This window comes from Microvirga calopogonii, from assembly GCF_003347665.1.
GTDB classification, from domain to species: domain Bacteria; phylum Pseudomonadota; class Alphaproteobacteria; order Rhizobiales; family Beijerinckiaceae; genus Microvirga; species Microvirga calopogonii.
The window spans coordinates 57,029-110,057 of record NZ_QDGA01000005.1; the positions used below are offsets into that span (position 1 = coordinate 57,029).

64 protein-coding genes (1 of these 64 only partly in view) are annotated in these 53,029 nt (G+C 65.0%); 38 read left to right on the forward strand and 26 right to left on the reverse strand.

All coding sequences use genetic code 11. The annotated features are described in order from the left end of the window. A protein-coding gene (gene rpsO, locus DDF70_RS07160; protein WP_009490692.1) for a 30S ribosomal protein S15 crosses the window boundary here: on the forward strand, nt 1-156 show its 3' portion. It extends 114 nt beyond the left edge of the window; the window shows 156 of its 270 coding nt (coding positions 115-270); the start codon falls outside the window, past its left edge; it ends in the stop codon at nt 154-156. Between the two features lie 212 nt (nt 157-368). After that, on the forward strand, nt 369-2,543 hold the full coding sequence (gene pnp, locus DDF70_RS07165) for a polyribonucleotide nucleotidyltransferase (protein WP_114944187.1): 2,175 nt from the start codon (nt 369-371) through the stop codon (nt 2,541-2,543). A gap of 103 nt (nt 2,544-2,646) precedes the next feature. Here the strand turns inward: pnp and DDF70_RS07170 are convergent, their stop codons facing one another. Next, nucleotides 2,647-4,329 carry an adenylate/guanylate cyclase domain-containing protein gene (locus DDF70_RS07170; RefSeq protein ID WP_162820243.1) on the reverse strand — a complete coding sequence of 561 codons (1,683 nt, stop codon included), beginning with the start codon at nt 4,327-4,329 and terminating at the stop codon, nt 2,647-2,649. Nucleotides 4,330-4,442: 113 nt separating this feature from the next. On the opposite strand from DDF70_RS07170, the gene DDF70_RS07175 reads away from it, so the two are divergent. Beyond that, nucleotides 4,443-5,057 carry a pyridoxamine 5'-phosphate oxidase family protein gene (locus DDF70_RS07175; protein WP_114944188.1) on the forward strand — a complete coding sequence of 205 codons (615 nt, stop codon included), beginning with the start codon at nt 4,443-4,445 and terminating at the stop codon, nt 5,055-5,057. 157 nt (nt 5,058-5,214) lie between these two features. Here the strand turns inward: DDF70_RS07175 and DDF70_RS07180 are convergent, their stop codons facing one another. Then, nucleotides 5,215-5,718: a DUF4142 domain-containing protein gene (locus tag DDF70_RS07180; RefSeq protein WP_114944189.1), complete on the reverse strand. Its 504-nt coding sequence runs from the start codon at nt 5,716-5,718 to the stop codon at nt 5,215-5,217. Nucleotides 5,719-5,905: 187 nt separating this feature from the next. On the opposite strand from DDF70_RS07180, the gene DDF70_RS07185 reads away from it, so the two are divergent. After that, complete coding sequence (locus DDF70_RS07185) at nt 5,906-6,256, forward strand: RidA family protein (protein ID WP_114944190.1); 351 nt, start codon at nt 5,906-5,908, stop codon at nt 6,254-6,256. A 426-nt stretch (nt 6,257-6,682) separates the two neighbouring features. After that, nucleotides 6,683-6,898 (forward strand): hypothetical protein, encoded by a 216-nt coding sequence (locus tag DDF70_RS07195; RefSeq protein WP_114944192.1) that lies wholly within the window; start codon nt 6,683-6,685, stop codon nt 6,896-6,898. A 77-nt stretch (nt 6,899-6,975) separates the two neighbouring features. Here the strand turns inward: DDF70_RS07195 and DDF70_RS07200 are convergent, their stop codons facing one another. From DDF70_RS07200 to hslV, 5 genes are all read right to left on the reverse strand, one after another. Next, nucleotides 6,976-7,437, reverse strand: a complete 462-nt coding sequence (locus tag DDF70_RS07200) for a BA14K family protein (RefSeq protein WP_114944193.1) — start codon at nt 7,435-7,437, stop codon at nt 6,976-6,978. 216 nt (nt 7,438-7,653) lie between these two features. Continuing rightward, nucleotides 7,654-8,325 (reverse strand): BA14K family protein, encoded by a 672-nt coding sequence (locus DDF70_RS07205; RefSeq protein WP_114944194.1) that lies wholly within the window; start codon nt 8,323-8,325, stop codon nt 7,654-7,656. 70 nt (nt 8,326-8,395) lie between these two features. Further along, complete coding sequence (locus tag DDF70_RS07210; protein ID WP_114944195.1) at nt 8,396-9,166, reverse strand: endonuclease III domain-containing protein; 771 nt, start codon at nt 9,164-9,166, stop codon at nt 8,396-8,398. Between the two features lie 200 nt (nt 9,167-9,366). Then, on the reverse strand, nt 9,367-10,677 hold the full coding sequence (gene hslU, locus DDF70_RS07215; RefSeq protein WP_114944196.1) for an ATP-dependent protease ATPase subunit HslU: 1,311 nt from the start codon (nt 10,675-10,677) through the stop codon (nt 9,367-9,369). Between the two features lie 119 nt (nt 10,678-10,796). Continuing rightward, nucleotides 10,797-11,327 carry an ATP-dependent protease subunit HslV gene (gene hslV, locus DDF70_RS07220; RefSeq protein WP_114944197.1) on the reverse strand — a complete coding sequence of 177 codons (531 nt, stop codon included), beginning with the start codon at nt 11,325-11,327 and terminating at the stop codon, nt 10,797-10,799. Between the two features lie 337 nt (nt 11,328-11,664). On the opposite strand from hslV, the gene hisB reads away from it, so the two are divergent. The 9 genes from hisB to DDF70_RS07265 all read left to right on the forward strand — a co-directional run bounded on the left by hisB (nt 11,665) and on the right by DDF70_RS07265 (nt 17,664). After that, nucleotides 11,665-12,252: an imidazoleglycerol-phosphate dehydratase HisB gene (hisB, locus tag DDF70_RS07225; protein ID WP_114944198.1), complete on the forward strand. Its 588-nt coding sequence runs from the start codon at nt 11,665-11,667 to the stop codon at nt 12,250-12,252. A 73-nt stretch (nt 12,253-12,325) separates the two neighbouring features. Then, nucleotides 12,326-12,817, forward strand: a complete 492-nt coding sequence (locus DDF70_RS07230) for a DUF2628 domain-containing protein (protein ID WP_114944199.1) — start codon at nt 12,326-12,328, stop codon at nt 12,815-12,817. Then, the gene (gene hisH, locus DDF70_RS07235; protein WP_114944200.1) at nt 12,814-13,464 is read left to right on the forward strand and encodes an imidazole glycerol phosphate synthase subunit HisH; all 651 of its coding nucleotides are present in this window, start codon (nt 12,814-12,816) and stop codon (nt 13,462-13,464) included. Before DDF70_RS07230 ends, hisH begins: the two co-directional genes overlap by 4 nt. Next, nucleotides 13,452-14,204, forward strand: a complete 753-nt coding sequence (hisA, locus tag DDF70_RS07240) for a 1-(5-phosphoribosyl)-5-[(5-phosphoribosylamino)methylideneamino]imidazole-4-carboxamide isomerase (RefSeq protein ID WP_114944201.1) — start codon at nt 13,452-13,454, stop codon at nt 14,202-14,204. Before hisH ends, hisA begins: the two co-directional genes overlap by 13 nt. Next, entirely contained in the window at nt 14,204-15,007 is an 804-nt protein-coding gene (hisF, locus tag DDF70_RS07245) for an imidazole glycerol phosphate synthase subunit HisF (RefSeq protein ID WP_114944202.1), read from the forward strand. Before hisA ends, hisF begins: the two co-directional genes overlap by 1 nt. Before the next feature lie 33 nt (nt 15,008-15,040). Further along, nucleotides 15,041-15,790 carry a type I methionyl aminopeptidase gene (map, locus tag DDF70_RS07250; RefSeq protein WP_114944203.1) on the forward strand — a complete coding sequence of 250 codons (750 nt, stop codon included), beginning with the start codon at nt 15,041-15,043 and terminating at the stop codon, nt 15,788-15,790. Nucleotides 15,791-15,797: 7 nt separating this feature from the next. Continuing rightward, complete coding sequence (locus DDF70_RS07255) at nt 15,798-16,118, forward strand: phosphoribosyl-ATP diphosphatase (protein ID WP_114944204.1); 321 nt, start codon at nt 15,798-15,800, stop codon at nt 16,116-16,118. A gap of 20 nt (nt 16,119-16,138) precedes the next feature. Then, nucleotides 16,139-17,113, forward strand: a complete 975-nt coding sequence (coaA, locus tag DDF70_RS07260) for a type I pantothenate kinase (protein WP_114944205.1) — start codon at nt 16,139-16,141, stop codon at nt 17,111-17,113. A 56-nt stretch (nt 17,114-17,169) separates the two neighbouring features. Beyond that, nucleotides 17,170-17,664: a YidH family protein gene (locus tag DDF70_RS07265; RefSeq protein WP_114944206.1), complete on the forward strand. Its 495-nt coding sequence runs from the start codon at nt 17,170-17,172 to the stop codon at nt 17,662-17,664. Nucleotides 17,665-17,706: 42 nt separating this feature from the next. Here the strand turns inward: DDF70_RS07265 and DDF70_RS07270 are convergent, their stop codons facing one another. Next, entirely contained in the window at nt 17,707-18,390 is a 684-nt protein-coding gene (locus DDF70_RS07270) for a glutathione S-transferase family protein (RefSeq protein WP_114944207.1), read from the reverse strand. Between the two features lie 19 nt (nt 18,391-18,409). Beyond that, nucleotides 18,410-18,649, reverse strand: coding sequence for a DUF1127 domain-containing protein (locus DDF70_RS07275; RefSeq protein ID WP_114944208.1), 240 nt, complete (start codon nt 18,647-18,649; stop codon nt 18,410-18,412). A gap of 120 nt (nt 18,650-18,769) precedes the next feature. Here DDF70_RS07275 and DDF70_RS07280 point away from each other — a divergent pair, with 120 nt between their 5' ends. Continuing rightward, the gene (locus tag DDF70_RS07280) at nt 18,770-19,699 is read left to right on the forward strand and encodes a transcriptional regulator GcvA (RefSeq protein WP_114944209.1); all 930 of its coding nucleotides are present in this window, start codon (nt 18,770-18,772) and stop codon (nt 19,697-19,699) included. Nucleotides 19,700-19,809: 110 nt separating this feature from the next. Here the strand turns inward: DDF70_RS07280 and DDF70_RS07285 are convergent, their stop codons facing one another. Genes DDF70_RS07285 through tsaB form a run of 4 tightly spaced genes read right to left on the reverse strand, consistent with a single transcriptional unit; the run spans nt 19,810 to nt 22,262 of the window. Next, the gene (locus DDF70_RS07285) at nt 19,810-20,580 is read right to left on the reverse strand and encodes a lysophospholipid acyltransferase family protein (protein ID WP_114944210.1); all 771 of its coding nucleotides are present in this window, start codon (nt 20,578-20,580) and stop codon (nt 19,810-19,812) included. Further along, nucleotides 20,577-21,032: a Fur family transcriptional regulator gene (locus DDF70_RS07290; RefSeq protein WP_114944211.1), complete on the reverse strand. Its 456-nt coding sequence runs from the start codon at nt 21,030-21,032 to the stop codon at nt 20,577-20,579. Before DDF70_RS07290 ends, DDF70_RS07285 begins: the two co-directional genes overlap by 4 nt. A 49-nt stretch (nt 21,033-21,081) precedes the next feature. Further along, on the reverse strand, nt 21,082-21,567 hold the full coding sequence (locus DDF70_RS07295) for a GNAT family N-acetyltransferase (RefSeq protein WP_114944212.1): 486 nt from the start codon (nt 21,565-21,567) through the stop codon (nt 21,082-21,084). Nucleotides 21,568-21,578: 11 nt separating this feature from the next. Next, a complete protein-coding gene (tsaB, locus tag DDF70_RS07300) occupies nt 21,579-22,262 on the reverse strand; it encodes a tRNA (adenosine(37)-N6)-threonylcarbamoyltransferase complex dimerization subunit type 1 TsaB (RefSeq protein WP_114944307.1) in 684 nt (227 codons plus the stop codon). Nucleotides 22,263-22,571: 309 nt separating this feature from the next. Between tsaB and DDF70_RS07305 the strand changes: the two genes are divergently transcribed. After that, a complete protein-coding gene (locus tag DDF70_RS07305) occupies nt 22,572-23,156 on the forward strand; it encodes an NUDIX hydrolase (RefSeq protein ID WP_114944213.1) in 585 nt (194 codons plus the stop codon). Nucleotides 23,157-23,231: 75 nt separating this feature from the next. On the opposite strand, the gene DDF70_RS07310 is transcribed toward DDF70_RS07305, so the two are convergent. The 7 genes from DDF70_RS07310 to ftsY all read right to left on the reverse strand — a co-directional run bounded on the left by DDF70_RS07310 (nt 23,232) and on the right by ftsY (nt 30,045). Further along, nucleotides 23,232-23,822 (reverse strand): malonic semialdehyde reductase, encoded by a 591-nt coding sequence (locus DDF70_RS07310; RefSeq protein WP_114944214.1) that lies wholly within the window; start codon nt 23,820-23,822, stop codon nt 23,232-23,234. Between the two features lie 81 nt (nt 23,823-23,903). Then, entirely contained in the window at nt 23,904-24,464 is a 561-nt protein-coding gene (locus DDF70_RS07315) for a NifU family protein (RefSeq protein ID WP_009490724.1), read from the reverse strand. A 271-nt stretch (nt 24,465-24,735) separates the two neighbouring features. Then, nucleotides 24,736-25,233, reverse strand: a complete 498-nt coding sequence (locus tag DDF70_RS07320) for a universal stress protein (protein WP_170316041.1) — start codon at nt 25,231-25,233, stop codon at nt 24,736-24,738. A gap of 81 nt (nt 25,234-25,314) precedes the next feature. After that, entirely contained in the window at nt 25,315-26,355 is a 1,041-nt protein-coding gene (trpS, locus tag DDF70_RS07325) for a tryptophan--tRNA ligase (protein ID WP_114944215.1), read from the reverse strand. A 162-nt stretch (nt 26,356-26,517) separates the two neighbouring features. Then, nucleotides 26,518-28,041, reverse strand: coding sequence for a murein biosynthesis integral membrane protein MurJ (murJ, locus tag DDF70_RS07330; RefSeq protein WP_114944216.1), 1,524 nt, complete (start codon nt 28,039-28,041; stop codon nt 26,518-26,520). Between the two features lie 70 nt (nt 28,042-28,111). Continuing rightward, on the reverse strand, nt 28,112-28,708 hold the full coding sequence (locus DDF70_RS07335) for a septation protein A (RefSeq protein WP_114944217.1): 597 nt from the start codon (nt 28,706-28,708) through the stop codon (nt 28,112-28,114). Beyond that, nucleotides 28,705-30,045, reverse strand: coding sequence for a signal recognition particle-docking protein FtsY (ftsY, locus tag DDF70_RS07340; RefSeq protein WP_114944218.1), 1,341 nt, complete (start codon nt 30,043-30,045; stop codon nt 28,705-28,707). The genes DDF70_RS07335 and ftsY overlap by 4 nt, the downstream gene beginning before the upstream one ends. A 66-nt stretch (nt 30,046-30,111) precedes the next feature. Between ftsY and DDF70_RS07345 the strand changes: the two genes are divergently transcribed. After that, a complete protein-coding gene (locus tag DDF70_RS07345) occupies nt 30,112-30,792 on the forward strand; it encodes an RluA family pseudouridine synthase (protein WP_114944219.1) in 681 nt (226 codons plus the stop codon). Here DDF70_RS07345 and mtaB read toward each other — a convergent pair. Both mtaB and dapF read right to left on the reverse strand, forming a co-directional pair. After that, the gene (gene mtaB, locus DDF70_RS07350; protein WP_114944220.1) at nt 30,789-32,042 is read right to left on the reverse strand and encodes a tRNA (N(6)-L-threonylcarbamoyladenosine(37)-C(2))-methylthiotransferase MtaB; all 1,254 of its coding nucleotides are present in this window, start codon (nt 32,040-32,042) and stop codon (nt 30,789-30,791) included. The two genes, DDF70_RS07345 and mtaB, sit on opposite strands and share 4 nt — an antisense overlap. Beyond that, on the reverse strand, nt 32,042-32,926 hold the full coding sequence (gene dapF / locus DDF70_RS07355) for a diaminopimelate epimerase (protein ID WP_114944221.1): 885 nt from the start codon (nt 32,924-32,926) through the stop codon (nt 32,042-32,044). The genes mtaB and dapF overlap by 1 nt, the downstream gene beginning before the upstream one ends. A gap of 207 nt (nt 32,927-33,133) precedes the next feature. Here dapF and DDF70_RS07360 point away from each other — a divergent pair, with 207 nt between their 5' ends. Continuing rightward, nucleotides 33,134-33,913, forward strand: coding sequence for a GyrI-like domain-containing protein (locus DDF70_RS07360; protein WP_114944222.1), 780 nt, complete (start codon nt 33,134-33,136; stop codon nt 33,911-33,913). Beyond that, nucleotides 33,910-34,581: an HAD family hydrolase gene (locus DDF70_RS07365; RefSeq protein ID WP_114944223.1), complete on the forward strand. Its 672-nt coding sequence runs from the start codon at nt 33,910-33,912 to the stop codon at nt 34,579-34,581. The genes DDF70_RS07360 and DDF70_RS07365 overlap by 4 nt, the downstream gene beginning before the upstream one ends. Here the strand turns inward: DDF70_RS07365 and DDF70_RS07370 are convergent. Then, on the reverse strand, nt 34,538-35,602 hold the full coding sequence (locus tag DDF70_RS07370; RefSeq protein WP_114944224.1) for an MBL fold metallo-hydrolase: 1,065 nt from the start codon (nt 35,600-35,602) through the stop codon (nt 34,538-34,540). The genes DDF70_RS07365 and DDF70_RS07370 overlap by 44 nt on opposite strands. 111 nt (nt 35,603-35,713) lie before the next feature. On the opposite strand from DDF70_RS07370, the gene DDF70_RS07375 reads away from it, so the two are divergent. From DDF70_RS07375 to trmD, 6 genes are all read left to right on the forward strand, one after another. Next, nucleotides 35,714-36,100 carry a hypothetical protein gene (locus DDF70_RS07375; protein ID WP_114944225.1) on the forward strand — a complete coding sequence of 129 codons (387 nt, stop codon included), beginning with the start codon at nt 35,714-35,716 and terminating at the stop codon, nt 36,098-36,100. A 309-nt stretch (nt 36,101-36,409) separates the two neighbouring features. Continuing rightward, a complete protein-coding gene (locus DDF70_RS07380) occupies nt 36,410-36,634 on the forward strand; it encodes a glutathione S-transferase (RefSeq protein WP_114944226.1) in 225 nt (74 codons plus the stop codon). Nucleotides 36,635-36,636: 2 nt separating this feature from the next. Next, a complete protein-coding gene (ffh, locus tag DDF70_RS07385; protein WP_114944227.1) occupies nt 36,637-38,181 on the forward strand; it encodes a signal recognition particle protein in 1,545 nt (514 codons plus the stop codon). A gap of 73 nt (nt 38,182-38,254) precedes the next feature. Further along, nucleotides 38,255-38,614 carry a 30S ribosomal protein S16 gene (rpsP, locus tag DDF70_RS07390; protein WP_009490740.1) on the forward strand — a complete coding sequence of 120 codons (360 nt, stop codon included), beginning with the start codon at nt 38,255-38,257 and terminating at the stop codon, nt 38,612-38,614. Nucleotides 38,615-38,781: 167 nt separating this feature from the next. Beyond that, a complete protein-coding gene (gene rimM, locus DDF70_RS07395; RefSeq protein ID WP_114944309.1) occupies nt 38,782-39,372 on the forward strand; it encodes a ribosome maturation factor RimM in 591 nt (196 codons plus the stop codon). Continuing rightward, entirely contained in the window at nt 39,369-40,055 is a 687-nt protein-coding gene (trmD, locus tag DDF70_RS07400) for a tRNA (guanosine(37)-N1)-methyltransferase TrmD (RefSeq protein ID WP_114944228.1), read from the forward strand. The genes rimM and trmD overlap by 4 nt, the downstream gene beginning before the upstream one ends. 315 nt (nt 40,056-40,370) lie before the next feature. Here trmD and DDF70_RS36410 read toward each other — a convergent pair whose 3' ends face one another. Further along, complete coding sequence (locus DDF70_RS36410) at nt 40,371-40,565, reverse strand: hypothetical protein (protein WP_162820244.1); 195 nt, start codon at nt 40,563-40,565, stop codon at nt 40,371-40,373. An 84-nt stretch (nt 40,566-40,649) separates the two neighbouring features. Between DDF70_RS36410 and DDF70_RS38690 the strand changes: the two genes are divergently transcribed. The 3 genes from DDF70_RS38690 to DDF70_RS07415 all read left to right on the forward strand — a co-directional run bounded on the left by DDF70_RS38690 (nt 40,650) and on the right by DDF70_RS07415 (nt 42,964). Then, complete coding sequence (locus DDF70_RS38690) at nt 40,650-41,843, forward strand: cadherin domain-containing protein (protein WP_162820245.1); 1,194 nt, start codon at nt 40,650-40,652, stop codon at nt 41,841-41,843. Between the two features lie 259 nt (nt 41,844-42,102). Beyond that, nucleotides 42,103-42,438, forward strand: coding sequence for a hypothetical protein (locus tag DDF70_RS07410; RefSeq protein ID WP_114944230.1), 336 nt, complete (start codon nt 42,103-42,105; stop codon nt 42,436-42,438). Between the two features lie 115 nt (nt 42,439-42,553). Further along, nucleotides 42,554-42,964, forward strand: a complete 411-nt coding sequence (locus DDF70_RS07415; protein WP_342633905.1) for a VOC family protein — start codon at nt 42,554-42,556, stop codon at nt 42,962-42,964. 3 nt (nt 42,965-42,967) lie between these two features. On the opposite strand, the gene DDF70_RS07420 is transcribed toward DDF70_RS07415, so the two are convergent. Continuing rightward, complete coding sequence (locus DDF70_RS07420) at nt 42,968-43,924, reverse strand: PLP-dependent cysteine synthase family protein (protein ID WP_114944231.1); 957 nt, start codon at nt 43,922-43,924, stop codon at nt 42,968-42,970. 103 nt (nt 43,925-44,027) lie between these two features. Here DDF70_RS07420 and DDF70_RS07425 point away from each other — a divergent pair, with 103 nt between their 5' ends. From DDF70_RS07425 to leuC, 3 genes are all read left to right on the forward strand, one after another. Then, nucleotides 44,028-44,699 (forward strand): winged helix-turn-helix transcriptional regulator, encoded by a 672-nt coding sequence (locus tag DDF70_RS07425; RefSeq protein WP_114944232.1) that lies wholly within the window; start codon nt 44,028-44,030, stop codon nt 44,697-44,699. A 144-nt stretch (nt 44,700-44,843) separates the two neighbouring features. Next, nucleotides 44,844-45,227: a 50S ribosomal protein L19 gene (gene rplS, locus DDF70_RS07430; protein ID WP_114944233.1), complete on the forward strand. Its 384-nt coding sequence runs from the start codon at nt 44,844-44,846 to the stop codon at nt 45,225-45,227. Nucleotides 45,228-45,456: 229 nt separating this feature from the next. Further along, on the forward strand, nt 45,457-46,863 hold the full coding sequence (gene leuC, locus DDF70_RS07435; RefSeq protein ID WP_114944234.1) for a 3-isopropylmalate dehydratase large subunit: 1,407 nt from the start codon (nt 45,457-45,459) through the stop codon (nt 46,861-46,863). Between the two features lie 76 nt (nt 46,864-46,939). On the opposite strand, the gene DDF70_RS07440 is transcribed toward leuC, so the two are convergent. Then, nucleotides 46,940-47,254, reverse strand: coding sequence for a hypothetical protein (locus DDF70_RS07440; RefSeq protein WP_114944235.1), 315 nt, complete (start codon nt 47,252-47,254; stop codon nt 46,940-46,942). A gap of 124 nt (nt 47,255-47,378) precedes the next feature. Here DDF70_RS07440 and DDF70_RS07445 point away from each other — a divergent pair, with 124 nt between their 5' ends. The 7 genes from DDF70_RS07445 to DDF70_RS07475 all read left to right on the forward strand — a co-directional run bounded on the left by DDF70_RS07445 (nt 47,379) and on the right by DDF70_RS07475 (nt 53,000). Then, nucleotides 47,379-47,645: a hypothetical protein gene (locus DDF70_RS07445; RefSeq protein WP_114944311.1), complete on the forward strand. Its 267-nt coding sequence runs from the start codon at nt 47,379-47,381 to the stop codon at nt 47,643-47,645. A gap of 4 nt (nt 47,646-47,649) precedes the next feature. After that, nucleotides 47,650-48,057 carry a metallopeptidase family protein gene (locus tag DDF70_RS07450; RefSeq protein WP_114944236.1) on the forward strand — a complete coding sequence of 136 codons (408 nt, stop codon included), beginning with the start codon at nt 47,650-47,652 and terminating at the stop codon, nt 48,055-48,057. 142 nt (nt 48,058-48,199) lie between these two features. Further along, entirely contained in the window at nt 48,200-48,802 is a 603-nt protein-coding gene (gene leuD / locus DDF70_RS07455) for a 3-isopropylmalate dehydratase small subunit (RefSeq protein ID WP_114944237.1), read from the forward strand. Between the two features lie 51 nt (nt 48,803-48,853). After that, a complete protein-coding gene (locus tag DDF70_RS07460) occupies nt 48,854-49,225 on the forward strand; it encodes a cupin domain-containing protein (protein WP_114944238.1) in 372 nt (123 codons plus the stop codon). A gap of 243 nt (nt 49,226-49,468) precedes the next feature. Then, a complete protein-coding gene (locus DDF70_RS07465) occupies nt 49,469-50,659 on the forward strand; it encodes a lytic murein transglycosylase (RefSeq protein WP_114944239.1) in 1,191 nt (396 codons plus the stop codon). 172 nt (nt 50,660-50,831) lie between these two features. After that, nucleotides 50,832-51,572 (forward strand): metallophosphoesterase family protein, encoded by a 741-nt coding sequence (locus DDF70_RS07470; RefSeq protein WP_114944240.1) that lies wholly within the window; start codon nt 50,832-50,834, stop codon nt 51,570-51,572. A gap of 3 nt (nt 51,573-51,575) precedes the next feature. Continuing rightward, nucleotides 51,576-53,000, forward strand: coding sequence for a serine/threonine protein kinase (locus DDF70_RS07475; RefSeq protein ID WP_114944241.1), 1,425 nt, complete (start codon nt 51,576-51,578; stop codon nt 52,998-53,000). The last annotated feature ends 29 nt before the right edge of the window (nt 53,001-53,029 follow it).

Consider the following 53,029-nt stretch of genomic DNA (forward strand, 5'->3'; position numbering starts at 1 on the left):
CTGACCGGTCACTTCAAGACCCACGCCAAGGACAACCACTCCCGTCGTGGCCTTCTGAAGCTCGTGTCGTCGCGCCGTTCGCTTCTCGACTATCTGAAGAAGAAGGACGAGAACCGTTACAAGGTGCTGATCGAGAAGCTCGGCATCCGCCGCTAAGCTTTTTCGAAAAACTCCCGTCCGGAGCCCGGCTCCGGACGGTTTCTCCAACACTGCGAGGCTTCAAGCCCGGTGTATCTTAAGGAGGCGGCAGACACGATGACCATGGCAGGATCGCAAGGGGCTTAGGAGGTGAGCTTGCTCACCGGCGAGCCTCTTGCCGTCTTGCTCATGGCATCGAGCCCCCGCCCCGCTGTCATGAAAGACATGCCATGTTCGATATCCAACGCGAAGAACTGATCTGGGCCGGGCGCAAGCTCGTGCTCGAAACGGGCAAGATGGCCCGCCAGGCCGACGGCGCCGTCGTCGCCACCTACGGTGAAACCACCGTTCTCGCCACCGTCGTGTCGGCCAAGGAGCCGAAGGCCGGCGTCGACTTCTTCCCGCTCACGGTGAACTACCAGGAGCGCACCTATGCGGCCGGCCGCATTCCGGGCGGCTACTTCAAGCGCGAAGGCCGTCCGACCGAAAAGGAGACCCTGGTTTCCCGCCTGATCGACCGCCCGATCCGCCCCCTCTTCGTCGAGGGCTACAAGAACGACACGCAGGTCGTCGTGACCGTGCTTTCGCACGACCTCGAGAATGACCCGGACATCGTCGCCATGGTGGCGGCTTCCGCCGCGCTGACCCTCTCGGGCGTTCCCTTCATGGGCCCGGTGGGCGCCGCCCGCGTCGGCTATATCGGTGGCCAGTACAAGCTGAACCCGCCGATTCAGGAGATGGAGTCTTCCGCTCTCGATCTCGTGGTCGCCGGTACGTCCGAGGCCGTGCTCATGGTCGAGTCCGAGGCGAAGGAACTGCCCGAGGACGTGATGCTCGGCGCCGTGATGTTCGGCCACAAGCACTTCCAGCCGGTCATCGAGGCCATCATCCGCCTCGCCGAGAAGGCCGCCAAGGAGCCGCGCGACTACCAGCCGGCCGACGTGTCCGAGGTGGAGCAGGCCGTGCTCGCCATCGCCGAGGCTGACCTGCGCGAAGCCTACAAGATCACCAAGAAGCAGGACCGTTACGCTGCCGTCGACGCCGTGAAGGCGAAGGTGATGGACGCGCTGGTCCCGGCCGAGGGCGAAGCGAAGTTCGATCCGGAGAAGGTCAAGGCGGTCTTCAAGGAGGCCCAGGCCAAGGTCGTGCGCTGGAACATCCTCGACACCGGCACCCGCATCGACGGCCGCGACCTCAAGACGGTCCGTCCGATCCTGTCGGAAGTCGGCGTCCTGCCCCGCACCCACGGCTCGGCCGTGTTCACCCGCGGCGAAACCCAGGCGCTGGTCGTGACCACGCTCGGCACCGGCGAGGACGAGCAGTTCATCGACGAGCTGGAGGGCACCCGCAAGGAAACCTTCCTGCTGCACTACAACTTCCCGCCCTATTCCGTCGGTGAGACGGGCCGCATGGGCTCGCCCGGCCGCCGCGAAATCGGCCACGGCAAGCTCGCCTGGCGCGCCATCCACCCGATGCTGCCGCCGTCGCATGAGTTCCCCTACACGATCCGCGTCGTCAGCGAGATCACCGAGTCGAACGGCTCGTCCTCGATGGCCTCCGTCTGCGGCGGCTCCCTGTCGCTGATGGATGCGGGCGTTCCCCTGCGCCGTCCGGTGGCGGGCATCGCCATGGGCCTCATCCTCGAGGGTGAGCGCTTCGCGGTCCTGTCCGACATTCTCGGCGACGAGGATCACCTCGGCGACATGGACTTCAAGGTGGCCGGCACGGACCAGGGCATCACCTCGCTCCAGATGGACATCAAGATCGCCGGCATCACCGAGGAGATCATGCGCGTCGCGCTCGATCAGGCCAAGGACGGTCGCGGTCACATCCTGGCCGAGATGAACAAGGCCCTGACCGCCCCGCGCGCCGAGCTCGGCGAGCATGCTCCCCGCATCGAGACCATGCAGATCCCGGTCGACAAGATCCGCGAAGTCATCGGTTCGGGCGGCAAGGTCATCCGCGAGATCGTGGAGAAGACCGGCGCGAAGATCGACATCAACGACGACGGCCTCATCAAGATCGCGTCCGCCGACGGCAAGTCGATCAAGGCCGCCTACAACTGGATCCGCTCCATCGTCGCCGAGCCCGAGGTCAACGTGATCTATGACGGCACGGTCGTGAAGGTGATGGAGTTCGGCGCCTTCGTGAACTTCTTCGGTTCCCGCGACGGCCTCGTGCACATCTCGGAGCTCGCCAAGAACCGCGTCGGCAAGGTGACGGACGTGGTCAAGGAAGGCGACAAGGTGAAGGTGAAGTTCCTCGGCATGGACGAGCGCGGCAAGGTCCGTCTCTCCATGAAGGTCGTCAACCAAGAGACCGGCGAGGACATCACCGAGCAGCTCAAGGCCGAGCGTGACGCCGAGCGCGCCCAGCGCGATCAGCAGAAGGCTGCCGGCGAGTAAGATCGCTCAACGCTTCAAGCCAAAAGAAAGCGCGGTGAAAGCCGCGCTTTTTTGTTGCCACGTCGAGGGAGCCGGCGCGCTCTGATGAACAAACCTCTTTGCGTCACCGCCCCAAGCTGTCCGCTTCCGGAATGATCCAGCTTCCCAGAGGCGCGGCTCGCCCTCTGATCTGGACGATCTGGCGGTCGCGGTCGGAGAGGTCGAGGCCGGCCCGGGTCGCGAGGTCCTCGGATATCACGAGCTCGACGTCGAGTTCCTTGGCGAGACCTTCGAGGCGGCTGGCCGCGTTGATAGTGTCGCCCACGGCGGTCAGGCTGGTGGCCTGGCCGTAGCCCATCTGCCCGACGATGGCGGGGCCGGCATGGAGGCCCATGGCGATCTTCAAGGGGTGCTCGAATTCGCTCTCGTATTCCTCGTTGAGATGCGTGAGCGCCGCCTTGATCCGGAGCGCGGCATCGAGGGCTTGCCTGGCGGCCTGCTGCGGCGTGGTCTTGAGGCCGAAGAGGGCCAACACCCCATCGCCGATGAACTTGTCGATATAGCCGCCCGCATCCTCGACGGATTCGCCCACCGCCTCGAAATAACGGTTGAGGATGAAGACCGTGTCGAAGGGCAGGCGCCGCTCGGCAAGGCTCGTGAAGCCGCGCAGATCGCAGAACAGCACGGCGATCTCCTGCTCCTGCCCCTGGGCCCTGCCGCCGCGCACGAGCGCGGTCAAGCCGTTGCGTCCCGTGGACAGGATCGGCACCACCGCGACATCGTGGGTCGGACGGAACTGGCAGGCGAGCCGCACGTTCGGCCCCGCCTTGATGCGCGCCAGCGTACCACGTTCCTGCGCGGTGGGGGGCGGCTGGCGCTGGTGGCCATCGAGCACCCGCACCCGGCAGGTCGAGCAGCGCCCTCGTCCGCCGCAGACCGACAGATGCGGAATGCCCGCGCTGCGGCTTGCTTCCAGCACGCTGAAGCCGAGGGGCACGGTGACGACCTGATCGTTGGGATAGGTGATCCTTACCCGCCGCGACCACAGGCGCAGACTGCGGGCGAGACGGGCGGCAATCGTTGCCGCGATCATTCCCCCGAAGGCCGTGTAAAGGCCCGGCCCGATCAGCGGCAGAAGATCGGACGCGGGAGGAACCGGGATGGGGCCGAACCGTTCCGGCGCCTCGGCCAATGCCCGTCCTGCCTCCACGAAGCCGAGAAGCGCAAGAACCGGGATGAGGAGCGCGCCCGTGTAGAGAAGCAGCGCGAAGCGCGGAAACCACGGCTTTGGACGCAGCCAGAAATAGATCCCAAGACATCCGTGCAGCCAGGCGATCACGAGGGCCAGGGCCTGACGGGCGCCGATGGCCGGATAGACGATCCACAGGTTGCGGACCACCTCCAGGTAGCTCGAATCGTACCCGGTCAGGGTCCATTCGATGCGCGTCCCGACCACATGCGCGATGAGGAGAAACGGCAGGCTCAAGCCCAGGATCAGCTGGGCCGCCTCGCGGATCGGCATCCGCAGGGTCCGCCGTCGGTAGAGCGCCAGCAGGGCGAGCAGGAAATGCGTGAGAACCGATCCATACAGGAGCACGGTACCGACCGGGTTTCGCCACAGGCGGTTGAACCAGGCGCGCCCGGCTTCCATCGCTTCGACGGATACGAGACCGAGGGCGTGATTGGAGAAATGGGTGAGCAGGAACGCGCCGAGCACGAGGCCCGTGAACAGGCGGATCTCCCGCGTCCGAATCGCGATCTCGGTGCCAAGCGGTTCAGGGGCCGGTTTGCCTGGAAGGCTTCTCATACACGTCTTTCACACATGGGCTTGGCCGCACAAGTTTTCGGCTTGCCTGCCGCTATGCAGTTGCACCAAGGTGCGGATTGTCAAATCACGATCCCTGTACCGATACGCGAGACATGCCCAACACCATTACGACCCTGTCCGAGCTCGAATCGCTTTATGGCGAGGTCAACAAGGGATCGCTCCTGAAAGAAACGGACAGGGTGATTCCCGAGTACCGGGCCTTCATCGAGGCCGCGCCCTTCGTGGCCCTGGCCACCCGCGGGCCGGAAGGCCTCGATTGCTCGCCGCGCGGCGACGGGCCGGGCTTCGTGCGGGTGCAGGACGAAAGAACCCTGCTCCTGCCCGACCGGCGCGGCAACAACCGCATCGATTCCCTGCGCAACATCGTGCGCGATCCAAGCGTGGCGCTGCTGTTCCTGATTCCCGGGATCGGCGAGACCCTGCGGGTCAACGGCCGCGCCGTGATCTCGGTGGAGCCTGCCGTGCTCGAAAGCTTCGCCATCGACGGCAAGGCACCGAAATCCGTGCTCACGATCACGGTCGATGCGGTGTTTTTCCAATGCGCCCGTGCGATCCTGCGGTCGGAATTGTGGAATCCGGACAAGCATGTGGCTCGCAGTTCGTTGCCGAGCGCAGGTCAGATCCTCGCAGCCCTGAGCCCCGACCGTTTCGACGGCGAGGCTTACGACAAGGCACTGCCCGAACGACAGAAGGCGACGCTTTACTAAGCATCGGAGCCAAAAGTGAACCCACTTTCGGGATCCCATCCGATGCCTTCTTTTTGATGAGAGCATCGTTTCGAGCGGACCCGAAAGGCCGCACGATGCTCTCAGCGTCGGGCTTCAATTCGAATTCACGCCCGCGGCTTCATGCGAACAGGCGATTCTACTGCGTTTTCGCCGCAGACAGGGACTGCGCCGTCTGCAGATGGTTCTGCAGCGTCGGCAGGGTCTCGCTGGCATAGGAAGCCGCAGGATCGTTCTGCCGCTTGGATTCCTTTTCGTAGTCCGCGACATCCTTCTTGTGGTCGGCCACTGCCTCCTTGATGAACTCGCGGTCGAAGGCAGCGCCCGAGAGCTTGGAGAGTTTCTGGTAGACCGCCTTCTGCGCCTTGCCGGGCTCGGTCGGCGGCGTCACGTTGAGGGAGCTTGCCACGGACATGGCTTTCTCGTTCGCGGCGGAATGATCCGTCTCGAGCTGGCGGCCGAAGTTCTTGACCCCGTCGCTGCCGCCTTTCTGCTGGGCGAGCTGACCCACGGCGACCTCCGCGAGGTTGCCCTCGATCGCCTTCTTGATGAAGGCCTGGTTCGGCTGGTCCTTGGCGAGAGCGTAAGACGAGCCCGCCAGGGCTGCCGCGATGCTGAAGCTCAAGAGAAGTTTCTTTGACATGATGCACCCTGTTCGAACGGAACGGTTCTCGATACGCATCACAGGTAAGCCATGAACGACCCCGAGGCGGCCCGGTTCCCCGATTGCCGGAGAGCCTGAGCAATCCACATAATTTGGACGCCGGCCCTTTACGCCTCGCTCCCGGGCGGCCAAAAGGGCAGCCTCATCGACTGGAAAGAGGCACGTCATGACGATTCAACGCATCAAGCCGGGCCCGCGCATGAGCGGCGCGGTCGTTCACGGCAACACGGTCTATCTCGCCGGCCAGGTCGCCAGCCAGACCGCCGGGCAAAGCGTCACGGAGCAGACGAAGGAGATCCTCTCGATCATCGACAGCCTGCTGGCCGAGGCCGGTACGGACAAGTCGAAGATCCTGATGGCCAATATCTGGCTCACCGACATGGGCACGTTCCAGGAGATGAACGCCGTGTGGGATTCCTGGGTCTCCGCCGGCAATGCGCCTGCCCGCGCCACCGTCGAGGCAAAGCTCGCCGCCCCGGCCTTCAAGGTCGAGATCGCGGTGATCGCGGCAATCTAAGAGCTAAACTCCGCCCCGGACTAAGAATCCAGCTTTCGCAGTTATATAGAAATATGACAAAGTTGCAAAAGCTTGTTTATGTCCGGGGCTGCTATGTCACAAAACTCATTATTTACAGTCATGCCTGCTTTCTCAGGTAGTTCAACTACGTCACACACCGTTCAATCCAGCGGAAATACTTCTATCGATGCCTTATTGATCGGAAACGCCTGGACCATAACGATCTGACGTATGGATTTCCCACCAGTGCAGCTGAGTATGGGACCAATTACGGACAGGGCGAAACGGGTTTGGATGGCGACGGGAACAGTCGCTTCAGCCCAGCAAACGATTACCAGAAAACAGCGCTTGTCTTCGCTGCGCATACTGTAAGCCTTCACGCTCAAGGAAGACCGCATCCTGATCGACGACAAATTCTTCAAGGGCGTGGGAAAGGGATCGCTGTCGAAACCGGTCAAGCTCTCCAAGGACAAGTTCTATGTTGGGACTTCGGCCAAGGATGCCAACGATCGTATCGGCTACAACAAGTCTACGGGCGTCCTGTCGTACGATCCGGACGGCAGCGGTCATCAGGCCGCGATCAAGTTCGCCACCGTGAAAGCCAAGATGGCCCTGAGCGCCGCTGACATCTGGATCATTTGAGCGCCGATGCGTGAGACATGTCGGCCAATAAGAAGCGGGCCGCTCGGCCCGCTTCGTTCATTCATGCTTCGCTTTGGTTATGGGCAGGGATGACGCAGGCCGTCGTAGCCCAGATAGGTGCCCGAAGCCGGGTCGTACGACTTGAAGCGCTGGGCGCAATAACCGGCTGCGCTGCCACCCGGCGCCACATAGGTCGGAGCGGCCTGAGCCTGCGACTGGGCGATGGCGCCGCCGATGATGGCGCCGGTTGCGAGACCCAGGGCGCCGGCGGCCAGAGCATTGCCGCGGTCGCGACGGTAGTAGTAGCCGCGGTCGCCATAATAGCGGCGTGGGCCATAGTAGCGCCGCTCCACGTAGCGCGGGCCGCCACGATAATAGCGGCGATACTGCACGTAATCGGACTGAACCTCGCCCTTCTTCATGGCGGCAGCGAGTTCCTTGACGGGAGCCGTCTGAGCCTCGGCAGCGGAAGCCGGAGCGGCAAGGCCGAAAGACCCAAGGGCCGCCACAGCGACGGCAGCCAGTGCAAACTTACGCATGAGAAAACTCCTCCAATCGTTGGAAGCGAACGCCTTTCACGCGGAGGTCGTTCCTCACTTTAGGAATCTTGGGTCATATCTCGCGGGAATGTGAGGGTTCTTGATCGTTGAAGAGAATCTTTACCTGTAAGGCCGAAACCCATGAGCCAACGGAAGCGGCCTAAAAGACAAGACGGGCCGAGAAGGCCCGTCTGACTCTGCGGAAGAATATGATCGTCAGGGGCAGGAATGCTGCCGTCCATCGTATCCAGTAAACGTGCCGGTTGCGGGATTGTAGGATCTGTAACGCTGCGCACAATAGGCGGAGCCATTGGCCCCTACGCTTCCCGTCACGACAGGCTGCGATGCGATGGCGCCGCCAATCAGAGCGCCCGTTGCTGCTGCGGCACCGTAGCCGTAGGGGTAGTAAGAACCTCCATAATACGGACGATAATATCCGCCGTAATACGCGCCGCGATAATAGGGTCGCCCATAGGCGGCATAGGGGCGATTATAATAGCGACCATTGTAATAACGGCCGTTGTAATAACGACCCGCATAGGAACGGGCCGCAACGCCGCGATAGGCCCCTGCACGCGCGACATTGCCTCGATAGACGCCGGCACGGGCCACGTTACCCCGATACATGCCAGCACGGGCTACATTGCCGCGATAGCCCCGATAACCGCCGGCGTGCATCCCGACAGGTCTTCTCATGGCGGCACCATGGACGCGCCCACCACCACCACCACGGCCGCCGCGAGCGGCATAGGCAATCGTGATCTGATCGTGATCGAGCAGCTGCTGGAATTTCGAAAACGGCACCACCTGCGCGGAGGCTGAACCGGCAAATAAAGACACCGGAACGAGCACGGCTGTGGCCAAGGCGGCGAAGATGAGTTTTCGCATGGCCGGCTCCTCCCACCTGGGAGGAGAACGCGGGAAACTTTTGAATGGTTCCGCTTTCGAGCGGTTCTCTTCAACGCTCGCGGGAACGTGAGGTGCGAAGAAGGTCCGGCGCCATCTCGGGCTGTCGCGCAACGCTTCGTCTGCCCTCCATCCGTCCCTGCCCGGTCGGGCAGAGATCGAGGACCGCACAGCGCCCGCAGGCCGGATTTTTTAAGAAGCAGCAGCGCTGGCCGTGCAGCATCAGGACCTCGTGATGATCATAGACGGCCTGCGCGTCCCAGTCCTCGGGCAGCAGGGCGGCAAGCGCCGCGTGGGACGGCCCGACTGCCGTCGACAGCGGGATGAGCCCCGTGCGTTGGGCGACGCGGTGATGATGGCTGTCCACCGGGAGAGCGGCCTTCCGCAGCACCGAGAACGACAGCACGGCCGCGCTGGTCTTCGGCCCGATTCCCGGAATGCTCTCGAGCCACGCCCGCGCTTCCTCGACCGGCATGGTCGCGAGGAAGTCGAGCGACAGGCCGCCATGGCGCTCCTCGATGGCGCGCAGCACCGCTTGAAGACGCGGTGCCTTCTGCTCGGGCCACGTGACGCCCTGGATCGTTTCCTCCACCTCCTCCGTCGGCGCGTTCATCATCGCGCGCCAATCCGCATAGCGTGCCTTGAGGGCCTTGAAGGCGCGTCCCGAATCCGCGTTGCGGGTGCGATGGGAGAGAAGCGAGGAGATCAGTTCGCTGAGGGGATCAAGGGAATGAAAATAAGGAATCGGACAGCCATAGACCGCGCAGAGACGCCGATGGATCGCCAGCGCCTTCTCTTTCAGGTCCTGCAGGTCCGGATTCATCCCGATGCAAGTCGCGAATCGGGACAGTGGTTCCAAATGCGGATACCGCGGTCATTCCGGGGCGCCGCAGGCGAGCCCGGAACCCATAACCACGACGTAGAAGGCATGAGCGATCGGCGTCACGCGGTTTCCTTGGACCGGCAGCGGATATGAGTTCCGGGCCCGGCTCTTGCGAGCCGCCCCGGAATGACGGTCCGGTACTACAAAATAAACCGGCTCAGGTCCGTGTTCTTCGCCAGTGTCTCGACCTCGCCGCGCACATAGGCGGCATCGACGGTCACCGTTTCTCCCGAACGGTCGGGCGCGGTGAACGAGACGTCGTCGAGCACGCGCTCCAGCACCGTCTGCAGGCGGCGTGCCCCGATGTTCTCGACCGAGTTGTTCACGTCGACGGCCACTTGGGCAAGCGCATCGATGGCGTCGTCCGTGAAGACGAGGTTCACGCCTTCCGTCTGCATCAGCGCAACCGATTGCTTGATGAGGCTCGCTTCCGTTTCCGTGAGGATGCGCTTGAAATCCTCCACTGTCAGCGGCGAAAGCTCGACGCGGATCGGCAGGCGACCCTGCAGTTCGGGCAGAAGGTCGGACGGCTTCGACACATGGAACGCGCCGGAGGCGATGAAGAGGATGTGATCGGTCTTCACCGAGCCATGCTTCGTCGATACGGTCGTGCCCTCGATCAGCGGCAGCAGATCGCGCTGCACGCCTTCTCGCGACACGTCCGCGCCGGTGCGACCCTCGCGGCCGGCGATCTTGTCGATCTCGTCGAGGAACACGATGCCGTTGTTCTCCACCTGCCGCAGGGCTTCCTGGACGATGGCGTCCTGGTCGAGCATCTTGTCGGCCTCTTCCGTGACCAGCGGCTCGTAGGCCTCGCGCACGGTGGTGCGCCGGGTCTTGCGTTGTCCGCCGAAGGCCTTGCCGAACATGTCGGAAAGGTTGATCGCGCCGACCGAAGCCCCGGGCATGCCGGGAATCTCGAACATCGGCATCCCTTGCCCTCCGCCCGATTGCAGTTCAATCTCGATCTCCTTGTCGTCGAGCTCATTGGCGCGCAGCTTGCGCCGGAACGCATCGCGCGTGGCGGCGCTGGCGGTCGAGCCGACGAGCGCGTCGAGCACGCGCTCCTCAGCCGCCACATGCGCCTTCGCCTGCACCTGCCGGCGGCGCTCATCCTTCACGAGGCCGATGCCGATCTCCACCAGGTCGCGCACGATCTGCTCCACGTCGCGGCCCACATAGCCCACTTCCGTGAACTTGGTCGCTTCGACCTTGAGGAAGGGCGCGCCCGCAAGCTTGGCGAGGCGGCGGGAGATCTCGGTCTTGCCGCAGCCGGTCGGGCCGATCATGAGGATGTTCTTCGGCGCCACCTCTTCGCGCAGGCTGCCTTCGAGCTGCTGCCGGCGCCAGCGGTTGCGCAGGGCAATCGCGACCGCGCGCTTGGCGTCGTTCTGGCCGACGATGTAGCGGTCGAGTTCGGAAACGATTTCGCGGGGAGAAAACGTGGTCATGAGATGTCTTGGCTCAAAGAGTGATCGTCATTTCCGGACTTGATCCGGAGATCCGCGCCCATCGGCGTGGAGAGGGTAAAGACGTGGATGGCCGAGGGGTGCCCGACCATGACGGGCCATCAGGTTTCATCGAGCGTCTCGATGACGATGTTGGCGTTGGTATAGACGCAGATCTCGGCCGCGATGGCGAGGGACCGACGCACGATGGCTTCCGCGTCCATGTCGGAATCGGCGAGGGCCCTGGCGGCGGCCAGCGCATAATTGCCGCCGGAGCCGATCGCCATGATGCCGTTCTCCGGCTCCAGCACGTCGCCCGCGCCGGAGAGGAGCAGGCCCACCTCCTTGTCGGCGACGAGCATCATGGCCTCCAGGCGGCGCAGGTAACGGTCGGTGCGCCAATCCTTGGTCAGCTCGACGCAGGCGCGGGTGAGCTGACCGGGATATTGCTCGAGCTTGGCTTCCAGCCGCTCGAACAGGGTGAAGGCGTCGGCCGTGGACCCGGCAAAGCCGCCGATCACACCGCCCTTGGCGAGACGGCGGACCTTTTTCGCATTGCCCTTCACGACGGTCTGGCCGAGGCTCACCTGCCCGTCGCCGCCGATGACGACGCGGCCGCCCTTGCGGACCATGAGGATCGTGGTGGCATGCATGCGAGGGGTGGCGTCTTCGGACAAGGCAGAGGCTCCGGCGGGCAGGAAGGAAACAATCGTTCGGTCCCTCACTTAGTCATTCATAGCCTGAAAACAACGCGAATGCTTCGTGACGCCCTCCTTCGTCATCACCGGGCTTGTCCCGGTGATTTCGATTGCATGAAGCGCTGAGCTTGTCCGTATCGGGATGGCCGGCACAGGGCCGGCCACGACCTGGGAGGGCACCCCGACCTCATAACACCCTGAAAAGGGACGCATGCCGAACCACGCCCTGGGTGGCATTTCTCGTCGCAGCTTGCTAGAAGGCCCGTCTCTGGTTCCGCAAAGGATTTTGATGATGCGCTCCGCGAGCGTCAGCCGTCGCACCGCCGAGACCGATGTCGCCGTGTCGATTGCCCTCGATGGCACCGGCAAGGCCGAGATCTCCACGGGGGTCGGCTTCCTCGACCATATGCTCGAACTGTTTGCCCGACACGGTCTCTTCGACCTGACCGTGAAGGTGACCGGTGACCTGCATGTGGACCAGCATCATACGACCGAGGATACGGGCATCGCGCTCGGTCAGGCCATCCTGCAGGCGCTTGGCGATAAAAAGGGCATCTCGCGCTATGCCGACATCCATCTTCCGATGGACGAGACCTTGACGCGCGTCGCCCTCGACATCTCGGGCCGCCCCTTCCTGGTGTTCCGGACCACCTTCCCGACCGAGAAGATCGGCGTTTTCGACACCGAGCTGGTGCGCGAATTCCATCAGGCCTTCGCCATCAATGCGGGCCTGACGCTCCACGTGGAGACGCTCTACGGGGAGAACAGCCATCATATCGCCGAGAGCTGCTTCAAGGGCTTGGCACGGGCCTTGCGTCAGGCCGTGGCACTGGACCCAAGGGAAGAGGGCCGCGTTCCCTCCACCAAGGGTACGCTCTAAGTTCTAAGCAAGACCCCTGTCCGGCGGACACGCCAGCGTCACCTCACCGGACGGGACTTGAGGAAACGTCGCCATGACCACCTATACGCTGCACCTCCCGCGCGATGCGCGGCCGGGTGATCCGACGGCTCTGGAGGAATCCGAGCTCGTGAAGGATGCCTTCTCCTGGGGAGCCTTCTTCTTCACTTTCCTGTGGTTCTTCTACCACCGGCTCTGGCTCGCCGGGATCGGCGTGCTGGTCGTCGTCTTCGCCTTCGGCGGCCTCCTGACCCTGCTCGATGTGCATCCGCTCGCGGGTTCCATCGCTCAGCTCCTGCTGCAGGCCTTGATCGGGCTCGAGGCCAACAGCCTGCGACGCTGGACCTTAGACCGCCGCGGCCTGCCCCTGGTCGATGCGGTCACGGCGGAGGACCAGGACGAGGCGGAGGCCAAGGCCTTTGCCCGCTGGCTCGAAGCCAAGCCCTCCACGTTGCCGCGCACCCCGGCATCCCCAGCCGTCCTGTCCACCCCCCGGAGGTCCGAGCCGGTCATCGGCCTCTTTCCCGATGCGGAGCGTCCCCGGTGAGCGTCGTCATCATCGATTACGGGTCCGGCAACCTGCACTCCGCCGCGAAGGCTTTCGAGCGGGCGGCACGGGAAGCCGAGCTCGACCTCTCCATTACCGTCTCATCCGACCCGGCCCTCGTCGCCAAGGCGGACTGGATCGTCCTGCCGGGCGTCGGCGCCTTCGCCGATTGCCGCCGCGGCCTCGATTCCGTGCCCGGCATGGTGGAGGCGATGCAGCGGCGGGTCCACGAGGACAAGCGCCCCTTCCTCGGCATCTGCGTCGGCATGCAGCTCATGGCGACCCGGGGACTGGAGCATACGACGAGCTACGGGCTCGACTGGATCCACGGCGACGTGAAGCCCATCGTCCCGAGCGATCCGTCCCTGAAGATCCCGCATATGGGCTGGAACACGCTTGAAGTGGCGAAGCCGCACCCGCTGCTGGAGGGCATTCCGACCGGGCCTGACGGGCTTCATGCCTATTTCGTGCATTCCTACGCGCTTTCGCCGACGAACCCGGGCGACGTGGTCGCCACCACCGATTACGGCGGGCCGGTGACGGCCATCGTCGGACGGGACAACCTCGTCGGCACCCAGTTTCACCCCGAGAAGAGCCAGGCGCTCGGCCTCAAGCTCATCGCCAATTTTTTGAGGTGGCGCCCGTGATCCTTTATCCTGCCATCGATTTGAAGGAAGGCCGCTGCGTCCGCCTCATTCAGGGCGACATGGACCAGGCGACCGTGTTCAACGACGATCCGGCCGACCAGGCCGCCACTTTCGAGGCCCAAGGCTTCGAGTGGCTGCACGTGGTCGACCTCGACGGCGCCTTCGCCGGCAAGCCGATGAACGCCTCCGCCGTCGAGACCATCCTGAAACGCGTCTCGATCCCGGTGCAGCTCGGCGGCGGCATCCGCGACATGAAGACGGTGGACGGCTGGCTCGGAAAGGGCGTGTCCCGTGTCATCATCGGCACGGCCGCCGTGCGCGATCCGGCCTTCGTGCGGGAAGCCGCGCGCCTCCATCCGGGCAAGATCGCTGTCGGCATCGATGCCAAGGACGGGCTGGTCGCCGTGGAGGGCTGGGCGCAGACCTCGACCCTGTCGGCGGAGGAGCTCGGACGCCGCTTCGAGGATGCAGGCGTGGCCGCCATCATCTACACGGACATCGCCCGCGACGGCATTCTCAAGGGCCTCAACTTCCCGATGACCCTGGGGCTGGCCCGCGCCGTCTCGATCCCGGTCATCGCCTCGGGCGGGCTTGCCTCGATGGCCGATATCGAGCGCCTGACCCAGCCCGACTGCGCCGTCCTCAACGGCGCCATCTCCGGACGGGCCCTCTACGACGGGCGTATCGATCCGGAGGAGGCGCTTGCGCTGCTCCGCTCCGCGCGGAAGGAACCCGCCTGATGCTCAAGGTCCGTCTCATTCCCTGCCTGGACGTGAAGGACGGGCGCGTCGTGAAGGGCGTGCAGTTCGTCGATCTTGTCGACGCGGGCGATCCCGTGGAAGCGGCCAAGGCCTATGATGCGGCCGGTGCCGACGAACTCTGCTTCCTCGACATCACCGCGAGCCACGAGGCGAGGGGGATCCTGCTCGACGCGGTGCGGCGCACGGCGGAGGCCTGCTTCATGCCTCTCACCGTCGGCGGCGGCGTGCGCACGGTCGAGGACATCCGCAAGCTCCTGCTCGCCGGGGCCGACAAGGTCTCGATCAACACGGCGGCGGTGAAGAATCCGGATTTCGTGCGCGAGGCTTCGGAAAAGTTCGGTGCTCAATGCATCGTCGTCGCCATCGACGCCAAGAAGGTGTCGGAGGAGGGTGAGCCCGCGGCTTGGGAAATCTTCACCCATGGCGGTCGCACCGCCACCGGCATCGACGCCATCGCGTTCGCTAGGCAGGTGGCGGAACTGGGGGCAGGGGAGCTTTTGGTCACCTCCATGGACCGGGACGGCACCAAGGGCGGCTACGATCTCGCGCTTGTGCGCGCCATCGCGGACGGGGTCTCCGTGCCCGTCATCGCCTCGGGCGGCGTCGGCAATCTCGACCATCTGGTCGATGGCGTGAAAGATGGTCATGCCAGCGCCGTGCTCGCGGCGTCCATCTTCCACTTCGGCACCCACACGATTTCGGAAGCCAAGGGCTACATGGCCGGAAAAGGTCTCAAGATGCGGCTCGATGAGCCGGCGCGGGATCCCGCTCGTCGACATTGATGTCCGCCCCGGACAGAGGAAGGAATTTGGCCCATGACGGTCTCCAACGAGGATGATCTGAACAAGCTCCAGGAGATTGGCAGGATCGTCGCCAATACCCTGGAGGCCATGGCTGCGGCCCTCGAGCCGGGGATGACCACGGCGGAGCTCGACATGATCGGCCGCCGGCTCCTCGAACAGGCCGGTGCCCGTTCCGGTCCGGAGCTCGTCTACGATTTTCCCGGCGCAACCTGCATCAGCGTGAACGAGCAGGTTGCCCACGGCATCCCGGGACCCCGGCGGATCGAAGCCGGCGACCTCGTGAACATCGATATCTCGGCGGAAAAGAACGGGGTCTATGCCGATACCGGGGCCTCTTTCGCCGTTCCGCCGGTCACGAATGCCACGAAACGGCTCTGCCAGGACGGACGGCGCGCCATGTGGGTCGGCTTGCGCCAGGTCGGCGCCGACAAGCCGATCGCCGGGATCGGCCAGGCCATCGGGCAGTTCGCCGAGAAGAACGGCTATACCCTGGTCCGTAACCTGGCGAGCCATGGCATCGGCCATTCCCTTCATGAAGAGCCGGGGGAAATCCCCACCTGGCCGGACCGCTCGGAGCGCCGGATCATGAACGAGGGCCTCGTCTTCACGGTCGAGCCCTTCCTGTCGCTGGGTGCGAACTGGGCGACGGACGGCGACGATGAATGGACCTTGCTCAGCGAACCGCGCGCCCCGACAGTGCAATACGAGCACACGGTCGTCGCCACCCGCAACGGTCCCCTTGTCGTCACTTTACCGGGCTAGTCCAATCATGACCTCCTTCACCCTCGACGATCTCGCCCGCATCGTGGCCGAGCGCGCGGCCGCGCCGGCGACAGAATCCTACACGGCCAAGCTGATCGGCGGTGGGCCGGCCAAGGCGGCCAAGAAGCTGGGCGAGGAGGCCGTGGAAGCCGCCATCGCGGCCGTTCAGGGCGACCGGGCAAACCTCACGGCCGAGGCGGCGGATGTGCTGTATCATCTTTTGGTCGTGTTGCAGGGCGCGAATATTCCGCTAGTTGACGTGATGGCCGAATTGGAACGCCGCACCGCGCAATCGGGGCTCGCCGAGAAGGCCGCGCGCAAGCTGTGACCTCGCAGAAGGGGGCTCGCATGGACCAGCCCAACGTTGTTTCGCCCGAGATCGACGACGGCGTCTCGCCCTACCGCACGTTCACGCGCGATGAATGGGCGAAACTGCGAGCCGATGCGCCGATGACGCTGACCGCCGACGAGGTGATGCAGCTCCAGTCCCTCAACGATCCGATTTCCCTCGACGAGGTGGCGGCGATCTACCTGCCGCTCTCGCGCCTCCTGTCTCTCTACGTCGCGGCGACGCAAGGGTTGTTCAAGGCGACCCAGCGCTTCCTCCTCGCGGAGCATCAGGAGAAGGTGCCCTACATCATCGGCGTGGCGGGCTCGGTGGCGGTCGGCAAGTCCACCACGGCCCGCGTGCTGAAAGCCCTTCTGGCGCGCTGGCCCAACACCCCGAAGGTCGACCTCGTCACCACGGACGGGTTCCTCCTGCCCAATGCCGAGCTGACGCGCCTGGGACTGATGGAGCGCAAGGGCTTTCCGGAAAGCTACGACACGGGCAAGCTCCTGCATTTCCTCGCCGACATCAAGGCCGGCAAGCGCAACGTGAAGGCGCCGCTCTATTCGCACCTCGTCTATGACGTGGTGCCCGGCGAGGAAACGACTGTCGACCGGCCGGACATCCTCATCGTCGAGGGGCTCAACGTGCTCCAGCCGGCGCGCATGCCCAAGGACGGCACGGCCATTCCCTTCGTGTCAGATTTCTTCGACTTCTCGGTCTATATCGACGCCGACGAGATCGACCTGCACCGCTGGTACGTGAACCGGTTCCTGCGCCTGCGCCACACCGCCTTCCGGGATCCGCTGTCCTATTTCCGGCGCTATGCGGAACTCGCGGAAGCCGAGGCCATCGCCATCGCGGACGGCTTATGGAACCGGATCAACCTGGTGAACCTGCAGGAAAACATCGTGCCGACCCGCCAGCGGGCGAGCCTGATCCTCAAGAAGGGCCCGAGCCACCGGATCGAGACGGTGGCACTGAGAAGGCTTTGAGCGCGCCGACCTTTCCATAATCTTGGGCGTTGTGCCCCCAGATGAATGGAGGATGCATGACGCAGCCGGTCGAAGAAAAGCTCAAGCGCAGCGCAGAGAACGCCAGAGAGGCCGCCGAGCACACCCAGGAAGCGGCCGAACACACGCAGGCGGCGGCCAAGACGACCGCCAAAGCCAGCGTGCAGATGAAGGACAGCGCCGACCGGCGCACGGAACTCGCCGCCAACCGAACGGTCTTCGCCGCCGAGCGGACCTATGCGGCCTGGGTGCGGACGGGTCTGGCATCGCTCGCCTCCGGCATCGGGGCGAAGAAGCTCTTGGAGGGTGTGGTGCCGGACTGGATGATCGTCTCCACCGGCTCGGTCCTGGTCCTGTTCAGCGCCTTCTGCTTCACGGCCGCCGTCTGGCGCCAGGTCTTTACCGGCTCGCAGCCGCCGCAGCCGGACGTGCAGCGCATCCCGCCCTTCCTGCTTCTGGCCTTCAACGGCTTCCTGGCGCTCGTTTCGCTCGCCGCCTTGTTCAGCCTCTGGTTCGGGCGAACGGGTGGGTGAGGACGGATGTTACTCTTGCCGCGGGACGCGCTTCTGAAAGCTTCACTCCGCAAACGCCCCTTCGACCGGAGCCGACAATTCCGCATCCGCCGCACGGATTTCCTCGATCACACGCGCAAAAGCCGGTCGCGCTCTCAGCCTCCCGTACCAGGAGGCCAGCGCCTCGTGGCCCTTCAAGGACGGGCCGCCCAGGCGGCGGGTCCAGAAGACAGCCATGAAAACGGCGATGTCGGCAGCCGAGAAGGTGCCGCAGAGATAGTTCCTGCCCTCGAGTGCACGGTCGATCTCGGCAAAATGGCCGGCCAGAGCCGCTTCAGCCTCCCGGGCCTTGTCTTCCTTCGCGCTCCAGCGCTGCGGATCGTCGGGCTTCGGCTCGGTACGGTGCATCAGGAAGCGCAAGGGGGCCAGCATGACCTCGTCGCCGAACACATCGAAGAGCCGGCACCGGGCCCGCTCCACCGGCGTCTTCGGGTAAAGCGGCGGATCCGGATAGGCCTCGTCCAAGTATTCCAGGATCACGGTCGAATCGTAGAGCGACAGGTCCCCGTCGACGAGGACCGGGACCTGTGCCTTGGGGTTGATGGCCAGCACGTCCGGGTTCCTGGGGCTGTAGCCCGCGGTCTGCGTGAACGGCACCAGGATCTGCTCGAAAGCGAGTCCCTTCTCGTGAAGGCCGATCTCGACCTTGCGGGAGAAGAGACTCACCGGACCGGAATAGAGCTTCATTGGGGTGCCTTTCGAGACTTCATCGGCTGAAGGTGGCAGGCAGGTGATCCTGCCAGGAGGCGACATTCAAGACCTCAACGTCGGCTCGCGACAACCCGATATCGGCGAGTTCCCGGTCGTCCATCCGGTACAGGGCCTTGGCGTTCCTGCGCGCATCGAGCCAAGCTTCATACCTGAGCAGAAGCTGCAGCAGCACATTCCTGCGTTCGCGACGGGCCGATGCAAGCCCAAGATTTCCTGCGGCATATCCGATCGCCATGGGGGATCTCCTTCAACGGCGTTCCATTGAGGGAAATGTGCTCTCATGGTAGGTTATAAGCAAACGAGAAGTTCTTGCGCTATGCCCAAGGAAAACTTGGGCATGTCATCCGGATATCCTATGTCTCGCAGACGTCTTCCTCCGCTCAATGCCCTGCGCGCCTTCGAGGCGGCGGCCCGCCACCTGAATTTCGAGAAGGCGGGCGACGAGATCGCCGTCACGGCGAGCGCCGTGGGCCAGCAGGTGAAGGCGCTGGAGGCCTGGCTCGGGCGTCCTCTCTTCCTGCGCCAGCCCAGCCGCGGCGTGGCGCTGACGCCGCTGGGCGAGCATTACGCCGCCTCCCTGTCCGACATCCTCGACCGCCTCGACCATGCGACCGCGCAGGCCCTGCGGTCCGACCGGTCCAACGTGATCACGGTGAGTTCCATGCCGAGCTTCGCCGCGGGATGGCTGATCCCCCGGTTGGGCTCCCTGAAGGAGCAGCATCCCGACCTGGAGGTACGGGTCTCCGTCGATACGCGGCTGACGGACTTTGCCCGGGAGGACGTGGACGTGGCGATCCGCTTCGGCCGGGGGAACTATCCGGGCCTTCGCTCGAATCTCCTGATGGAGGAATATTTCTTCGCCGTCTGCAGCGCGTCGCTGCTGGGCGACCCCGACCGCCCCCTGAACGAGCCGGCGGATCTGCGCCACCACACCCTGCTGCACGAGAGCGTCTACAGCATCCCCGACTACACCACCTGGGATCGCTGGCTCGCCGCCGTCGGCGTCACCGGCCTCGACACCTCGCGCGGCCCGCGCTTTCCCCATACCTATCTCTGCCTCCAGGCCGCAGCGTCCGGCCAGGGCGTGGCGCTCGCGACCAACGTGCTGATCGGCGATTACCTGCAGGCCGGACGCCTCGTCCAGCCGTTTCCGCAGCAGGTGAAGGGATCCTACCAGTATTACGTCGTCTGCCCGGAAGCCACTGCCGACCGGCCCGCCCTCGCAGCCTTTCGGGGGTGGCTGTTGGAGGAGGCGGCGATGCATGCCGAGGCGGGGAGGGTGTAATCCAACTGTGTCATTCCCGGCCGGAGCGAAGCGCAGGGGAAGGGAATCCATCGTGCAGAGCTTGATGGTAGATCCCCTTCCCGCACTTCGTGCGCCGGGGATGACAACGGTCAAGCCGCCTTCAACGCCCGCCGCACCTCGGCCTCGGCGGAGGCTGTGGCCTGTTTGCGGTTGCCGTTGAAGGGGATCGGCTCGCCCCAGGTGACCACCACGTCGAGCGGGATGCCCTGGACGAACATCTTGAGATGGGGTCCAAGATCCATGTCGCCGTACCAGGCGATGAAGGGACGCTCGCGCCGGGTCACCGGCAGGCCGTTGCGGCCGGTATAGGAGATGGCGAGCGGCTGCAGATAAACGCGCTCGACGCTGTCGTGCATAAGCGCGGTCTGGGCCGCGCCCACGAGGGAGGAACGGAAGGGCAGGAGGCGGTTGCCGTCGCCGGTGGTGCCTTCCGCAAACAGCACGATCGCCTCGCCCTTCACCAGCCGGTGGGCGAGGGCGTCGTTCACCTCCGCGGTGGCCTTGCGGCGCTGGCGGTCGATGAAGACCGAGCGCTGGAGCCGCGCGAACAGGCCGACCACGGGCCAGGTCTCGATCTCCGACTTGGCGATGAACGAGAGCGGGCGCAGGGAGCCGATCACCGGGATGTCGAGCCAGGAGACATGGTTCGCCAGCACGATGGTGGGCGCCTTGCCCGGCGGCGTTCCCCGCTCGATCACGCGCACGTTGAAGAGCCTCATCAGGATCCTGTGAAACCACACGGGCAGCACATGCAGCACCGACGACCAGCCGAGGCGAAGGGCCAGGATCTGCAGCGGCACGAGCACGAGGCTGCACAGGCCGAGCAGCAGGAGCCGTAGGACGACACCGGGTTTCGTCACGCGTCGTCCTTGTCCAGGGGCACCGCGTAGAGCTCGAGCCGGTGATAGACGACCTTGTAGCCGAGTCGCTTGGCGATCTCGTTCTGCAGCGCCTCGATCTCCTCGGAGCGGAACTCGATCACATCGCCGGTCTCGAGATTGATGAGGTGGTCGTGGTGCTCCCGCGCCGCCTGCTCGTAGCGCGAGCGCCCGTCGCGGAAGTCGAGCCGGTCCAGGATGCCTTCGGTCTCGAACAGTTTGACCGTGCGATAGACCGTGGAGAGCGAGATCCGGTCGTCCACCGCGGCGGCGCGCCGGTGCAGCTCCACCACGTCGGGATGGTCCTCGGCCGAATCGAGAACCCGCGCGATGATCCGGCGCTGGCCCGTCATGCGCAGGCCCTTGTCGCGGCAGGCGCGCTCGATCGCATCAGACCGGCGCGGTTTGGCGGAGGTGCTGTTTCGTGTGACCAAGGCTTACTCGCTCCTTGGAGTGGCTTATAAGCGAGGGAAGCAAAGTGGGCTATAGGGCCAAAGCCATGGTGAGGGCCGCAACCTTCGTTCCGTCGGCTTTCCGATAATAGCCTTCCCGTCGCCCGACGTCCCGAAAACCGACGCGCCGGTAGAGGGCGATGGCGGGCGCGTTGCCCTCCTCGACCTCCAGATGCACACGGGCCACGCCCCGCCGGGAGAGCTCGTCGAGATGGCGGGAGAGGAGCGGGCGGGCAAAGCCCTTGCCCCGAGCCTCCGGCGCGATGGCGACCGTGATGATTTCCGCCTCGTCGAGCACGATCCGCGACAGGACGAAGCCTGCGGGTTTCGTCGCATGTCCGAGAAAAAGGCCATCGGCCACGACGCCGCGCTCGCCCAGCAGGCGCTCGAAATCCAGCGTGCTCCAGGCCCGCGCGAAGGCCGAGGCATGGATGGCCGCGAGCCGGGCCGCGGCCTCGGTCCCGACCGCTTCGATGCGCGGGGCGGGCGGATGGATGAAGCGGTCGAGGATGCTCATTGCGCGAGTTCTTATTGTCGGGCGATGCGGGCCCCGTCCTGCGGCTTGGCATCGGGCTCGCGCAGGTAAAGCGGCTTCGGCAACGCCTGGGTCGGATCGGCCAGGGCTCCGAGGCGGGCCACCCAGGCGATATCGGGAAAGCCCGAGACGTCGCTGATATGGGCCTCGACCCCTTGGGCGCGCGCTTCCGCGGCCAGCATGGCCGAGGCGGAGCCGGAGACCAGGATCGGACCGGAACCGAGGAGCCGGATGGCCTCGCGATAGGTCATGAGACCCGGCGGAATGATCGTGCGCCCGCCCGGCGCGATGGCCTGGATGTAGATATGGCCGTGCTTGGCGTCGATGGCGGCGGTGAAGAGCCCGCGCCTGTCGCCGACCATCATCGGGGCGAGGAAGGCCGAAAGCGTCGCGACCCCGACAACCGGGATCCCGGCCGCCAGGCCGATGCCGCGGGCGGCGCTGATGCCGACCCTCAGGCCCGTGTAGCTGCCCGGCCCGACCGTGACGGCGACCCGGTGCAGGCTCTCGAAACCGCCGTCGACCTGGGCGGAGAGCCGGTCGAGGAGCGGCATCAGGGCTTCCGCATGGCCGCGATCCATGGGGATGGTCTCGGCGGCCAGCGGCACGGTCTCTCCGGCCTCGATGATGCAGGCCGAACAGGCGCCGAGGGCGGTATCGATGGCAAGGACGCGCAACATTCGTCTCCGTCAGGTCTGCAGGATTCTTTAGAGCATGAAACGAACCGGAGAAACCCGCTTTCCTGCATCCTTCCTTCCCCGAGGTTTCTCTGACTGCTTGAGCTTTCCCGAGCCGTGATCGGGTGCAGGTCCCCATGTCGTCACCGGCCTCGTGCCGGCGATCCCGATTGATGGGAACACCGTGCTTTTCGGACCGGGATGGCCGGGACGGGCCGGTCACGACGGAGAGGAGGAGGACGACCCGGTCCGACCTTCAGGACATTTTTCTTCTTGAGTGTTGAGCGCCGGGAATTAGATGATCGGCTCATGACAGCGACACCCGACGATCACCCCTCCGACATCCGACCCTGGACCGTGAAAAGCTCGCGAGACGTGATTCGCGACCGTTGGGTCAAGCTGCGCGCCGACGATTGCGTGACCGCCGAGGGCGCGGAGATCGCGCCCTATTACGTGCTCGAATATCCGGATTGGGTTCACATCGTGGCTCTCGACGAGGAGGATCATGTCATCCTGGTCGAGCAATATCGCCACGGCTTCGGGGGCATATCGCTCGAAGTGCCGGCCGGGGCGATCGACCGGGAGGATCCGTCCGTGCTTGCGGCGGCGGCCCGCGAGCTGGAGGAGGAGACGGGCTACGTCGCGGAGCAATGGCGCTCTTTCGGCAAGCACTCGCCCAATCCCGCCACCCACACGAATTTCTGCCATACGGTGCTGGCGCTGGGTGCGCGCCCGTCCGGCAGGAAGCTGAACGATCCGACCGAGCAGATCAGGGTGGTGCGGGTGCCGGTCCAGGATGCCGCCCGACTCGCGGCCGAAGGCACCCTCACGAACGCGATGCAGATCGCCTCCCTGGCCATCGCGCTCAGCGCCATCGGCAAGTGGAGCCTGTAAGAGCATCGAACGCAAAAGTGGGAACCGGTTTTGCGTGTAAGGATGCGCAAAACCGAAAATCCGAAGCATCGGACGTTACGCGATGGAGCAGAACTCCTCGAAGGCGAGGCGCGGCTGGCGCGGATGAAGCTTTTCGGGAAGGCCGTAGCCGAGATTGATAAGGAAGTTCGACTTGAATTTGCCGTCGGGGAAGAAGGCCGCGTCGATTCCCTGGCGCGAAAAGCCGCCCATGGGGCCGCAATCAAGCCCGAGAGCCCAGGCCGCCATGATGAGATAGGCGCCCTGAAGACAGGAGCCCTGGAAGCCCGTCCGCTCGATCGCCTCGGGCTTGCCGGCGAACCAGCTGCGCGCATCGGGGCTGTTCGGCGCGAGGGTGGGGAGCGCCTCAAAGAACTCGGTGTCGTAGGCCACGATCACGGTGGCGGGCGCGCTCATGGTCTGGCGCACATTGCCCTCGTCGAGATGAGGCCTGAGCCTCTCCTTGGCTTCCCGCGACACCACGAAGACGAAGCGACCGGGCGAGGAATTGGCGCTGGTCGGCCCCAGCTTGGCGAGCTCTGCGATCTCGCGGAGGGTGGCCTCCGGGATCGGGCGGTCCTCCCACCAGCGGTGGGTGCGGCCCCCGCGGAAGAGCTGGTCGAGGGCGATGTCGGACAAAGCGGGCAACGGACGACTCCAAAGAAAAAGCGCGGCTGAATAAAGCCGCGCTTCGCTAACCGAACTCTTAAGACCGGATCAATCGGTCCGTCAGACCGCCTGCACCTCGCGCACGTCCGGCAGGAAGTGGCGCAGCAGGTTCTGGATACCGTGGCGCAGGGTGGCGGTCGAGGACGGGCAGCCCGAGCAGGCGCCCTTCATGACGAGGTACACGGTGCCGTCCTTGAAGCCGCGGAAGGTGATGTCACCGCCGTCGCCCGCCACCGCCGGGCGGATGCGGGTCTCGAGCAGTTCCTTGATGGTCTCGACCGTGGCGGCGTCGGCATCATCGAAGAACTCCTCGCCGTCTTCCTGCGAGGCGCCGTAGCCGTTGGCGAAGAGCGGCGCACCGGTCATGAAATGCTCCATGATCGCCCCGAGGATCGCGGGCTTAAGGTGCTGCCATTCGCCGTCCGCCTTGGTCACGGTGACGAAGTCGTAGCCGAAGAACACGCCGGTCACGCCCGGTACCGCGAAGAGCCGCTGGGCCAGGGGAGAGACTTCGCCCTGTTCAGGCGTCTTCGCCTCGAACGTGCCCTCGGGCATGACCACGCGGCCGGGCAGGAACTTCAGGGTGGCAGGATTGGGAGTCGCTTCAGTCTGGATGAACATCGCTTGTATCGTCCTCTGCGCCGGTTCAAGGCCGGCCGAGTGTGGGTGTTAGAATCGTTCTAACAGGTTCCAGTTCCAATGTGGAATGGAACGCGGTTGATTCCAAGGGGAGAATATAGACCTTGCGGGTACCCGAGGGCTGCAGCTTGACCTCTCCTACGTCATCACCGGCCTCGTGCCGGTGATCCCGATCCCTTGAAGCGCCGAGCCTCTCAGCATCGGGATGGCCGGGACGGGCCCGGCCATGACGTGGTGCGTGTCATTTCGGTCGTTACCCCGCCAGGGCGTCGATTTCCTCGTCCGTCAGGCTGCCCGGCACGATGACGATGGGGACCGGGAAGGAGGCGGCGGCCTTGCCGGCGAGGGTTGAGACCAGGGGGCCGGGGCCGTCCTTGGCGCTGCCGGCGGCGAGGACCAGGAAGGAGATGTCCTCGTCCTCGTTGATGAGCTTCATGATCTCGTCGGCCCGGTTGCCGACGCGGATCACCTGCTCCGGCTCGACGCCCGCGGCGCTGCGGGCCTCGCGGGCGGCGGCGTCGAGCTGCTTCTGCGCTTCTTCGCTCGCTTCCTCGATCATGGCCTCGCCGACGCCGAGCCATTCGAAATTGTCGGGCGGATCCACGACCGCGAGCATGATCATGCTCGCGCCCGTGCGGGCCGTGCGCCGGGAGGCGAAGTGGACCGCCCGGGCGCATTCCGGGGTCTGGTCGACCACCACCATGAATTTCGGCCGGTGGCCGGATTCGTAGGATCGGCGCTTGCCGCTCACGGAATGCTCTCCTGCATTACGAAAGATGCTGCCCTGCCGCTACGACAAGAGCAAGCCCAGTGCCTGCGCTAAATCCGGGCATCAGCGTGCGCGCACGAAGCCCACGATGTCCTTCACCGCATCCATGGTCACGGAGGCGAGCGCCCGAGCCCGTGCCGAACCGTCCGCCAGCACCGCATCGATATGGCCGGGATCGGCCATGAGGCGGCGCATCTCGTCGGCGACGGGCGAGAGCTTGGTCACCGCCACGTCCACGAGGGCGGCCTTGAAGCCGGAGAACTGCGATCCGCCATGCTGGCGCAGCACCTCTTCCGGCGTGGTGTCCATGAGGGCCGCATAGATCGCCACGAGGTTCTCGGCCTCGGGGCGGGCCTTCAGGCCCTCGACTTCGCCCGGCAGCGGCTCGGGATCGGTCTTCGCCTTGCGCACCTTCTGGGCGATGGTGTCGGCATCGTCCGTCAGGTTGATGCGCGAATAATCGGACGGATCCGACTTCGACATCTTCTTCGAGCCGTCGCGCAGCGACATGACCCGGGTGGCAGGCCCCTGGATCATGGGCTCGGTCAGCGGGAAGAAGGCATCGCCGAAGCCGTGGGCGGCGATCGATTCGGCCCAGTCGTTGTTGAATTTCTGGGCGATGTCGCGGGTCAGCTCCAGATGCTGCTTCTGGTCCTCACCGACCGGCACATGGGTGGCGCGGTAGACCAGGATGTCGGCGGCCATCAGGTTCGGATAGGCGTAGAGGCCGACGGAGGCGTTTTCCCGGTCCTTGCCCGCCTTGTCCTTGAACTGGGTCATGCGGTTGAGCCAGCCGAGGCGGGCCACGCAGTTGAACACCCAGGCGAGCTCCGCGTGCTGGGGCACCTGGGACTGGTTGAAAACGATGTGGCGCTTCGGGTCGATGCCGGCGGCGAGGAACGCGGCCGTCACCTCGCGGATCTGGCGGGTCAGGTCGGTCGGGTTCTGCGGCACGGTGATCGCATGCATGTCCACGACGCAATAGATGCAGTCATACTGCTCCTGCATGGCGACGAAGCGCTTGATAGCGCCGAGATAATTTCCGAGGTGGAGATTGCCGGTGGGCTGAACGCCCGAGAACACCAGCTCCTTGAACTGCGCCATCGTCTTGAACTCCCACAGGGTGCATGCGCAAGGCCGAACCGCCGACCGCCCCAGATTGTCTTGAAACCCGCATCGTTTCACGGCGAACCGGAGGCCGGTCGGCGCGACGATGCTCCTTTGAGGCGCGCGTTATGACAGGGCCGCGCCACGATGCAAGGGTTCTCACGCTTTTTTCGTGAGAGCGACCCAATCCTCGCGAGTGACGGCGCCGGTGGCCCAGGCCGCGAGCACATAAAGCGCGAGACCAGCCAGGCAGAGGCTTGCAAGGGACGCAATGCCCGTCTGCGGGAAAAGGGGGCCGGCCTCCACGAGACCAAGGCTCATCGCGAGAACCGCCAGAACGATCCGTATGGACCGCCCGGCCAGGGCCCGATCCGGCGCCCAGAGGCCGATCCGATTGAGGCCCGAGACGACGGCTGCCGCATGGCCGACGCATCCGGCGCTCACGCCGAGCGCGATCCCCGTCGGGCCGAAGGGCCAGGCGAGCAGCAGGGAGGCCGCGACGGTCAGGGCGAGACCGAGCATCGCCGCGACGAGAACCTCCTTGACGGAGCCGCGCGCGAACAGCGTCTGGCTCAGCACCTTGGCGGCGGTCGCAAAGGGCAGGCCCGCGCTCAGGGCCATCAGGACGAGGGCCGTGCCTTCGGCATCCGAGGATTGGAACGCGCCCCGCTCGAACAGCACGCTGCTCATGGGGCGGGCGAGGACGATCAGGGCTGCGCTGGCCGGCAGGGCGAGCAGCAGCGCCACCTCCAGGGCCCGGTTCTGCGCCGCCACGATGGCCTGCGTCTCTCCGGCCCGGTGGCGGCGGGCGAGTTCCGGCAGGAGCAGGCCCGAGCCGAGCGCGGCCATCAGGCCGAGGGGCAGCTGCATCACACGCTCGGCATAGTAGAGCCAGGACACGCCGGAGGGCCAGAACGAGGCGATCTGGGTGGCGGCCAGGATGAAGAGCTGCATCGCGCCACTCGCCAGGAGCACTGGAAAGCCGGCGAGCAGGAGGTTCTTCAGGAGAGGGGACCAGCGGGGTTTCCGGAAGCGGACCAGCCGGGTCTCGCCCATCCACAGGGCCGCGGCCACCAGGGCGAGCTGGACCAGGCCGGCCAGGCTCGACGCCAGGGCCAGCCATGCCGCCTTCTGCGCGAGCGGCAGGGAAAGGCCGGCTTCCATCCCGATCAGCACCAGGATCAGGCCGCCATTCACCGCGAGCGGCGCCAGGGCCGTGGCGGCAAAGCGCCCGCGCATGTTCAGGAGCGCAGCCCCGATGGACGCAAGGGTCACGGACAGGACGATCGGGAAGGAGAGGCGCGTGTAGAGCGCCACCAGCGCCAGGGCCTCGCCGTCGTCGTGCAGGCCCGGCGCGAGGACGAGGGCGAGCAGCCCTGCGCCGATTTCCACGAGAGCCGTGAGGCCGAGCAGGGCGAGCCCGAAAACGCTTAGCACGTCGCCGGCCGTGGTCGCCGCGTCGTCGGGCTCCAGATGACTGAGGGCCGGGATCAGGGCCGGATTGAGCCCGCCCTCGCCGACGACCCGGCGCACCAGGTTCGGCAGGCGGAAGGCGGCCAGAAACGCATCCGCCGCCGGGCCCGCGCCCAGGGCCTGCGCGAACAGCATGTCCCGGACGAAGCCGAGAACGCGCGAGGCCATCGAGCCGAGGCCGACCAGAAGCGAGGAACGGATGAGCGACATGCCCTCGCGGCTTAGCCGGTCTTAAGGGAAATGTCTAAGAACGGGTCTTCACCGGCGATGGCGAATTTGCTCAGACCTCTCCGGCCTTCTTGATCTCGTGCCGCAGCAGCAGGGGCGTCTGCGCCAGCGCGAAGGCGATGGTGAGCGGCATGATGCCGAAGACCTTGAAGCTGACCCAGAAATCCGTGGTCTGCGTGCGCCAGACGATCTCGTTCAAGGCCGCGAGGGCGAAGAAGAACAGGGCCCAGCGCAGGGTGAGCTTGCGCCAGCCCTCTTCGTCGAGTTCGAACATGCTGTCGAGTACGATCTGAAGCAGGGGCTTGCGGAAATAAAGGCCGCCGAGCAGCACCAGCCCGAACATGGTGTTCACGATGGTGGGCTTGAGCTTGATGAAGGTCTCGTCCTGCAGGAACAGGGTCAGACCGCCGAAGACCACCACGACGATGCCCGACACCAGGGGCATGATCGGCAGCTTGCGGGTCAGCCCATAGCTGATCCCCAGGGCGACGACCGTCGCCACGATGAAGATCCCGGTGGCGGCGAAGATGCGGTGGTTCTCCGCGAAGCCGAACCGGTCTCCATAGGCGTTGCCGAGGAAGAACAGGGCCAGCGGCCCGAGTTCGAGGGCGAGCTTGAGGAGGGGCGGGAGGCGCTTTTCGTCTGTCATGAGGTTGCTTCTAACCCGGCAATGGCCTTTGCGAAATCCCGTGCGGTGAAAGGCTCCAGGTCCTCCACCCCTTCGCCGACGCCGATGAAATGAACTGGTAGGCCGAATTTGGCAGCCAATGCCACCAGGATACCACCTCGCGCCGTCCCGTCGAGCTTGGTCATGACGAGGCCCGTGACCCCTGCCGCCTTCTGGAACAACTCGACCTGGCTGATGGCGTTCTGGCCCACCGTCGCGTCGAGGACGAGCAGGGTGGCGTGCGGCGCGGACGGATCGAATTTCTTCACCACGCGTACGATCTTCTCGAGCTCGGCCATCAGCCCGGCCTTGTTCTGCAGGCGGCCGGCCGTATCGATGAGGAGCACGTCCGTGCCGTTGGCCTTCGCCTCCTGAAGGGCGTCGTAGGCAAGGCCTGCCGCATCGGCGCCCTGCTCGCGGGCCAGCACGGGTGCCCCGACCCGCTCGCCCCAGACCTTCAGCTGCTCGATGGCGGCCGCCCGGAAGGTGTCTCCGGCGGCCAGCATCACCTTCAGGCCCTGCTGGCGGAATTTCTGGGAGAGCTTGCCGATGGTCGTGGTCTTGCCCGCTCCGTTCACGCCGACCATGAGGATCACGAAGGGTTTCTTAGACCGGTCGATCGTAAGCGCCTGGGCGGCCGGCTCGAGCGCCTTCTCCACCTCGCCGGCCAGGATGGTCTTCACCTCCTGGGGCGAGATTTCCTTGTTGTAGCGACCCGCCGCGATCGCCTCGGTGATCCGCATGGCCGTAGGCACGCCGAGATCGGCCTGGACCAGCGCGTCCTCAAGCTCCTCCAAGGTGGCATCGTCGAGCTTACGCTTGGTGAAAAGGCCGGTCACGCTTTCCGACAGGGAGGACGAAGTGCGCCGCATGCCCTCCGTCAGGCGCTGCCACCAGCCGCGAGAGGCGGCGGGCTTCGGCTCGGGAATGGGAAGAACCTCGGCGGGGGCGGGCTCAAGAGCGGGCAAATCGGCGGCGGAAATGTCGGGGCGCAGCTCGGGGCCGGCCTCGGTGACGATGCGCGGCAGCGGCTCCTGCGGGTTGGTGCCCTCAGGATCCAGGCCCTCCACGGGCTGGAGATCGGCGCCTGCCAGCTCCGGCGGCACCTTGTCCTCTTCCAGCGTATCCGGGGAGGCGGTGGTCACACCCGGAGGAGCAGCCGTGAGATCATCCGCGGCTGATGCGGGCGGGGAGGGCATCGCTTCCGGCTCGCCGCCCGCCTGCGGGGTTTCCGGCGCCGGTGCGACGGGGGCTTCTTCAGCCTTGCGCCCGAACAGACGGGAGAAAAATCCGGGCTTGTCCGGCTTCGTATCGGCCATGAGTGTCGCTTTGCCTCGTGAACGCTGTGCTTGATTTAACGCTCGGGCCTCGATAGCCGAGACGCCATGAATGCGGAAGAGATAGTAAGCCGTCTGCTGTATCGCGATGCCCTGATGCTCGTGATCGACAAGCCCGCCGGTCTGCCGGTGCACCCCGGTCCGAAGGGCGGCGAGACCCTGTTTCATCATCTCGATGCCCTCCGCTTCGGTTTGCCGCGCCGCCCCGAGGCCGCGCACCGCCTCGACAAGGATACCTCCGGCTGTCTCGTGCTCGGCCGCCATCCCAAGGCCATCGCCCGCCTCAACGAGCTTTTTCGTAAAGGAGAGGTCGACAAGGTCTACTGGGCCGTGGTCGAGGGCGGGCCTCACGACGACGAGGGGGAGATCGATCTGCCGCTTGCGCCGAAATCGCCGGATCGCGGCTGGTGGATGAAGGTGGACCCGAAGGGTCAGCCTTCGCTGACGCAGTGGCGGGTCCTGGGGCGGGGCGAGGGTCTGTCCCTCCTCGAACTGCGCCCCATCACCGGCCGTACCCATCAGCTGCGGGTTCATTGCGCGGCGATGAACTTCCCGATCCTCGGCGATCCGATCTACGGCACGGCCCCGCGCTTCGCCGGTCCGGGCCTCCATCTCCATGCACGAAGCGTCACCGTGCCGCTCTATCCGAAGAAGCCGCCGATCACGGTCGAGGCGCCGGTGCCGGAGCATATGCGGGAGCGGGTTGGGATGTGTGGCGGCGCAGTTTAAGCTGCCAGCAGATCCTTGCCATCGTGTCCGGCGATGGTGGTCGGCACGATGGTGCCCGGCGTCACCGCGCCGGCGAAGCGCACGAGCGTGAACCCTTCCGTACGGCCGAGCTGATTGGTCTCGATCAGGACGTTGCGCCGCGCGCCGACTTCCTCGGCAAGGTGCTTCAGCAAGGCGGCCTCGCCCTTCTCGCGCAGGCGCCGTGCCCGGTCCTTGACCACGTCTCGCGCCACCTGGGGCATGCGGGCGGCCGGGGTGCCGGGGCGAGGCGAGAACGGGAAGACGTGGAGATGGGTCAGGCTGCATTCCTCGACGATGTCGAGGGAGCGGGCGAACATCTCCTCGGTCTCCGTCGGGAAGCCCGCGATGATGTCGGCCCCGAAGACCATATCCGGGCGGAGACGCTTCACCTGCTCGCAGAACGCGATGGCGTCGGCGCGCAGGTGGCGGCGCTTCATGCGCTTGAGGATCATGTCGTCGCCGGCCTGCAGCGAGAGATGCAGATGCGGCATCAGACGCGTCTCGGTGGCGATCACGTCGAAAAGGTCATCGTCCGCCTCCACCGAATCGATGGAGGAGATGCGAAGCCTCTCCAGTTCCGGCACATGCCGCAGAAGGCTTTTCACCAGGGTGCCGAGCTTCGGCTCACCCGGCAGATCCTTGCCGTAGCTCGTGATGTCGACGCCGGTCAGCACCACCTCGCGGGAGCCGTGCTCCACGAGATTGCGCACCTGTTCCACCACCGCGCCCATGGGCACGGAGCGGGAATTGCCGCGGCCGTAGGGGATGATGCAGAAGGTGCAGCGATGGTCGCAGCCGTTCTGCACCTGAACGAAGGCGCGGGTGCGTCCGCGCATCCCGTCGATGAGATGCACGGCGGTTTCCTTCACGGCCATGATGTCGTTGACGAGAACCTTCTCGGATGTGCCCAGGCCGAAATCGCGCAGACCCGTCCAGGTCTCGGCCTTCATCTTCTCGTGATTGCCGACAACCTGGGACACTTCCGGCATGGCCGCGAAGGTTTCGGGCTCCACTTGAGCGGCGCAGCCCGTCACCACGATCCGGGCATTGGGCTTCTCACGGGCGAGCTTGCGGATCGACTGGCGCGCCTGGCGGGTCGCCTCGCCCGTCACGGCGCAGGTGTTGACGATGATGACCTCGCCGAGGCCCGCCTCTTCCGCGTGGCGCTGCATGGCCTCCGACTCATAGGTGTTGAGCCGGCAGCCGAAGGTGACCACTTCCACGGCCATCAGGCCACCTCGGTGAACAGGGCGGGCGAGAAGGTGCCCTCGTGCTCCAGCTCGGTCGGGCCGGTCATGAGCACGTGACCATCGCTTTCGCGCCATTCGATGATGAGGTCGCCGCCGGGAAGCGTCACCACGGCCTTGCGGCCGGTCAGCCCCTTGCGGGCGGCCGCCACGAGGGTCGCGCAGGCGGCCGAGCCGCAGGCGCGGGTCGCACCGGCGCCGCGTTCCCACACGCGCAGGACGATGTGTTCGGGGCTCGTCACCTGCGCGAAGGAAATATTGGCCCGCTCCGGGAAGACCGGATCGTGTTCGAAGGCCGGGCCGATGGCGGCGAGGTCGTAGGCCTGAGCGTCCTCGACCCAGAAGACGGCGTGCGGGTTGCCCATGCTGACGGCCGAGGGGGCCTCAAGCTCGGGGGCCTCGGAGAGCCGGGTTTCGACGGCGATCGTCCGGGTGTCCGGATAGGGATCGCGCAGGGGAATCTCGTTCCAGGCGAGGCGCGGCGGGCCCATATCGACGGTGAAGACCTCGTCCGAGACGCGCTCCACCGGCAGCAGCCCGGCCTTGGTTTCGAGCACGAGGTCGCCCTCCACCGGACGGCTCATGATCGGGTCCGAAGTCATCGCCCAGGCGACGCAGCGGGTGCCGTTGCCGCAGGCGCCGGATTCCGAGCCGTCCGTGTTGTAGATGCGCATATAGGCGTCGGTGCCCGGCGTCACGGGATCGTGCAGAACCATCAGCTGATCGAAGCGCGAGCGCGGATCGGCCGCGATGGCGCGCGCTTCCGCCGCGCTCACCCGATGGGCGGAGCCGCGCAGGTCGAGCACGGTGATCTCGTTGCCGAGACCGTTCATTTTCAGGAAACGGCTGTTCGAAAGGGCACTCATGGGGGCGTATATGGCTGAAAATGCCGAAAATCGCGAGAGGGATCGCGCTTGTCTGCGGCAATATCGCCAGGCGACGGCGATGCGGGGGCTCCGGCCTGCTGCAATCCGTCCTCCACAGGATCCCGCTGATGGCCTCGCGGCTGCTACAAATCCCCCCTATGGTGCTGCCCGATATCCTATTTTGATTCGCGGGTGAGGCGTTTTTCCATGCGGCTGCGCTCTTCAGGTTTTCTTCTCGTTCTCGCCCTCTGCTCGGGCGTCGCCCTCGCGCAGACGCCTCCGGCAACCAGTCAGGCTCCGGCTCCGGCGGCTCCCGCGACGCCTGCCGCGCCTCCGGCGACGCCGCAGGCCCAGAGCATTCCCAACCCCGCTCCGGCCGAACCCCAGACACCGGCGGCTCCTCAGGCGCCCGCGACCGCACAGCCGTCCCCCGCGGCTCCGGCCCCGGCTGCTCCCGCCAATCCCGCGCCGGCCCAGCAGGCCGGCCGCACGACCCTGTTCCCGAATCCGAGCGACCCGACCGGCGTGGAGGAGGGCGTTCTGGTCTCCAAGCCGACCGTGGTGCTCTCGGGCACCAGCACCTGGGACGAGGCCTTCACCAACCTCAAGAACGCCTTCGCCAAGATCGAGGGTGAGCTGAAGAAGGCCGGGATCACCCCGACGGGCCGGCCGCTGACGATCTTCGTCGACACCGACGACAACGGCTTCAAGTACGAGGCGATGGTGCCGATCGCCCAGGTGCCCGAAGGCAAGACCGAGCTCACGCCCGAGATCAAGTTCGGCAAGACGCCGGAGGGCAAGTCCCTCCGCTTCGTGCACAAGGATGCCTATGACGAGATCGACGGCACTTACGAGACGATCACGGCCTATCTCGACCTCAAGGAGATCGTCGCCAAGGATGCTTTCATCGAGGAATACGTGAGCGACTTCACCGACTCGCAGGACACCGATTTCGAGGTGAACATCTACGTTCAGCCGAAACAATGATCGCTCTCTTCGACCTCGACGGGACCCTGACCAACCCGAAAACAGGCATCACCCGATCCGTCCAATACGCACTCGAACGGTTGGGCCGCCCCGTCCCGGACGCAGACGAGCTGACCTGGATGATCGGCCCGCCGCTGGTCGCAGGCTTCACGGAGCTTCTGGGTGGGACCGAGGAGGTCCAGGACGCCGTGCGCCTCTATCGCGAGCGCTACAGCGATGTCGGATTGTTCGAGAACGAGGTCTATGCCGGCATTCCGGCCTTGCTCCAGGATCTCCGGGAGAAGGAGGTCCGCCTCTATGTCGCGACCTCGAAGATGCATGTCTTCGCGCGGCGGATCCTCGACCATTTCGACCTGTCGCGCTTCTTCATCGAGATCTACGGCTCGGAACCCGACAACCGGAATGCCGACAAGCGCGATCTCATCCGGCACATTCTCGAGCGCGAAGGCTTCGACCCCGGGCGTGCCGTCATGATCGGCGACCGGAAGCACGATGCCATCGGGGCGAAGGCCAACGGCATCGCGTCGATCGGCGTCACCTGGGGCTATGGATCCCGGCAGGAATTGCTGGACGCCGGCAGTTCTTGCCTCGTCGACGATCCGCAAGGGTTGGTGGCGCCGATCTTCACGCTGACGGCGTCCACGCCTCCCCGGGTCGCAAAGGCCTGAAACGATCCTCCGGGATTTCGGCCGCCTGGAGGGCCGTCGTCAATTCCTGCGGCGGCTCGTCGACGCCCTCGTTGGTAAGCCGGAACGTGCCCCAATGGTGGCCGAGCGCCTGCTCGGCCTCGACGATCCGCAGCACCTTCACCGCATCCTCCGGGTTCATGTGCTGCGGCTCCATGAACCAGCGCGGCTCATAGGCGCCGATGGGCAGGTGAGCGACGCGCGGCCTGCCGAACCGCTCGCGCACGGCGTGAAAGATCTTGCCGTCGCCGAAGCCGGTATCGCCGATGTGATAGATCGTGCCGGCCGGCGTGGTGAGCACATAGGCGCACCAGAGCGCCATGCGCCTATCGTTGATGCCCCGCGCCGACCAGTGATAGGCGGGCTCGAAATGGGCCGTGACGCCATTGCCGAGGTCGATGGCGCCGCCCCAGTCCCGCGTCTCGACCGGGATCTCCGGATGTTCGGCCTGGATCACGGCGTCGTTGCCGAGGGGCGCAATGAATTTCGGGCGATGCCGCTGCCAGAGCTTCCCTAAGGTCTCGGTGTCGAGATGGTCGTAATGATTGTGGGTGATCAGCACCGCATGGATCGGCGGCAGATCCTCGAACGCGATCCCCGGCGGATTGACCCGCTTGGGACCGGCGAAGGAGACCGGGCTCGCCCGTTCCGAGAAAACCGGGTCGATCAGGACGTTGAGCCCCGCCACCTGGATCAGGAACGAGGCATGGCCGATCAGCGCCGTGCGCAGGCCCTGCACCTCGGCCGGGGGCTTGTCCCGGAACGGGCTCGGGAAACTCTCCGGCCAACCTTTACGCCCGCCGCCGAGCTGCCAGCGGGCGAGTTCCAGAAATCCCTTCTCCTGCGGCTGGTTGGCTAGGAAGAACCGCACCCCGTCGAAATGGTCGCTGACCGGCCCCTGATAGTAGCGGTTCTTGGCGCGGGCTGCCGTCATCCAACCGAGGGCGCTGGTCGCGGCGATGACGGGAAGACCGAGGGTTTTGAGGAGGGTGCGGCGGTTCATGAGGAAATCGTCTGTGGCGAGGTTCTAAGCGTGGGGATGCGCAGGCGGATCGGCAAGAGCTGGAAATAGTCAGGCTTAGCTGTATCGTACCAAAATTACATAAGGCTCGACATGTTCAATCAGACACTTGTTCCGCGCATCATCAGGGCTAAGGCTATGGCCATATTTGGATTTTTGCTGGCTGCTTGTTCCCCCATGCTTCCACCTATCATGGAGACTGCCTCAAAGTCGGAGCGGCCTATCGACAAGGTTTCTTCTCTCCATCCTATCGGATCAAAAAGCGAGAATTTGATTGAAGAGCTTAAGACGCAGGGCTTTGAGGTTACGCTTCGTCCCGGCTATGACCGGAAGTTGAACCCAAGCAGAGCTTACTACGATGCACGGAAAAAGCTCTGGGGCAGTATTATTCCATGCACGGCACTCATAAGCTGGGTCCCAGATGATCAGGACAACATCAGGGAATACCAAACTGTAATGATGGGTTGCGCAAATCTTTGAAGTCTCCAAGCATTCTATCTCGGGCCTCTTCCTTGACTCCGCCGCTCCTTTCCTCTATCGGCTGACCGCAAATCTGTAGAGCGAGCCCTTATGAGCCGCCGACCAGCCCGAGAGGCTGGAGGTCAACGTCCGACAGCGCGATGCGCCCTCGGGCGCGTTTCTCTTTGGGGTTTCTCTTCAATGGCCTTTCCTGAGGAGCCTGCGCAGCAGGCGTCTCGAAGGAGGGGTCCGCGGGCGCTGGAGACGCCTCGTCCTTTGAGACGGTGCTGACGCACCTCCTCAGGATGAGGCTGCGACAGAGCCAAGAGGATGAAACGGATGTCGGACGACACATTGCGCATCGAGGACGCGGTCAACGAGACCTGCCCGTGGTCGGGAAAGCCGATCGCGGCGGATTCGCTCACCCGCTATCGGGGCGAGGTCGTCGGCTTCTGCAATCCCGGCTGCCGCGACAAGTTCGAGGCGGCCATCCGCCACTTTGAAAAGGCCATCGCGGATCGCGATGTACCACTCATCGCAAAAGGAATTGAGTGATCATGTTCGAAGGCCTTTCCGACAAGCTTTCCAATATCCTCGGCTCGCTGACCCGCCGCGGCGCGCTCACCGAGGAGGATGTCAACGCGGCCCTGCGTGAGGTCCGCCGCGCCCTGCTCGAGGCCGATGTGGCGCTCGAGGTCGTGCGCTCCTTCACGGACAAGGTGCGTGCCCGCGCAGTCGGCGCCGAGGTGGTCAAGTCGGTCTCGCCCGGCCAGCAGGTGGTCAAGATCGTCCACGACCAGCTCGTCGAGATGCTGGGCGCGGACGCGGAGGTGATCAGCCTCAACGCGGTTCCGCCCGTCGGCATCCTCATGGTCGGTCTCCAGGGTTCGGGCAAGACGACCACCACGGCGAAGATCGCCCGGCGCCTGAAGGACCGCGAGAACCGCCGCGTGCTCATGGCCTCCCTCGATACCCGCCGCCCGGCGGCCATGGAGCAGCTCGCGGTGCTGGGCCAGCAGGTGGGGGTCGACACCCTGCCCATCGTCGCCGGCCAGTCCGCCGTGCAGATCGCCCGCCGCGCCATGGAAGCCGCCCGCCTCGGCGGCTACGACGTGGTGATGCTCGACACCGCCGGCCGCGTCACCGTGGACGAGGCCCTCATGGTGGAGGCGGCGGACGTGCGCGCCGCCACGAACCCGCACGAGGTGCTCCTCGTCGCCGATGCGCTCACCGGTCAGGACGCGGTCAACACGGCGCGCGCCTTCGATAGCCGTCTCGGCGTCACCGGCATCGTGCTGACCCGCATGGACGGCGATGCCCGCGGCGGTGCGGCGCTTTCCATGCGCGCCGTCACCGGCAAGCCGATCAAGCTCATCGGCACGGGCGAGAAGGTCGACGCGCTGGAAGAATTCCACCCGAGCCGCGTCGCCAACCGCATCCTCGGCATGGGCGACATCGTCTCCCTGGTCGAAAAGGCCGCCGAGAACTTTGATGCCCAGCAAGCCCAGCGCATGGCCGAGAAGATGCGCAAGGGCAAGTTCGACCTGGAAGACCTGCGCGATCAGCTGGCCCAGATGGAGAAGATCGGCGGTCTCTCCGGCATGATGGGCATGCTGCCGGGCGTGGCCAAGATGAAGTCGCAGCTCGAGAACGCCAATCTCGACGACCGGATCATCAAGCGCCAGCGCGCCATCATCGATTCCATGACCCCGGCCGAGCGCCGCAACCCGGACATCCTCAAGGCCTCGCGCAAGAAGCGCATCGCGGCCGGTGCCGGCGCCAAGGTCGAGGAGATCAACAAGCTGCTGAAGATGCACCGCCAGATGGCCGACGTCATGAAGATGATGGGCGGCGGCAAGGGCAAGGGCATGGCCGGCGCGCTCGGCAAGATGTTCGGCATCGGCGGTGGCGGCGGCATGCCCCAGCCGACGCCCGAGCAGATCGAGGCCCTGCAGAAGCAGATGGGCGGCAAGCTGCCCGACTTCCCCGGCGGCGCCGGCGGTCTTCCGCCCAAGGGTGTGCCGGGCCTGCCCGGTCTCGGCGCCGGCAAGATCCCGGGGCTCCCCGGCATCGGCGGTTTTCCGTTCGGCAAGAAGAAATGAGTTTCGTCATTCCCGCCAAGGCGGGAATGACGCGAAGGCAAGTTTGATCACAGGACACTAAAAGGAGTTACCGATGTCCCTGAAGATCCGTCTCACCCGTGGTGGTGCGAAGAAGCGTCCCTACTACCGCATCGTCGTGGCCGACTCGCGCTCCCCGCGCGATGGCCGCTTCATCGAGAAGGTCGGCACCTACGACCCGATGAAGCCGAAGGACGACGCCGGCCGCGTCGTTCTCGAGACCGAGAAGATCCAGGCCTGGCTCGCCAAGGGCGCCCAGCCGACCGACCGCGTCCTGCGCTTCCTCGATGCCGCCGGCCTCCTGAAGCGTCCGGCCCGCAACAACCCGCAGAAGGCCGTTCCGGGCAAGAAGGCCCAGGAGCGCGCCGCCGAGAAGGCCGCTGCGGCCGAGGCTGCCGGCGGCGAGGCCGCTTAAGTCCCATGACAAGGGGGCGCAACCCATCCTCCCCTCGAGGGGGAGGGTCGACGCTGCGTGAGCAGCGGCGGGATGGGGTGGAAACACCCCGTTCCGAAAGGTCGCGCCCCCACCCCATTCCGGACCTGCGGTCCGATCCTCCCGCGCGCAAGTCGGGAACACCCGATATCCGAGGGGAGGGCGGCCGCTCCGCTCCGGCAGAAAGAGACGACCTCGTCCTCGTGGGCGAGTTCGGCCGCGCCCATGGCCTCAAGGGCGAGGTGCGGCTGAAATCCCATACGGGCGATCCGCAGGCGATCGCCGGCTACAGGCCGTTGATCGCATCGAACGGCAAGAGCTTTTCTCTCAGGAATGTGCGGACAGCCCCCGGCGCCGCACCCGATCTTCTCATCGCCATCGTCGACGGCGTGACGACGCGCGAGGCGTCCGAAGCACTCAACCGCGTGCAGCTCTATGTGGAGCGCGACAAGCTTCCACCGCCCGACGAGGAGGACGAGTTCCTGCTCGCGGATCTGATCGGCCTCGCTGTTCATAACGAAGCCGGCGAGATCATCGGCACCGTGGTCGACGTGCCCAATTACGGCGGCGGCGATCTTCTCGAAATCGCGCCCACGCAGAAAGGCCCGACGGCCCTTCTGCCGTTCACCAAGGCGTTCGTGCCGAACGTGGATCTGGCGGGCAAGCGCATCGTGGCAAACCCGCCGGACGACTTGTTCGAACCGGCGAAGTCCGCACCCGATTCCGAGGACGAGGCGTGAGTTTTTCCGCCACCATTCTCACGCTTTATCCCGACATGTTCCCAGGACCGCTCGGCATGTCCCTGTCGGGTGATGCGCTCGCGCGCGGCGTGTGGTCGCTCGCGGCGAAAAACATCCGCGACCACGGCCTCGGCCGTCATCGCACGGTGGACGACACGCCGGCCGGGGGCGGTCCCGGCATGGTGATCCGCTGCGACGTGCTGGCCTCCGCCATCGACGCCAATGTTCCGGTTGACGATCCGCGTCCCAAGCTTCTCATGAGCCCGCGCGGCCGGCCGCTGACACAAGGCTATGTGCGCGAACTCGCGGCCGGTCCGGGCGTGGTGATCGTCTGCGGCCGGTTCGAGGGCGTGGACGAGCGCGTGATCGAGGCGCGGGGACTGCAAGAGGTCTCCATCGGCGATTACGTGCTCTCCGGTGGCGAGATGGCCGCCATGATCGTGCTCGATGCCTGCGTGCGGCTCCTGCCCGGCGTCATGGGCAAGGAGGCCTCCGGCACGGAGGAGAGCTTCGAAACCAATCGCCTCGAGTATCCGCACTACACGCGGCCGCGCGAATGGGAGGGCCGGCCCATCCCCGACGTGCTGCTCTCCGGCAACCACGCCATGATCGAGCGCTGGCGTCGCGAGGAATCGGAGCGCATCACGCGAGAGCGGCGGCCGGATCTGCTGAAAGGCGTATAGGCGGCGGTGCGACTGTAGAGCGCTCTTCCTGTCGGTCGGGTTCAGGCGTTCTTCGCCTTTTTCAGTTGGAAATAATATTTCTAATCATTTATTGTGACATTATAGTATTTTATATCCCTCTCATGATGACTTGCTAAGGAGGTTGTCGTGGCTGATACGACTATCAGAAGTGATACTTCATCCACCGTGACTTTGGCGAACGATGGCGACAATGTCATTGTCAATCCGAGGGTCAATATAAGTGTCTCCGGCACAGCGGGTATCTCCTCGACAAACTCCTTCCATAGTTTAACCTTGTTGAACGCGGCCGTTGTCTCAAGCGGAAGCGCGACCGGCATCAATTTTACCGGAGGCGGGAAACATAGCGTAAGTATTGCCGAATTGGCCCAGGTCTCCGGGCAATCTCAAGGCATTTTCCTCGCTGGCAGTCAGAATGTGCTCAAAAATGCCGGCAACATCAGTGGGCACCTTGTCGGTGCGCGCATCGGCAGCGACGGCAGTATCGGCCATCAAATCTTTCAGTCAGGATCGATCATCGGGTCCACCCAGGAAGGTCTGTGGGTCAGAGGCGATGCCTTAATTTACAACACCGGCTTGATCCAAGGCGGGAGTTCCGGAATCTACAGTTATACTGCCACCGCGACCACCATCAGTAATTACGGAACCATAGTCGGCGGCACCGGCGATGCAATCTACGTCGGTACTGGCTTCGTTGCGGTGAACAACAGCGGCCAGATTCAAGGATCGGTCACTTTCGATGGCGCGGGCGATGATCTTTACGATGGCCGAAACGGCATCGTGACGGGACTCGTCGATCTCGGCGCCGGCAACGACCGAGCCTATGGCGGATCCAGAGCTGAAACCTTCAAGGGTGGTGCCGGCAATGACACCATCGACGGCGGCGGTGGGGGCGATACGGTTCATTATGACAGTGCCCGCTCCAACTACGTGATCGCTATCGATGCCCGCGGTGCCACCATCGCCGATACCCGGGCAAACTTCGACGGAGCCGACACGCTCAGGAACGTGCGCTTCGCAAAATTCTTAGACCAGACGATAACCCTTTATAATTCCGCGCCGACAGGCATCACGCTGTCCAAGACGGCCATTGCGGAGAATGTCCAGGCGACAGCCATCGTGGCGACTCTCGCGGCCTCCGACGCCGATGGCGACGCGCTCACCTACAGCCTCGTTTCCGATCCCTCGGGCCGCTTCCGGGTCGACGGCAACAATCTCGTGCTGATCGGCGCGCTCGACTACGAGACCCAGCGCCAGCACTCCATTACCGTGAAGGCCAAGGATGCCTATGGCGGAGAGGTTGTACAGGTGCTCACTCTCGACGTCACGAACGTGGTCGAGACGACCGGGCTGACCCTTAGGGGCACCGCGGGTGCGGACGTGCTGACCGGCGAGGCGGGCAATGACCGGCTCTACGGCCTCGGCGGCAATGACGTGCTGACCGGCGGTGCAGGGGCGGACATCTTCGTGTTCGATACGAAGCCGAACAAAACCACGAATCTCGATCGCATCACTGACTTCGTCGTGGCGGACGATACGATCCACCTGGCGAAATCAGTCTTTACGAAGATCACAAAGAAGGGCGTTCTAGCAAAAGCTGCCTTCTATGTGGGAGACAAGGCGCACGATTCGGACGACCGGGTCATCTACAACAAGAAAACTGGTGCGTTGTCCTACGATGCGGATGGACATGGCGCTGGCACTGCGGTCCAGTTCGCGACAGTCGCGAAAAACCTCAAGATGACGGAAAAAGACTTTTACATCATCTGAGGTGAGGCCCTGTAGAGTCATATCCTCGCCGATGGCCAAATCCCACGGCCGTTGGATGCGTCGAGCGCGGCAAGGCTGGAACGGGCGCAAGAACATGAGCGCCCGTTGTGTGCTTCGAGATAAAGAGGACTGGATCTGCTGGAGCGATAGGGCGCTTCGGTCACCTGATGCGTCTTGCAAGAACAGCCGACCCCAAGGCGGAACGCCGGCCACAGCAAGCGGTTTAACGCAGTGGGCCCCTCGATCATGGGAGATCGACATGATCAGCCGCATCATTCTTGGCACGACGCTTGCGTTCATCTCCACCAGTCCCAGCTTCGCGGGACCATGCACGCAACGGATCGCCGATCTGGAGAAGTCCGTTTCGGCCAGGCAGGAAGGAGCTGGACCGACATTGGATGCCCCCGCGACGACAGGTTCGGCGGTTCAGGGCTCATCCCCTGCAGGGCAGGCCACGACGACCCGAAGCCAAAGTAACAATCAAACCATGCAGATGATCCAGCAGGCCAAGCAGCTTGACCAGCAGGGCAAGGAAGCCGAATGCATGGACATGACGACCAGGATCGGCGCCATGGCTCCTCCGGCTACCAAGTAGAGAGAAGTGCTTTCGAGATGAAAATACCGCTGTGCCGCTCGCTTGAAGCGCAGTGGCATTGCGGCTCATGAACATGTGTGCTCCGCTCTGCCCGAACTCATTCAAGATGGACAAGGTGAACGCTTCGATGGTGCAGGGTTTCGAGCATGTAGGCATGACCAGCAGCGATCTCGACAGGACCATCGCGTTCTATCGCGACCTGCTCGGGCTGAAGGAGATCCTGGTCAAGCGCACCGGCGACGGCGGACGCATCGCGTTTCTCGAGACCGGCGGCGTCATGCTCGAAATCGTCGAGCCGGCCGCATCGATCCAGACGCCGGCGCGCGAGGTTCCCGTCACCGAGGCCGGCATCCGTCACATCACCTTCCGGGTCGACGATGTCGAGGCGATCTACGAAAAGCTTCGTTCCGCCGGCGTGGAGTTCACCGTGCCGCCGCGCAAGGCCGCGAATGCGGAGCTGATCCGCAAGGTGGCGTTCTGCAAGGATCCGGACGGCATCGTCGTCGAGTTCCTGGAGCGCGTGTGACCATCACGCGGGCGTACGGCTTGCTGCAAGTCTCGCCCCGAACGTCTTCAGATACTTCATGCCCGTATCGCACATCACCGTGACGATTGTGGCATCCGGCCCCAGCCGTTCGGCGAGACGCAAGGCCGCAATGACATTTGCACCCGTCGATGTACCGGCGAACAGGCCTTCCTCGCGGGCGAGCCGGAAGGCCATCGCCGTGGCCTCTTCGGTCGATACGCGCTCGATTGCGTCGGCGATGCCGTCGTGCCAGAGCGGCACCACATAGCCCGCGCCGATGCCGTCGATCTTGTGGGCGCCCGACGGGCCTCCCGACAGGACGGGGGATTCCGCAGGTTCGCCGGCGACGATCCGCACCGTTTCTCGGTGCCGCCGCAGCCCCTCGGCGATGCCACGCAAGGAGGCGGCCGTGCCGACGCTCTGAACGAAGCCGTCGACGCGGCCGTTCGTCTGATGCCAGATCTCGTCGGCCATCCGGTAATAGGCGACGATCTGGTCGCGATTCCTCATCTGGTCGGTCCAGAACGAGCCCTTCGCCTCGGCGATGATGCGGGCCTCTTCAATCATGTCCTTCGTCAGCTTCTCGGTCATGCGCCCGCTGTCGCTCGGCACGATGTGCAGCGTCGCGCCCAGAAGCGCCATGTGGTCGCGCTTCTCCTGGGCAAAGGCATCGGAGGTCACGATATCGAGCGGATATCCCTTCACCGCGCAGACCAGCGAGAGGGAAACCCCGGTGCTGCCGCCGGTATACTCGACCACCGAGCCCCCCGGTTTCAGGCGCCCGTCCGCCTCCGCGGCCTCGATCATGGCGAGCGCCATTCGGTCCTTCATGCTGCCGGTGGGATTTTCGCTCTCCAGCTTCAGCAGGATTCGCGCGCCGTTCGCCGGGCGGATGGTGCGCAGGGCAATGAGAGACGTGTTGCCGATACGGTCGAGAATGGTGTGGGGCTGGGTGGTCATGGGCCTTGTCCGGGAATTTCCGCCTTGTAGGCCCAGGCGAGGCGACTGTCAGGTCCGGAATCCGGACTTCTGTCGTGCCCACGGTCGTGCTAGCGCTGGTCCTATGGCAGATTACGGTCAGTTCTGTTCCGTTGCGCGCGCCCATGAGGCCATCGGCGGGCGCTGGACCCTTCTCGTGGTGCGCGAGTTGCTGTGCGGCAGCCGGCGTTTCAACGACATCCGCCGCGGCATCCCGCGCATCTCCCGCACCATGCTCTCGGAGCGCCTGCAGGGGCTGGTCCAAGTGGGAGTCGTCACGCGCATCGAGGGCAATCAGGGGCCTGAATATGCCTTAACGGAAGCGGGCCGGGAGCTGATGGGGATCGTCGGCGCCCTCGGCACCTGGGGGCAGCGCTGGCTGCCGCGTCGGGCCGAGACAGAGGATCTCGACCTCGAGCCCCTTCTCGTCGACATGGAGCGGCGCGTTCGAACGGAGGCTTTGCCGGACGAACCCATGGTCATCCGCTTCGAGATCGAGGGGCAGCGCCAACCGCGCTTTCTGCTGCTGAAAGTGGCCGACGTCGCGCTCTGCGGCCGGAATCCAGGCTTCCCCGAGCCGCTCTGCGTGCGCGGGCCTCTGCCTGCCCTGGTCGCGTGGTGGCGGGGCGATGTGAGCTTTGCCGAGGCGCAGAGGATGGGCCTCGACGTGGAGGGGCCGAAGGCCCTCGCGCGAGCCTTTCCGGACTGGTTCGAGCGGTATCCGTTTGCCGAGGTCGTCCCTGCGGTCCCGGCCTAGGAAGCTGTCATCCGTCCTGATGATGTGAAAGGCTCGACAATCCTCCCGATCTCCTGTATAGGCGCGGCCTCAACTTAAAACAGGACGCCGAAATCCCGCGGGTTTTGAGATCGCTCAGGGCCACGCAACGGCAGGAGTACAACGATGAACCTCATTCAGCAGCTCGAGCAGGAGCAGATTGCCAAGCTCGCCAAGACCATTCCCGACTTCCAGCCCGGCGATACCGTCATCGTCAACGTGAAGGTGAAGGAAGGCGAGCGGACCCGCGTGCAGGCCTACGAAGGTGTCTGCATCGCCCGTTCCGGTGGCGGTCTCCACGAGAGCTTCACGGTCCGCAAGATCTCCTACGGCGAAGGCGTCGAGCGCGTGTTCCCGCTCTACTCGCCGCTCGTCGATTCCATCAAGGTCGTGCGCCGCGGCGCCGTCCGCCGCGCCAAGCTGTACTACCTGCGCGACCGTCGCGGTAAGTCGGCCCGTATCGCCGAGCGCACCGAGAAGAAGACCGAGACCCCGGCTGCCGCCGAGTAAGCCCTGTCTCATCGACAGAATTCACGAAGGCGCGGCTCAGACCGCGCCTTTTTGCTGAGGCGGTCCTCCAGTCGGCTCCCGGCCTGAGCGCGACAAAAATATAATTGCGCGCTGTCCGCCTTCTGCTATGCGATCGTTTCAAGGCCGTGTGCGCTCAGGACATCTTCCCGTTCGCGCCATAGGCCGCTAAACACGCCGGACCACCATTTTCGACCGTTGGAAGAGACCTATGGCCAAAGCCCGTACCCTCTATGACAAGATCTGGGACGACCACGTCGTCGATCAGCAGGATGACGGGACGTGCCTTCTCTACATCGACCGTCACCTCGTTCATGAAGTGACCAGCCCGCAGGCCTTCGAAGGCCTGCGCATGACCGGCCGCAAGGTGCGCCAGCCGCAGAAGACCCTGGCCGTGGTCGACCACAACGTGCCGACCTCAGACCGCTCGCACGGCATCGAGGATCCCGAGGCCGCGACTCAGGTTGCCGCTCTCGCCCAGAACGCCAAGGAATTCGGCGTCGAGTACTACAACGAGCTCGACACCCGCCAGGGCATCGTCCACGTGGTGGGGCCCGAGCAGGGCTTTACCCTGCCGGGCATGACCATCGTGTGCGGCGACAGCCACACCTCGACTCATGGCGCCTTCGGGTCGCTTGCCCACGGCATCGGCACCTCGGAGGTCGAGCACGTGCTCGCCACCCAGACGCTGATCCAGAAGAAGGCCAAGAACATGCGCGTGACCGTGGACGGGCAGCTGCCCCCCGGCGTCACGGCGAAGGACATCATCCTGGCCATCATCGGCGAGATCGGCACCGCCGGCGGTACCGGCCACGTGATCGAATATGCGGGTGAGGCCATCCGGTCCCTGTCGATGGAAGGCCGCATGACGATCTGCAACATGTCGATCGAGGGCGGTGCCCGCGCCGGCATGGTGGCGCCCGACGAGAAGACTTACGCCTATCTCAAGGACCGCCCCAAGGCCCCGAAGGACGAGGCCTGGGAGGCGGCCGTGCGGTACTGGGATTCCTTGCGCACGGACGAAGGCGCCTTCTTCGACACCGAGATCCGCCTCGATGCCGCCAATCTGCCGCCCATCGTCACCTGGGGCACGTCGCCCGAGGACGTGGTGTCGGTCGCCGGCGTGGTGCCGAACCCGGACGACATCCAGGACGAGAACAAGCGCCGCTCCAAGTGGCGGGCGCTTGAATATATGGGCCTCACGCCTGGCACGAAGATCACCGACATCACCCTCGACCGCGTCTTCATCGGCTCGTGCACCAACGGCCGCATCGAAGACCTGCGGGCCGTCGCCAAGGTGGTCGAGGGCAAGCGCGTGGCCGAGAGCGTCAGCGCCATGATCGTGCCGGGCTCCGGCATCGTGAAGATGCAGGCCGAGGCCGAGGGGCTCGACAAGATCTTCAAGGAAGCCGGCTTCGACTGGCGCGAGCCCGGCTGCTCCATGTGCCTCGCCATGAACGCCGACCGCCTCGCGCCCCACGAGCGCTGCGCCTCCACGTCGAACCGCAACTTCGAGGGCCGTCAGGGCTTCAAGGGCCGCACCCACCTCGTCTCGCCCGCCATGGCGGCGGCGGCGGCGATCGCCGGCCGGTTCGTGGACATTCGCAGCTTCAGCTGACCTTGCTTGATCCAGGGCTAAACGAAAAGGCCGCGACTCGTGCGAGTCGCGGCCTTTTCCGTGGAACGCTGGACGCTTAGTCGATGTAGCCGCGGCGGCCCGCGACGATCTGACGGCAGCGCTCGACCGGACGGCGGACGACCACGCCGTTCGGGCGGACACGCTCTTCCATGACCGTACGGCAGACTGTGCGGGACCGGACGGGACGCACGACGCGGCGCTCGACGACGCGCTCGCGGTAGCCGTCGCGATAGCCGTAGCCGTAATGCCGCTCCTGCGCCACGCGGACACCCGACGGACCGATCCGCACATCCACGCCCTGAGCCGACGCCGCACCGGCACCGAAAACCACCAGCCCGGCCGCAGCCAGGATACCAAACACCTTACGCATTGTTGCCTCGTGAGCTTTTGACAGTTCGGGCCTGTTAACGGCCAAGCGTGCGAGACGTTCCGTTGCGAAGATGCGTTCCGATCGCCATGGTAAAGCAACGGTGAAGAAGCCGGAGGAGGGATTCATGAGCGATCAGGACCGGGAAGCCCGCGAGGCTCGCGAGGCGCTGGAGCGCGTCCAGAGGGATACCGACACCCTCGGCTCCTCGGCGCTCGCCCGCATGGGACGGCGGGCCGGCGAGCATTTCGGCGCAAAGGACGCCATGGGCACGGGCGAAGACGGCCGGACGGACCCGATCGAGCTCTGGGGCCGCCGCATCGGCCGGGCCCTGTCCCTCGTCGGCGTCGTGATCCTGGCCATCTGGCTTCTGGTTCAGCTGAGGATCCTCTGACCCCATGACCGACTGGGCCAACATCCAAGCCCCCTCCCTCGACGATCTCGAAATCCTGGCGCGGGACGCTTATGCCCGGCTGCCGGAGGAGTTCCGTCAGCTTTGCGAGGGAGTCGTGATCCGCGTCGAGGATTTTCCCGACGACGAGACCCTGCGGGAGATGGGCTGCGAGACGCCGTTCGACCTGCTCGGTCTCTTCCGCGGCCTCGGACTCGCCCAGGGCGGGGCCATGATGCAGACGGGCCAGTTTCCCAACATGGTCTGGCTCTACCGCCGTCCGATCCTCGATTATTGGGCCGAGCACGAGGAGAGCCTGGGCCATCTCGTCGCCCATGTGCTGGTGCACGAGATCGGGCACCATTTCGGCCTCTCCGACGACGACATGGAAGCCATCGAGGCGGCGGCTTCTTGAAACTTACAAAATTGCGTCAAATGCTCAGCGGACGACAATTCTTTGCGTGCCGCGACCATCGTTGACCTAGCCGTGTCCGAAGGCCTTTGATATGAGGCACCGGACAAGCGGCCCGGCTGCCGCCTTCAGGGATGTGAGGACCATGGACAAGTTCACCGTGCTGGAAAGCGTCGCGGCGCCGCTGCGGATCATCAATATCGACACCGATATGATCATCCCCAAGCAGTACCTGAAGACGATCAAGCGCACCGGGCTCGGAACGGGTCTCTTCTCGGAGATGCGCTATCGCGAGGACGGTTCGGAGAACCCGGATTTCGTGCTCAACCAGCCGGCCTACCGCAACGCCCAGATCCTGGTGGCAGGCGACAATTTCGGCTGCGGTTCCTCCCGCGAGCATGCCCCCTGGGCGCTGCTCGATTTTGGCATCCGCTGCGTGATCTCTACCAGCTTCGCTGACATCTTCTACAACAACTGCTTCCAGAACGGCATCCTGCCGATCAAGGTCTCGCCGGAGGACCTGGAAAAGCTCTTCGACGACGCGGAGCGCGGTGCCAACGCCACCCTGACCATCGATCTGGAAAACCAGGAGATCCGCGGCCCCGACGGCGGCACGGTCAAGTTCGACATCGATCCGTTCAAGAAGCACTGCATGCTCAATGGCCTCGACGGCATCGGCCTGACCATGGAGAAGGGCAGCGCCATCGACAGCTTCGAGAAGAAGCTCTCCGAGCGCGCCTGGGCGTGAGGCTCCTCGGCCCTCACCTCATCGGGGAGGGCAATGCGACTTGGAGGAGCGATGACGCAAGGCAAGCCACGGATTCTCGACCGCCACGAGTGGGCCTCGCATCCGGAACTCTGGAAGGGGCGGGTCGAGGGCCATACCCTCGGCACTGGCGCCACCGTGCTCTTCTATATGGCCGAGGCGGTGGGCGTCGGGCCGAAATGGCACGTCCATCCCTACGACGAGATCTTCATCATCCGTGAGGGCCGGGCTCTTTTCACCGTAGGCGACGAGCGCTTCGAGTGTGAGGCGGGGCAGATCGTCTTCGGGCCGGCCGGCATCCCCCACAAGTTCGTCAATCTCGGTCCCGGCCGTCTCGAGACCACCGATATTCATGTCAGCGACCGTTGGATCCAGACGGATCTGCCCGATCCGGAACTCGGCTGAACGCAAGCAATGCACACTTTGGGGGGCTGAACGGGAAAGCGCCTCCCCTTCCGTCATGGCCGGGCTCGTGCCGGCCATCCCGATGCGGAAAAGCTCAGCGTTTCATACAATCGAGAACACCGGCACAAGGCCGGTGACGACGTGAGAGGCATTGGCGGACCGTGCGCGCCACCGTTCTAACGAATCCGTGAGCTGCCGCCCCGTTTCCATAAGATTAACCAAATTGCCTGCAAGGTCGCGGGCATGAAACGCATCATTGTTCCCGCGCTCCTCGGCCTCGCTTCCCTGACGATGGCCGCTCCGGCCTCGGCCCAGGCGAATTTCAGCTCGTGCCTGTCCAGCCTGCGCAGCCAGGCGGCCGCCAAGGGCATTTCCGGCCAGGCTTTCGATGTCGCGACCCGCGGCGTCACGCCGGATCTGACGATCCTCGACCTCATGAACAACCAGCCCGAGTTCAAGACGCCGATCTGGGACTACCTTTCGGCGCTGGTCGACGAGGAGCGGGTGCAGGACGGCCGCGCGGCCATGCGTCAATGGGGGCAGGCGCTCGCCTCCGCCGAGGCGCGTTTCGGCGTCGACCGCCATGCGATTGCCGGCGTCTGGGGCGTGGAATCGAATTTCGGCAAGGATATCGGCGGGCGTCCGCTGATCCAGTCCCTGACGACCCTCGTCTGCTATGCGCCGCGCCGGAACGACTATTTCAAGGGCGAGCTGATGGCGACCCTGAAGATCGTCCAGGACGGGGACATCAACCCGGCGAACCTGCGCGGTTCCTGGGCCGGCGCCTTCGGCCATACCCAGTTCATGCCCTCGACCTTCCAGCGTCTCGCCGTCGACGGCGACGGGGACGGGCACCGGGATATCATGACCTCCGTACCGGACGCGGTGCACTCGACGGCGAACTTTCTTAAAAAGGCCGGCTGGGTGAACGGCCTTCCCTGGGGCTACGAGGTGCGGCTGCCGCAGAACTTCAACACGGGCCTCGCCGGGCGCAAGAACAAGAAGCCGCTCGCCACCTGGGCCGCCATGGGCGTCCGGCGCGTCGACGGGCGCCCCCTGTCGGGCGATTATGCCGCCGGCATCATCATCCCGGCCGGCATCAACGGCCCGGCCTTCATCGTCACAAAGAATTTCGATGCGGTCTATTCCTACAACGCGGCCGAGTCCTACGGTCTCGCCATCGCGCTGTTGGGCGATCGCCTGAAGGGCCTGCCCGGTATCCAGACCGCCTGGCCCACCGATGACCCCCCGCTGTCCCGCGCCCAGCGCCGCGAGCTGCAGCAGCTCCTGACCGCCCGTGGCTACGATGTGGGCGAGCCGGACGGCAAGATCGGCTCCAAGACCCGTGAGGCCATCAAGGACGTGGAGCGCCGCATCGGCCTCGAACCGCGCGGCCGACCGGGCGGAAAGGTCCTGGAGGCACTGCGGGGATAGCGCATCATACGGCCCTCCGGATCCGTTGAGCAGAACGATGCGCTCTTCCAATGGTGGAGCATCGGACCCAAAAGTGCAGATCCACTTTTGGGTCCGATGCTCTAAACCCGCTCGCCCCAAGGTCTCTAAGGGCTAGTTGCAGTGGCGGTATGTTTGGAGTTGTACTGATTCCATGCTCATCGCCCTTCTCACCGACATCCACGGCAACCGTGAGGCTCTGTCGGCCTGTCTCGCCCACGCGCGCCTGCTCCATGTCGACCGTTTCGTCTTTCTCGGCGACTATGTCGGCTACGGGGCCGACCCGGCCTGGGTGGTCGATACGGTCCGAGGGCTCGTGGACCAGGGCGCCGTGGCGCTTCTCGGCAATCACGACGCGGCCATCGACGGCTCCGACCAGGACATGAACAGCATCGCCCAGGAGGCGATCCGCTGGACCCGCACTCAACTCGGGTCGGAGCAGCGCCGGTTCCTGGCCGGCCTTCCCCTCACCCACGAGGAGGGGAGCGTCCTTTACGTCCACGCCAACGGCTATGCTCCCCGCAGCTGGGACTACATGTCGGGTCCCATGGAGGCGGTCCGGCATTTCAGCCGGGTGGACGCTCACATCACCTTCTGCGGGCACGTGCATGTGCCGATGCTCTACCACATGAGCACCACCGCCAAGGTCGGCGCATTCGCCCCGGTGGCCAATAACGAAATCCCGCTCCTGCCGACGCGCACTTGGCTCGCGGTGATCGGCGCCGTCGGGCAGCCGCGGGACGGGGTCGCGGCGGCGAATTATGCGGTCTTCGACACCGCCCGCCAGACTCTGCGCTACCTGCGGGTGCCCTACGACACGGCGACTGCGGCCCGGAAGGTACGGGAGGCCAGTCTGCCCGAAAAGCTGGCGCTGCGCCTCGAACAGGGTCGCTGAGGCATGCGCTGGCGCCTCAATCCCGGCATGGTGATCGACGGGTTCGAGCTGCGGGAGAATCTCGGCACCGGCGGCATGGCGCAACTCTGGGCCGTGAGCCGTGAAGGTGATCCGACGCCAATGATCATGAAGATCCCGATGCTGATCGACAGCGACGACCCGCTGCCCATCGTCTGCTTCGAGACCGAGCAGATGATCATGCCGCGTCTGACGGGTCCGCATGTGCCCCACTTCATCGCGACGGGCCCGCTCGATCCCATGCCCTACATCGTCATGGAGCGCATTCCCGGCGAATCGCTCAAAAGCCGGTTCGACGAGGCTCCTCTGCCCTGGCCCGAGGTCGTGGCCATCGGGGCCAAGGTGGCGCATGCCCTGCACGACCTCCATCGCCAGCATGTGATCCATCTCGATATCAAGCCGAGCAACGTGATGATCCGGCAAACCGGCGAGGCGGTTCTGATCGATTACGGCTTCGCCCGGCACGAATACCTGCCCGATCTCCTGGCCGAGGAGTTTCGCGAGCCTTTCGGCACCACACCCTACATGGCCCCCGAGCAGGTGCTGCAGGACAGGGCCGATCCGCGCAGCGATCTCTTCGCACTCGGCGTGATGATGTATGTCTTCGTCACGGGCGAGCGCCCCTTCGGCAACCCGCGCGGCGGCCAGATCCGCCGCCGTCTGTGGCGGGATCCGGTGCCGCCCCGGGCGCTCAAGCCCGATTGCCCATCCTGGCTGCAGGAGGTCATCCTGCGCTGCCTGGAGGTCGACCCGAACGAACGTTACGCTACGGCAGCATTGCTCGCCCTCGACCTGGAGAACCCGGAGCAGGTTCGCCTCACCGAGCGAGCCGAACGACTGGAGCGGGACGGCGGCGTGAAGACCTTCCGGCGCTGGCTGAAGGCCCGCAAGGCGCAACCCCTCGAGACGCCCGACATCGCCGGGCAATTGTCGCGGGCGCCCATCATCCTGGCCGCCATCGATCTCTCTCCGGGGAGCGAGGATCTCGCCCAGGCCTTGCGGAGGATGGTCGGCCGCATCCTGTCCATCGAGGGCGAAGCGCGCATCGCCTGCGTCAACATCCTGAAGACCTCGCGCATCGCCGTGGACATCCTGGAGGACCAGGATGGCAACAGCCTCCATGTCCAGCGCCTCGTGCAGCTCCGCCACTGGAGCGCGTCCCTCGACATTCCCCAGGAGCGGATCACCTGCAGCGTGCTGGAAGCGCCCGATCCGGCCGCTGCTCTCGTCGATTACGCCCGCCACAACAATGTCGATCATATCGTGATCGGTGCGCGGGCATCCTCGGCGCTCAGGCGCTATCTCGGCAGCGTCTCGTCGCAGGTGGTGGCCGAGGCGCCGTGCTCGGTGACTGTGGTGAGGACGCCGAAGGACCGGCGCGCGGAGACTGGTCAGGACGTCTCCGCCTAAGGGACAACGCGACAAAGGCTTGCCAAGGC

What these genes read in the sequence shown, in the direction of transcription:
- pnp (WP_114944187.1), top strand. Translation starts at nt 369, where the DNA reads ATGTTCGATATCCAACGCGAAGAACTGATCTGGGCCGGGCGCAAGCTC.
- DDF70_RS07170 (WP_162820243.1), bottom strand. Translation starts at nt 4,329, where the DNA reads ATGAGAAGCCTTCCAGGCAAACCGGCCCCTGAACCGCTTGGCACCGAG.
- DDF70_RS07175 (WP_114944188.1), top strand. Translation starts at nt 4,443, where the DNA reads ATGCCCAACACCATTACGACCCTGTCCGAGCTCGAATCGCTTTATGGC.
- DDF70_RS07180 (WP_114944189.1), bottom strand. Translation starts at nt 5,718, where the DNA reads ATGTCAAAGAAACTTCTCTTGAGCTTCAGCATCGCGGCAGCCCTGGCG.
- DDF70_RS07185 (WP_114944190.1), top strand. Translation starts at nt 5,906, where the DNA reads ATGACGATTCAACGCATCAAGCCGGGCCCGCGCATGAGCGGCGCGGTC.
- DDF70_RS07200 (WP_114944193.1), bottom strand. Translation starts at nt 7,437, where the DNA reads ATGCGTAAGTTTGCACTGGCTGCCGTCGCTGTGGCGGCCCTTGGGTCT.
- DDF70_RS07205 (WP_114944194.1), bottom strand. Translation starts at nt 8,325, where the DNA reads ATGCGAAAACTCATCTTCGCCGCCTTGGCCACAGCCGTGCTCGTTCCG.
- DDF70_RS07210 (WP_114944195.1), bottom strand. Translation starts at nt 9,166, where the DNA reads ATGAATCCGGACCTGCAGGACCTGAAAGAGAAGGCGCTGGCGATCCAT.
- hslU (WP_114944196.1), bottom strand. Translation starts at nt 10,677, where the DNA reads ATGACCACGTTTTCTCCCCGCGAAATCGTTTCCGAACTCGACCGCTAC.
- hslV (WP_114944197.1), bottom strand. Translation starts at nt 11,327, where the DNA reads ATGCATGCCACCACGATCCTCATGGTCCGCAAGGGCGGCCGCGTCGTC.
- hisB (WP_114944198.1), top strand. Translation starts at nt 11,665, where the DNA reads ATGCGCTCCGCGAGCGTCAGCCGTCGCACCGCCGAGACCGATGTCGCC.
- DDF70_RS07230 (WP_114944199.1), top strand. Translation starts at nt 12,326, where the DNA reads ATGACCACCTATACGCTGCACCTCCCGCGCGATGCGCGGCCGGGTGAT.
- hisF (WP_114944202.1), top strand. Translation starts at nt 14,204, where the DNA reads ATGCTCAAGGTCCGTCTCATTCCCTGCCTGGACGTGAAGGACGGGCGC.
- map (WP_114944203.1), top strand. Translation starts at nt 15,041, where the DNA reads ATGACGGTCTCCAACGAGGATGATCTGAACAAGCTCCAGGAGATTGGC.
- DDF70_RS07255 (WP_114944204.1), top strand. Translation starts at nt 15,798, where the DNA reads ATGACCTCCTTCACCCTCGACGATCTCGCCCGCATCGTGGCCGAGCGC.
- coaA (WP_114944205.1), top strand. Translation starts at nt 16,139, where the DNA reads ATGGACCAGCCCAACGTTGTTTCGCCCGAGATCGACGACGGCGTCTCG.
- DDF70_RS07265 (WP_114944206.1), top strand. Translation starts at nt 17,170, where the DNA reads ATGACGCAGCCGGTCGAAGAAAAGCTCAAGCGCAGCGCAGAGAACGCC.
- DDF70_RS07270 (WP_114944207.1), bottom strand. Translation starts at nt 18,390, where the DNA reads ATGAAGCTCTATTCCGGTCCGGTGAGTCTCTTCTCCCGCAAGGTCGAG.
- DDF70_RS07275 (WP_114944208.1), bottom strand. Translation starts at nt 18,649, where the DNA reads ATGGCGATCGGATATGCCGCAGGAAATCTTGGGCTTGCATCGGCCCGT.
- DDF70_RS07280 (WP_114944209.1), top strand. Translation starts at nt 18,770, where the DNA reads ATGTCTCGCAGACGTCTTCCTCCGCTCAATGCCCTGCGCGCCTTCGAG.
- DDF70_RS07295 (WP_114944212.1), bottom strand. Translation starts at nt 21,567, where the DNA reads ATGAGCATCCTCGACCGCTTCATCCATCCGCCCGCCCCGCGCATCGAA.
- DDF70_RS07305 (WP_114944213.1), top strand. Translation starts at nt 22,572, where the DNA reads ATGACAGCGACACCCGACGATCACCCCTCCGACATCCGACCCTGGACC.
- DDF70_RS07315 (WP_009490724.1), bottom strand. Translation starts at nt 24,464, where the DNA reads ATGTTCATCCAGACTGAAGCGACTCCCAATCCTGCCACCCTGAAGTTC.
- trpS (WP_114944215.1), bottom strand. Translation starts at nt 26,355, where the DNA reads ATGGCGCAGTTCAAGGAGCTGGTGTTCTCGGGCGTTCAGCCCACCGGC.
- murJ (WP_114944216.1), bottom strand. Translation starts at nt 28,041, where the DNA reads ATGTCGCTCATCCGTTCCTCGCTTCTGGTCGGCCTCGGCTCGATGGCC.
- DDF70_RS07335 (WP_114944217.1), bottom strand. Translation starts at nt 28,708, where the DNA reads ATGACAGACGAAAAGCGCCTCCCGCCCCTCCTCAAGCTCGCCCTCGAA.
- ftsY (WP_114944218.1), bottom strand. Translation starts at nt 30,045, where the DNA reads ATGGCCGATACGAAGCCGGACAAGCCCGGATTTTTCTCCCGTCTGTTC.
- DDF70_RS07345 (WP_114944219.1), top strand. Translation starts at nt 30,112, where the DNA reads ATGAATGCGGAAGAGATAGTAAGCCGTCTGCTGTATCGCGATGCCCTG.
- mtaB (WP_114944220.1), bottom strand. Translation starts at nt 32,042, where the DNA reads ATGGCCGTGGAAGTGGTCACCTTCGGCTGCCGGCTCAACACCTATGAG.
- dapF (WP_114944221.1), bottom strand. Translation starts at nt 32,926, where the DNA reads ATGAGTGCCCTTTCGAACAGCCGTTTCCTGAAAATGAACGGTCTCGGC.
- DDF70_RS07360 (WP_114944222.1), top strand. Translation starts at nt 33,134, where the DNA reads ATGCGGCTGCGCTCTTCAGGTTTTCTTCTCGTTCTCGCCCTCTGCTCG.
- DDF70_RS07365 (WP_114944223.1), top strand. Translation starts at nt 33,910, where the DNA reads ATGATCGCTCTCTTCGACCTCGACGGGACCCTGACCAACCCGAAAACA.
- DDF70_RS07370 (WP_114944224.1), bottom strand. Translation starts at nt 35,602, where the DNA reads ATGAACCGCCGCACCCTCCTCAAAACCCTCGGTCTTCCCGTCATCGCC.
- DDF70_RS07375 (WP_114944225.1), top strand. Translation starts at nt 35,714, where the DNA reads ATGTTCAATCAGACACTTGTTCCGCGCATCATCAGGGCTAAGGCTATG.
- DDF70_RS07380 (WP_114944226.1), top strand. Translation starts at nt 36,410, where the DNA reads ATGAAACGGATGTCGGACGACACATTGCGCATCGAGGACGCGGTCAAC.
- ffh (WP_114944227.1), top strand. Translation starts at nt 36,637, where the DNA reads ATGTTCGAAGGCCTTTCCGACAAGCTTTCCAATATCCTCGGCTCGCTG.
- rpsP (WP_009490740.1), top strand. Translation starts at nt 38,255, where the DNA reads ATGTCCCTGAAGATCCGTCTCACCCGTGGTGGTGCGAAGAAGCGTCCC.
- DDF70_RS36410 (WP_162820244.1), bottom strand. Translation starts at nt 40,565, where the DNA reads ATGGCCGATACTGCCGTCGCTGCCGATGCGCGCACCGACAAGGTGCCC.
- DDF70_RS07410 (WP_114944230.1), top strand. Translation starts at nt 42,103, where the DNA reads ATGATCAGCCGCATCATTCTTGGCACGACGCTTGCGTTCATCTCCACC.
- DDF70_RS07420 (WP_114944231.1), bottom strand. Translation starts at nt 43,924, where the DNA reads ATGACCACCCAGCCCCACACCATTCTCGACCGTATCGGCAACACGTCT.
- DDF70_RS07425 (WP_114944232.1), top strand. Translation starts at nt 44,028, where the DNA reads ATGGCAGATTACGGTCAGTTCTGTTCCGTTGCGCGCGCCCATGAGGCC.
- rplS (WP_114944233.1), top strand. Translation starts at nt 44,844, where the DNA reads ATGAACCTCATTCAGCAGCTCGAGCAGGAGCAGATTGCCAAGCTCGCC.
- leuC (WP_114944234.1), top strand. Translation starts at nt 45,457, where the DNA reads ATGGCCAAAGCCCGTACCCTCTATGACAAGATCTGGGACGACCACGTC.
- DDF70_RS07440 (WP_114944235.1), bottom strand. Translation starts at nt 47,254, where the DNA reads ATGCGTAAGGTGTTTGGTATCCTGGCTGCGGCCGGGCTGGTGGTTTTC.
- DDF70_RS07445 (WP_114944311.1), top strand. Translation starts at nt 47,379, where the DNA reads ATGAGCGATCAGGACCGGGAAGCCCGCGAGGCTCGCGAGGCGCTGGAG.
- DDF70_RS07450 (WP_114944236.1), top strand. Translation starts at nt 47,650, where the DNA reads ATGACCGACTGGGCCAACATCCAAGCCCCCTCCCTCGACGATCTCGAA.
- leuD (WP_114944237.1), top strand. Translation starts at nt 48,200, where the DNA reads ATGGACAAGTTCACCGTGCTGGAAAGCGTCGCGGCGCCGCTGCGGATC.
- DDF70_RS07460 (WP_114944238.1), top strand. Translation starts at nt 48,854, where the DNA reads ATGACGCAAGGCAAGCCACGGATTCTCGACCGCCACGAGTGGGCCTCG.
- DDF70_RS07465 (WP_114944239.1), top strand. Translation starts at nt 49,469, where the DNA reads ATGAAACGCATCATTGTTCCCGCGCTCCTCGGCCTCGCTTCCCTGACG.
- DDF70_RS07470 (WP_114944240.1), top strand. Translation starts at nt 50,832, where the DNA reads ATGCTCATCGCCCTTCTCACCGACATCCACGGCAACCGTGAGGCTCTG.
- DDF70_RS07475 (WP_114944241.1), top strand. Translation starts at nt 51,576, where the DNA reads ATGCGCTGGCGCCTCAATCCCGGCATGGTGATCGACGGGTTCGAGCTG.